At 61.5% G+C, this 56214-nt stretch carries 53 protein-coding genes and 1 tRNA gene (1 of these 54 only partly in view); 25 read left to right on the top strand and 29 right to left on the bottom strand.

Going from position 1 to position 56214, the window contains the following annotated elements:
- From QZ653_RS06710 to QZ653_RS06695, 4 genes are all read left to right on the top strand, one after another.
- Nucleotides 1–892: the 3' portion of a carbohydrate ABC transporter permease gene (locus QZ653_RS06710; RefSeq protein WP_296418784.1), read on the top strand. Its footprint begins 320 nt before the window's first position; 892 of the gene's 1212 nt are visible here — the last part of the coding sequence; the start codon falls outside the window, past its left edge; it ends in the stop codon at nucleotides 890–892.
- 4 nt (nucleotides 893–896) lie between these two features.
- Nucleotides 897–2153 carry an MGH1-like glycoside hydrolase domain-containing protein gene (locus tag QZ653_RS06705; protein WP_296418782.1) on the top strand — a complete coding sequence of 419 codons (1257 nt, stop codon included), beginning with the start codon at nucleotides 897–899 and terminating at the stop codon, nucleotides 2151–2153.
- Complete coding sequence (locus QZ653_RS06700; protein ID WP_296418781.1) at nucleotides 2153–3169, top strand: ABC transporter ATP-binding protein; 1017 nt, start codon at nucleotides 2153–2155, stop codon at nucleotides 3167–3169. Before QZ653_RS06705 ends, QZ653_RS06700 begins: the two co-directional genes overlap by 1 nt.
- 137 nt (nucleotides 3170–3306) lie before the next feature.
- The gene (locus QZ653_RS06695) at nucleotides 3307–3885 is read left to right on the top strand and encodes a YceI family protein (protein ID WP_296418779.1); all 579 of its coding nucleotides are present in this window, start codon (nucleotides 3307–3309) and stop codon (nucleotides 3883–3885) included.
- A gap of 62 nt (nucleotides 3886–3947) precedes the next feature.
- Here the strand turns inward: QZ653_RS06695 and QZ653_RS06690 are convergent, their stop codons facing one another.
- From QZ653_RS06690 to QZ653_RS06670, 5 genes are all read right to left on the bottom strand, one after another.
- Nucleotides 3948–5114 (bottom strand): cytochrome b/b6 domain-containing protein, encoded by a 1167-nt coding sequence (locus QZ653_RS06690; protein ID WP_296418777.1) that lies wholly within the window; start codon nucleotides 5112–5114, stop codon nucleotides 3948–3950.
- 159 nt (nucleotides 5115–5273) lie between these two features.
- The gene (locus QZ653_RS06685; protein ID WP_296418776.1) at nucleotides 5274–7169 is read right to left on the bottom strand and encodes an acyl-CoA synthetase; all 1896 of its coding nucleotides are present in this window, start codon (nucleotides 7167–7169) and stop codon (nucleotides 5274–5276) included.
- Between the two features lie 155 nt (nucleotides 7170–7324).
- Nucleotides 7325–7732 carry a peptidoglycan-binding protein LysM gene (lysM, locus tag QZ653_RS06680; protein ID WP_296418774.1) on the bottom strand — a complete coding sequence of 136 codons (408 nt, stop codon included), beginning with the start codon at nucleotides 7730–7732 and terminating at the stop codon, nucleotides 7325–7327.
- A 76-nt stretch (nucleotides 7733–7808) separates the two neighbouring features.
- Nucleotides 7809–9602: an ABC transporter transmembrane domain-containing protein gene (locus tag QZ653_RS06675; protein WP_296418773.1), complete on the bottom strand. Its 1794-nt coding sequence runs from the start codon at nucleotides 9600–9602 to the stop codon at nucleotides 7809–7811.
- Nucleotides 9603–9790: 188 nt separating this feature from the next.
- Nucleotides 9791–9864 (bottom strand) — tRNA-Gly (locus tag QZ653_RS06670).
- A gap of 101 nt (nucleotides 9865–9965) precedes the next feature.
- Here QZ653_RS06670 and QZ653_RS06665 point away from each other — a divergent pair.
- On the top strand, nucleotides 9966–11456 hold the full coding sequence (locus QZ653_RS06665; RefSeq protein ID WP_296418771.1) for an AMP-binding protein: 1491 nt from the start codon (nucleotides 9966–9968) through the stop codon (nucleotides 11454–11456).
- A 60-nt stretch (nucleotides 11457–11516) separates the two neighbouring features.
- Here the strand turns inward: QZ653_RS06665 and QZ653_RS06660 are convergent, their stop codons facing one another.
- The 5 genes from QZ653_RS06660 to QZ653_RS06640 all read right to left on the bottom strand — a co-directional run bounded on the left by QZ653_RS06660 (nucleotide 11517) and on the right by QZ653_RS06640 (nucleotide 17604).
- On the bottom strand, nucleotides 11517–13193 hold the full coding sequence (locus tag QZ653_RS06660; protein WP_296418769.1) for a BCCT family transporter: 1677 nt from the start codon (nucleotides 13191–13193) through the stop codon (nucleotides 11517–11519).
- A gap of 147 nt (nucleotides 13194–13340) precedes the next feature.
- Complete coding sequence (locus tag QZ653_RS06655) at nucleotides 13341–14003, bottom strand: SOS response-associated peptidase (RefSeq protein WP_296418767.1); 663 nt, start codon at nucleotides 14001–14003, stop codon at nucleotides 13341–13343.
- 2 nt (nucleotides 14004–14005) lie between these two features.
- On the bottom strand, nucleotides 14006–15196 hold the full coding sequence (locus tag QZ653_RS06650; protein ID WP_296418766.1) for a class I SAM-dependent methyltransferase: 1191 nt from the start codon (nucleotides 15194–15196) through the stop codon (nucleotides 14006–14008).
- 9 nt (nucleotides 15197–15205) lie between these two features.
- Nucleotides 15206–15514 (bottom strand): DUF1992 domain-containing protein, encoded by a 309-nt coding sequence (locus QZ653_RS06645; RefSeq protein WP_296418764.1) that lies wholly within the window; start codon nucleotides 15512–15514, stop codon nucleotides 15206–15208.
- Between the two features lie 527 nt (nucleotides 15515–16041).
- Complete coding sequence (locus QZ653_RS06640; RefSeq protein ID WP_296418763.1) at nucleotides 16042–17604, bottom strand: bifunctional metallophosphatase/5'-nucleotidase; 1563 nt, start codon at nucleotides 17602–17604, stop codon at nucleotides 16042–16044.
- 169 nt (nucleotides 17605–17773) lie between these two features.
- On the opposite strand from QZ653_RS06640, the gene QZ653_RS06635 reads away from it, so the two are divergent.
- The 3 genes from QZ653_RS06635 to arsC are packed head-to-tail and all read left to right on the top strand — an operon-like array spanning nucleotide 17774 to nucleotide 19508.
- Nucleotides 17774–18109 carry a DUF952 domain-containing protein gene (locus QZ653_RS06635; protein ID WP_296418761.1) on the top strand — a complete coding sequence of 112 codons (336 nt, stop codon included), beginning with the start codon at nucleotides 17774–17776 and terminating at the stop codon, nucleotides 18107–18109.
- On the top strand, nucleotides 18106–19161 hold the full coding sequence (locus QZ653_RS06630) for a quinone-dependent dihydroorotate dehydrogenase (protein ID WP_296418758.1): 1056 nt from the start codon (nucleotides 18106–18108) through the stop codon (nucleotides 19159–19161). Before QZ653_RS06635 ends, QZ653_RS06630 begins: the two co-directional genes overlap by 4 nt.
- On the top strand, nucleotides 19158–19508 hold the full coding sequence (arsC, locus tag QZ653_RS06625; protein WP_296418756.1) for an arsenate reductase (glutaredoxin): 351 nt from the start codon (nucleotides 19158–19160) through the stop codon (nucleotides 19506–19508). Before QZ653_RS06630 ends, arsC begins: the two co-directional genes overlap by 4 nt.
- Nucleotides 19509–19704: 196 nt before the next feature.
- Here arsC and QZ653_RS06620 read toward each other — a convergent pair whose 3' ends face one another.
- Genes QZ653_RS06620 through QZ653_RS06605 form a run of 4 tightly spaced genes read right to left on the bottom strand, consistent with a single transcriptional unit; the run spans nucleotide 19705 to nucleotide 22456 of the window.
- Nucleotides 19705–21021: an MATE family efflux transporter gene (locus QZ653_RS06620; RefSeq protein WP_296418754.1), complete on the bottom strand. Its 1317-nt coding sequence runs from the start codon at nucleotides 21019–21021 to the stop codon at nucleotides 19705–19707.
- Nucleotides 21014–21529, bottom strand: coding sequence for a hypothetical protein (locus tag QZ653_RS06615; RefSeq protein ID WP_296418752.1), 516 nt, complete (start codon nucleotides 21527–21529; stop codon nucleotides 21014–21016). Before QZ653_RS06615 ends, QZ653_RS06620 begins: the two co-directional genes overlap by 8 nt.
- On the bottom strand, nucleotides 21522–22019 hold the full coding sequence (locus tag QZ653_RS06610) for a PaaI family thioesterase (RefSeq protein WP_296418750.1): 498 nt from the start codon (nucleotides 22017–22019) through the stop codon (nucleotides 21522–21524). Before QZ653_RS06610 ends, QZ653_RS06615 begins: the two co-directional genes overlap by 8 nt.
- Nucleotides 22016–22456, bottom strand: coding sequence for a PaaI family thioesterase (locus QZ653_RS06605; protein WP_296418748.1), 441 nt, complete (start codon nucleotides 22454–22456; stop codon nucleotides 22016–22018). Before QZ653_RS06605 ends, QZ653_RS06610 begins: the two co-directional genes overlap by 4 nt.
- A 108-nt stretch (nucleotides 22457–22564) precedes the next feature.
- Between QZ653_RS06605 and QZ653_RS06600 the strand changes: the two genes are divergently transcribed.
- From QZ653_RS06600 to QZ653_RS06565, 8 genes are all read left to right on the top strand, one after another.
- Nucleotides 22565–22933: a MerR family transcriptional regulator gene (locus QZ653_RS06600; RefSeq protein ID WP_296418746.1), complete on the top strand. Its 369-nt coding sequence runs from the start codon at nucleotides 22565–22567 to the stop codon at nucleotides 22931–22933.
- Between the two features lie 371 nt (nucleotides 22934–23304).
- Nucleotides 23305–23706 (top strand): MerR family transcriptional regulator, encoded by a 402-nt coding sequence (locus tag QZ653_RS06595; protein ID WP_296418745.1) that lies wholly within the window; start codon nucleotides 23305–23307, stop codon nucleotides 23704–23706.
- Nucleotides 23707–23742: 36 nt separating this feature from the next.
- Entirely contained in the window at nucleotides 23743–25521 is a 1779-nt protein-coding gene (locus QZ653_RS06590) for an acyl-CoA dehydrogenase C-terminal domain-containing protein (protein WP_296418743.1), read from the top strand.
- Between the two features lie 47 nt (nucleotides 25522–25568).
- A complete protein-coding gene (locus QZ653_RS06585; protein ID WP_296418742.1) occupies nucleotides 25569–25781 on the top strand; it encodes a hypothetical protein in 213 nt (70 codons plus the stop codon).
- Nucleotides 25782–26492: 711 nt separating this feature from the next.
- Nucleotides 26493–27125, top strand: a complete 633-nt coding sequence (locus QZ653_RS06580; protein WP_296418740.1) for a glutathione S-transferase family protein — start codon at nucleotides 26493–26495, stop codon at nucleotides 27123–27125.
- Between the two features lie 100 nt (nucleotides 27126–27225).
- Nucleotides 27226–28437, top strand: a complete 1212-nt coding sequence (locus QZ653_RS06575; RefSeq protein ID WP_296418739.1) for an acetyl-CoA C-acetyltransferase — start codon at nucleotides 27226–27228, stop codon at nucleotides 28435–28437.
- 116 nt (nucleotides 28438–28553) lie between these two features.
- Entirely contained in the window at nucleotides 28554–29072 is a 519-nt protein-coding gene (locus QZ653_RS06570) for a hypothetical protein (RefSeq protein WP_296418737.1), read from the top strand.
- Complete coding sequence (locus QZ653_RS06565) at nucleotides 29047–31239, top strand: 3-hydroxyacyl-CoA dehydrogenase NAD-binding domain-containing protein (RefSeq protein WP_296418735.1); 2193 nt, start codon at nucleotides 29047–29049, stop codon at nucleotides 31237–31239. The genes QZ653_RS06570 and QZ653_RS06565 overlap by 26 nt, the downstream gene beginning before the upstream one ends.
- A gap of 54 nt (nucleotides 31240–31293) precedes the next feature.
- On the opposite strand, the gene QZ653_RS06560 is transcribed toward QZ653_RS06565, so the two are convergent.
- The 4 genes from QZ653_RS06560 to QZ653_RS06545 all read right to left on the bottom strand — a co-directional run bounded on the left by QZ653_RS06560 (nucleotide 31294) and on the right by QZ653_RS06545 (nucleotide 34563).
- The gene (locus QZ653_RS06560) at nucleotides 31294–31992 is read right to left on the bottom strand and encodes a hypothetical protein (RefSeq protein WP_296418733.1); all 699 of its coding nucleotides are present in this window, start codon (nucleotides 31990–31992) and stop codon (nucleotides 31294–31296) included.
- Between the two features lie 167 nt (nucleotides 31993–32159).
- Nucleotides 32160–32804, bottom strand: coding sequence for a Hint domain-containing protein (locus QZ653_RS06555; RefSeq protein WP_296418732.1), 645 nt, complete (start codon nucleotides 32802–32804; stop codon nucleotides 32160–32162).
- A gap of 209 nt (nucleotides 32805–33013) precedes the next feature.
- Nucleotides 33014–33667 carry a sulfotransferase family 2 domain-containing protein gene (locus QZ653_RS06550; RefSeq protein WP_296418729.1) on the bottom strand — a complete coding sequence of 218 codons (654 nt, stop codon included), beginning with the start codon at nucleotides 33665–33667 and terminating at the stop codon, nucleotides 33014–33016.
- Nucleotides 33664–34563 (bottom strand): DMT family transporter, encoded by a 900-nt coding sequence (locus QZ653_RS06545; protein ID WP_296418726.1) that lies wholly within the window; start codon nucleotides 34561–34563, stop codon nucleotides 33664–33666. Before QZ653_RS06545 ends, QZ653_RS06550 begins: the two co-directional genes overlap by 4 nt.
- Before the next feature lie 214 nt (nucleotides 34564–34777).
- Here QZ653_RS06545 and QZ653_RS06540 point away from each other — a divergent pair, with 214 nt between their 5' ends.
- Nucleotides 34778–36397, top strand: a complete 1620-nt coding sequence (locus QZ653_RS06540) for an AMP-binding protein (protein ID WP_296418725.1) — start codon at nucleotides 34778–34780, stop codon at nucleotides 36395–36397.
- 85 nt (nucleotides 36398–36482) lie between these two features.
- Entirely contained in the window at nucleotides 36483–37511 is a 1029-nt protein-coding gene (locus QZ653_RS06535) for a hypothetical protein (RefSeq protein WP_296418722.1), read from the top strand.
- Between the two features lie 73 nt (nucleotides 37512–37584).
- On the opposite strand, the gene QZ653_RS06530 is transcribed toward QZ653_RS06535, so the two are convergent.
- The 6 genes from QZ653_RS06530 to cdd form a co-directional block, all read right to left on the bottom strand.
- Nucleotides 37585–39369 carry an SPOR domain-containing protein gene (locus tag QZ653_RS06530; RefSeq protein ID WP_296418721.1) on the bottom strand — a complete coding sequence of 595 codons (1785 nt, stop codon included), beginning with the start codon at nucleotides 39367–39369 and terminating at the stop codon, nucleotides 37585–37587.
- 67 nt (nucleotides 39370–39436) lie between these two features.
- Complete coding sequence (upp, locus tag QZ653_RS06525; RefSeq protein WP_296418719.1) at nucleotides 39437–40075, bottom strand: uracil phosphoribosyltransferase; 639 nt, start codon at nucleotides 40073–40075, stop codon at nucleotides 39437–39439.
- Nucleotides 40072–41052: an adenosine deaminase gene (locus QZ653_RS06520; protein WP_296418718.1), complete on the bottom strand. Its 981-nt coding sequence runs from the start codon at nucleotides 41050–41052 to the stop codon at nucleotides 40072–40074. The genes upp and QZ653_RS06520 overlap by 4 nt, the downstream gene beginning before the upstream one ends.
- Nucleotides 41049–42254 (bottom strand): phosphopentomutase, encoded by a 1206-nt coding sequence (locus QZ653_RS06515; protein WP_296418715.1) that lies wholly within the window; start codon nucleotides 42252–42254, stop codon nucleotides 41049–41051. Before QZ653_RS06515 ends, QZ653_RS06520 begins: the two co-directional genes overlap by 4 nt.
- Nucleotides 42251–43558 (bottom strand): thymidine phosphorylase, encoded by a 1308-nt coding sequence (locus QZ653_RS06510; protein WP_296418714.1) that lies wholly within the window; start codon nucleotides 43556–43558, stop codon nucleotides 42251–42253. Before QZ653_RS06510 ends, QZ653_RS06515 begins: the two co-directional genes overlap by 4 nt.
- A 3-nt stretch (nucleotides 43559–43561) precedes the next feature.
- The gene (cdd, locus tag QZ653_RS06505; RefSeq protein WP_296418712.1) at nucleotides 43562–43954 is read right to left on the bottom strand and encodes a cytidine deaminase; all 393 of its coding nucleotides are present in this window, start codon (nucleotides 43952–43954) and stop codon (nucleotides 43562–43564) included.
- Between the two features lie 103 nt (nucleotides 43955–44057).
- Here cdd and QZ653_RS06500 point away from each other — a divergent pair, with 103 nt between their 5' ends.
- On the top strand, nucleotides 44058–44252 hold the full coding sequence (locus tag QZ653_RS06500) for a DUF3072 domain-containing protein (protein WP_296418710.1): 195 nt from the start codon (nucleotides 44058–44060) through the stop codon (nucleotides 44250–44252).
- Here QZ653_RS06500 and QZ653_RS06495 read toward each other — a convergent pair.
- Nucleotides 44249–45328, bottom strand: coding sequence for a cupin domain-containing protein (locus tag QZ653_RS06495; RefSeq protein WP_296418708.1), 1080 nt, complete (start codon nucleotides 45326–45328; stop codon nucleotides 44249–44251). The genes QZ653_RS06500 and QZ653_RS06495 overlap by 4 nt on opposite strands.
- Nucleotides 45329–45476: 148 nt before the next feature.
- Between QZ653_RS06495 and QZ653_RS06490 the strand changes: the two genes are divergently transcribed.
- Together QZ653_RS06490 and QZ653_RS06485 are read left to right on the top strand one after the other, a co-directional pair.
- The gene (locus QZ653_RS06490) at nucleotides 45477–47759 is read left to right on the top strand and encodes an NADP-dependent malic enzyme (RefSeq protein WP_296418706.1); all 2283 of its coding nucleotides are present in this window, start codon (nucleotides 45477–45479) and stop codon (nucleotides 47757–47759) included.
- Between the two features lie 181 nt (nucleotides 47760–47940).
- Nucleotides 47941–49827 carry a propionyl-CoA synthetase gene (locus QZ653_RS06485; protein WP_296418705.1) on the top strand — a complete coding sequence of 629 codons (1887 nt, stop codon included), beginning with the start codon at nucleotides 47941–47943 and terminating at the stop codon, nucleotides 49825–49827.
- 133 nt (nucleotides 49828–49960) lie between these two features.
- Here the strand turns inward: QZ653_RS06485 and QZ653_RS06480 are convergent, their stop codons facing one another.
- Together QZ653_RS06480 and QZ653_RS06475 are read right to left on the bottom strand one after the other, a co-directional pair.
- A complete protein-coding gene (locus QZ653_RS06480; RefSeq protein WP_296418703.1) occupies nucleotides 49961–50158 on the bottom strand; it encodes a CsbD family protein in 198 nt (65 codons plus the stop codon).
- Between the two features lie 101 nt (nucleotides 50159–50259).
- Nucleotides 50260–51021 carry an NAD kinase gene (locus QZ653_RS06475; RefSeq protein WP_296418701.1) on the bottom strand — a complete coding sequence of 254 codons (762 nt, stop codon included), beginning with the start codon at nucleotides 51019–51021 and terminating at the stop codon, nucleotides 50260–50262.
- Between the two features lie 181 nt (nucleotides 51022–51202).
- Between QZ653_RS06475 and glyA the strand changes: the two genes are divergently transcribed.
- Together glyA and QZ653_RS06465 are read left to right on the top strand one after the other, a co-directional pair.
- On the top strand, nucleotides 51203–52498 hold the full coding sequence (gene glyA / locus QZ653_RS06470) for a serine hydroxymethyltransferase (RefSeq protein ID WP_296418700.1): 1296 nt from the start codon (nucleotides 51203–51205) through the stop codon (nucleotides 52496–52498).
- Between the two features lie 68 nt (nucleotides 52499–52566).
- Nucleotides 52567–53457 carry a DUF817 domain-containing protein gene (locus tag QZ653_RS06465; protein WP_296418699.1) on the top strand — a complete coding sequence of 297 codons (891 nt, stop codon included), beginning with the start codon at nucleotides 52567–52569 and terminating at the stop codon, nucleotides 53455–53457.
- Here QZ653_RS06465 and QZ653_RS06460 read toward each other — a convergent pair.
- Nucleotides 53380–53742 carry a hypothetical protein gene (locus QZ653_RS06460; RefSeq protein ID WP_296418697.1) on the bottom strand — a complete coding sequence of 121 codons (363 nt, stop codon included), beginning with the start codon at nucleotides 53740–53742 and terminating at the stop codon, nucleotides 53380–53382. The genes QZ653_RS06465 and QZ653_RS06460 overlap by 78 nt on opposite strands.
- 64 nt (nucleotides 53743–53806) lie before the next feature.
- Here QZ653_RS06460 and QZ653_RS06455 point away from each other — a divergent pair, with 64 nt between their 5' ends.
- Both QZ653_RS06455 and QZ653_RS06450 read left to right on the top strand, forming a co-directional pair.
- A complete protein-coding gene (locus QZ653_RS06455; RefSeq protein WP_296418696.1) occupies nucleotides 53807–54535 on the top strand; it encodes an alpha/beta fold hydrolase in 729 nt (242 codons plus the stop codon).
- 660 nt (nucleotides 54536–55195) lie between these two features.
- The gene (locus QZ653_RS06450; protein ID WP_296418797.1) at nucleotides 55196–55960 is read left to right on the top strand and encodes an HTH domain-containing protein; all 765 of its coding nucleotides are present in this window, start codon (nucleotides 55196–55198) and stop codon (nucleotides 55958–55960) included.
- A gap of 156 nt (nucleotides 55961–56116) precedes the next feature.
- On the opposite strand, the gene QZ653_RS06445 is transcribed toward QZ653_RS06450, so the two are convergent.
- Nucleotides 56117–56214, bottom strand: a 98-nt coding sequence (locus QZ653_RS06445; RefSeq protein ID WP_296418794.1) for a hypothetical protein, incomplete at its 5' end; no start/stop codon positions are given.

Below are 56214 nucleotides of genomic sequence, written 5' to 3'. Positions count from 1 at the left end.
GTCGGTGCGCAAAATCCTGCACGACACGCCCATGGGCGCGCTGACGCGGCATGAATTCGAGGGCGCGATCATCCGCTTCCTCACCGGGTTCGGCTATATCTTTTTCACCGCGATCGTGCTGATCCCCTTCTACGTCATGGTGATGACAAGCCTGAAAAATCAGGGTGAGCTGATGCAGAACCCCCTCGATTTTTCCATTGATCTGAGCAAGGGCGCCGATCTGTTCCGCAGCTATGACGAGCTGTTCACCCAGTTCAATTTCGGCACCTATATGTTCAATTCCTTCTTCATCTCGGTGCTGACGGTCTTCATCACGCTGGCCTTTGCCATCCCCGGTGCCTACGCCGTGGCGCGGTTGCGGTTTGCGGGACAGGCGGCGTTTTCACGCTCTATCCTGCTGATTTACATGGTGCCGATGATCGTGCTGGCGCTGCCGATCTACATTGCCTTTTCCATGACCGGTCTGCGCAATTCCTTTTGGGGGATCGTGATGATCTATCCGGTCACGACCATTCCCGTGGCGCTCTATATGTTGCAAGGCTACTTTCGCGGCCTTCCGGCGGAGGTCGAAGAGGCGGGGCTGATGGACGGGCTGTCGCGACTGGCGGTGATCTGGAAGATCACCCTGCCCCTGTCCCTGCCCGCGCTGGCGTCGGTGTCGCTTTATGTCTTTATGATCGCATGGAACGAATTCCTGCTGGCCTTCATGCTGCTGGACGATCCGTCGAAATTCACACTGACGCGCGGCATTGCCTCGCTCAATTCTTCAGAAATTCCGCGCCAACACCTGATGGCGGGCTCCGTGGTGGCAACCGTGCCGATCATGGCGCTTTTCCTCGGGTTGGAACGCTTCATGACGAAAGGGCTGACCGCCGGGTCAGTGAAAGGATAGGACGATGACGGACCTTTATGCACAAGCGCGGCAAATCCTGCGTGACAACGACAAGGGCGGCTATACCCTGCCGACCCATGGCCTCTATCCTTACCAGTGGAACTGGGACAGCGCCTTTGCCGCTTGGGGCTTCACCACCTTTGACCCCGACCGTGGCTGGACGGAACTGGAGACCCTGATGACCGGCCAGTGGGAGGACGGCATGGTCCCCCATATCATCTTCCATCAGCCGGACCCCGGCTATTTTCCCGGCCCCGATGTCTGGCAAGGGCGGGGGCCGATCCCGTCCTCCGGCATCTCCCAGCCGCCCGTTGCGGCCACCTTCATGGCCAAGATGTTGACGATGCATCCCGCAGGCGAGGCACGCGCCCGTGCCATTTGGCCCAAACTGAAGGACTGGCATCGCTGGTTCATGGACTGGCGGCTGGATCAGGGCGCTGTCTGCGTCACCCACCCGTGGGAAGCAGGCCGCGACAATGCCCCCGATTGGGACGCCGCCATGGCCGAGATCAATGCAGATGATGTGGGCGACTACACCCGCCGTGATACGTCCCATGTTGATCCGGCCATGCGCCCGACAAAGTACGACTATGACCGCTACATCAAACTGGTGCAGATCGGCGTCTCGGTGAACTGGGATCAGGAGAAACTGTTGGCCGTGAACCCGTTCCGTGTGGCGGACCCGACGATGACCTTCACCCTGCTGCGGGCCAACCGTGACCTGCTGGCCATGGGGCGCCGTTTCGGGGAGGATGTTTCGGACATCGAGGATTGGATCAAGACGCTTGAGGCCGGTGCAGATACGCTCTGGAACCCTCAGATCGGCGGCTACGACAGCCGCGATGTGCGCAGCGGGGCGTTCAACGGCATCTTGTCCAACGCATCCGCGCTGTGCTGGTACGCTGGCATCAATGACGCGCGTGCCCTGCCCGCCATTGAACGCATGCTGGCGGCCTGCACCTATGGCCTGCCCAGCTACGATCCTGCGGCGGACGGGTTTGAACCCCTGCGCTACTGGCGCGGGCCAAGCTGGCCGATCATGAACTACCTTGTCGGCTCCGGCATGGAAGAACAGGGCATCGACGCCGCCGCAGCCCGCATTCGCGCCGACACCGCGCGCCTGATGGAAGAAAACGGCTTTGCGGAATACTACGATCCCCACACCGGCGCACCGGCGGGCGGGGGCACCTTTACCTGGACAGCGGCCGTCTGGCTTGGCTGGGCAGGGCACGACACAGAAGACAAACGGGGGGCAGCCTGATGTCATCCATCACGCTCAAAGCGGTCGAAAAATGGTTCGGTTCGGTTCAGGTCATCAAGGGCGTGGACCTTGAAATCAACGAAGGCGAATTCGTCATTTTCGTGGGCCCGTCAGGCTGCGGCAAATCCACCTTGCTGCGCATGATCGCGGGGCTTGAGGAAACGTCGCGCGGCCAGATCATGATTGGTGACCGCGATGCCACGGCGGAACCGCCCAGCAAACGCGGGCTTGCCATGGTGTTCCAGTCTTACGCGCTTTATCCGCATATGTCCGTGCGCGACAACGTGGGCTTTCCGCTGAAATCCGCAGGCCTGTCCAAGGCCGACATTGACGCAAAGGTGGATGAGGCCGCCCGCGTTCTGAAACTTGACGCCTACATGGACCGCAGGCCCAAGGACCTGTCGGGCGGGCAACGGCAGCGCGTGGCCATTGGCCGGTCCATCGTGCGCGACCCCACGGCGTTTTTGTTCGACGAACCGCTGTCCAATCTGGACGCCGCCCTGCGGGTTGAGATGCGCTATGAAATCGCAAAGCTGCACCAGACGCTGAAATCCACCATGATCTACGTCACCCACGATCAGGTGGAGGCCATGACACTGGCCGACCGGATCGTCGTGCTGGAATTCGGCAAGATCGCACAGGTGGGCACCCCGCGAGAGCTTTATGAAAACCCCGCCAATCTGTTCGTGGCGCAATTCATCGGCTCCCCGCGCATGAACGTGATCCCCGCAGGCACGATCAGCGGCGTCAGCCTGCCGGACGGGGCGGTCTCTGTCGGGTTGCGGCCCGAACACATCTCCCTTGTGGACGCCGGTGCAGGGCAGTTGGACGGCACGGTGGACGTGCTGGAATACCTTGGCGCGGATACCTTCGTGATCCTGTCGTGCGGCGATGCGGGCCAGATCACCGTGCGGGTCAACGGATCGGCAGACTACGCGCCCGGCGACCGCGTGGGGCTGACCGTGCCACAAAACCTGCTGCACGCCTTTGGCGCAGACGGGCTGGCGATCCGGTGAACACAGATGCAGGCTGGCCCCAAGGGCCACCTGCACATTTGCGCACAGTCGGTGTTTTCAGACGTCGAATTGATCTTGCGGCGGTTTGCCACACATTACGGGGCATCACCGACGCAAACGATCAAAGGATCCCTGCCATGAAAACCCTCCTGCTGTCATCCGCACTGACCGCCGCCGCCGCCACATCTGTCTGGGCCGAGGCCACGCCCTACACCCTCGACGCCTCCCACAGCCAGATCGTGTTCTCCTATGATCACTTGGGCTATTCGCGCACCACGGGCATGTTCTCGGGCTTTGAAGGCACGATCATGTTTGACGAAGCCGACCCAAGCGCCTCATCTGTCGAAGTTTCCTTTCCCGCCGAAAGCCTGATCACCGGCTGGCCCGCCCGCGAAGGCCACTTCCTGTCCGACGATTTCTTCGGCGCAGAAGCCAATCCCGTCGTGTCCTTCACCTCCACCGCGATCGAAGTGACCGGCGACAACACCGGCGTGATCACCGGCGATCTGACCATCAACGGCATCACCCAATCCGTGGCACTGGACGCCAAACTGAACCAAGCCTCCAACCACCCGATGCAGGAAAAGCCATGGGTGGGCTTTGACGCAACAACGACATTGTTGCGGTCCGACTTTGACATGGGCAACTTCGCCCCCTTCGTGGGCGACGAAGTCGACATCTACATCTCCATCGAAGCGGCCGCTGCGGACAGCTAAACCCGTCCGGGACGTCGGAACAGGGCGCGGGTCAGCAATGATCCGCGCCCTTTTTCGTGACGTTACCGCGTGGCGGTCAACTCCACCGCAACCTCGACCGTGAAACCGACGGAGCTTTCGTCATCATAGCTGGCCCCGATCCCGAAATCGCGCCGGTCCAGCGTGACAGCCCCCGACATCTGCGCCGTGTCGTCCTCAATCATCAGGGTAAAGGGCATGGTCACCGGCACCGATGATCCCGTCAGGGTCAGAGTACCGTCAGCCGTATGATCCGCCCCGTCAACGCGCGCAATCGCGGCTTCGAATACCGCCACCGGATGGGTCGCGACATCAAAGAAATCCCCGCCCTTGGCCTGATCCGTCACCGACCCCATGGTCACGCTTGTCATGTCGATGGTCACCGTCACAGCGCCAGTTCCGCTGTCGGGGTCATAGGAAATATCCGATGTGACAGCCTCAAAATGACCCGTGCTGGCGGAGCCAAGCTGCTGAACGGTGAAGGCCAGATCCGTCTCCACCGGCGTCCATTCGCCCCCGCCCGCTGTCTGGGCCTGTGTGCCGCCGCCCGGCATCCCGAAGGACACCAGCGTCAGCCCCAACACGCCAACCCAGATTACCGCCGACGCCACGAACGCTGCTACATGGCCGCCCGCGCGCGCCGGATCACCGGCCTCCGTTCCGCGCCACATGCGCGACAGCGTGCTGTCGCGGTCCACCAGCGCATGTTTCACCGCCCCTGCAATATGTGCGGCCAGTGTGACGCCGAGGGTCACCCCCGCCGCCCAATGCACCATGCCCGCCGTGGCAGCCCAGCTTTCGGATTTGGGCACAAATGGCAACGATTGCCCGAATGGCCACCAGATCGGCGCAAAACCGTCTTCGGCGGCGTGCATGACCCAGCCCGACAAAGGCAGAATGAACAGGGCGGCATAAAGAACCCAATGGGCGGTTTCTGCCGCGAAGGTCTCAACCCGGCGGTCCGGATGCAGCGGCACAGGGCGCGGTTGGCTCAGCGCCCAGATCACGCGGATCACGGCAAGGGCCAGAACCGTCACCCCGATGGTTTTGTGCAATGAAAAAACGGTTGTCAGAAACCCGATGTTGTCTGCCGTAGGCTCCGTGCGGATACCAATCTGCCCCAGGATCATCGCCCCGATGATCAAAACGGCAATCGTCCAGTGCAAAACGCGGGCAAGGCTGCCGTAGCGGGTGGCGGTGTTGGTGATCATGGGAACGGTCCTTTGATGTCTGGGCGTCAAGATAGCGGCACAGCCGCAATTTGCACCCCCCGCCTGCCCACAGCTTCTGTGCAGGACGGCACCCCAAACGAAAACCGGCGCGCAAGGTCCCCTGCGCGCCGGTCTGTCCGGGTCAAATTGCGATGGACGTTACGCCGCCCATTCCCACGGTCGGGTGAAGCTGCCCAGCGCGCCGGTCACGGCCTCATCAGTGGTTTCACCGGTCTTGGTCACCTGCGCCACCAGCCCGCGCTTCTTGTCCTCGATCACCGACGTCACCTCTGCCCCGACGCCGGCATCCGCCAGCGCCTTGTTGTAAATCCGCGTGATCGCAGATTTGCGCAGGTCAGGCTTAAAGATTTTGCCAACGGCGGTTTTGGGCAATTCATCCAGAATTTCCAGATGCTTGGGATAGGCTGCACGTTCGTGGATGTGGTTTTTGGCGAACTCCATCAGTTCTTCCACCGTGACGGTCGCTCCGTCCACCAGTTCCACATAGGCGGCGGGCACCTCACCCGCGTGGGCATCGGGCTGACCGATGGCACCGGCGAAGGCCACCTGCGCGTGACCGGCCAAAGCCTCCTCAATCTCGGCGGGGTCGATGTTGTGACCGCCACGAATGATCAGATCTTTGGCGCGGCCCGTGATCCACAAATACCCGTCCGCATCAATGCGCCCCAGATCGCCTGTGCGCAGATACTGGCGCGCTTTGACGTTGGCACCGGGGTAATAAAGGTCCGCGTTTTTGTCGGCCTCCGTATAGGTGTCGCCTTGGCTGACACCGGGGGAATAGACGCAAATCTCGCCGATCTCGTCGGTGCCCAGATCAAGCTGTGTCGCGGGATCGACGATGCGCACGTTGGTATAGGGGAACGGGCACCCGATGGAGCCCACCTTCTTCTCCCCCTCGGGCGGGTTGATGGACACAAGGCACGTGGCCTCCGTCAGACCGTAGCCTTCGCAAATGTTCACACCGGCGGCGGCCTCGAACTTCTTGTACAGCTCAAGCGGCAGCGGGGCAGACCCGCAGAAGGCCAACCGCAGGCTGTCGATATTGGCATTCACAGGACGTTGCATCAGGGCCGACATGGCCGTCGGCACGGTGATCATGAACGTCGCCTTGTGGCGTTCGATCAGCTTCCAGAAATTGTCGAACACACCGTCCCCGCGGTAGCCCTGCGGCGTCGGAAACACGATCTGCGCCCCCGAGGACAGTGACGCCCCCATGGCCACAATCGTCGCAAAGACGTGGAACAGCGGCAGCGGCACCATTTGCACGTCCTCATGGGTGAACAACAACCGGTTGCCCAGCCACGCGTTGTAGATGATGCCCGAATTGCGGTGCTGTGCCACCTTGGGCATGCCCGTGGTCCCGCCCGTGTGGAAATAGGCCGCAACGCGGTCTTCCTTGGGGTCATCGAATTTCAACGTGCTGGGCTGTTTGGCGATGGATTTGTTAAAATCAATCACCGTGGCCCCGTGGTTCACCTTCACCTTCGGGCGGATCAGCGGCACGATCAGTTTCTTGATGCCGGTGAGGTATTTGAGCAAATCAACCTCAACCACCGTCTTGACGTTGGGCGCCAGATCGACCGCTTCAGCCGCCTTTTGCGCCACATCCGTCTTGGGGAAGGCGCGCAGGGTGACCAGCACCTTGGCATTGGTTTCCCGCAGGATCGCGCCGATCTGGTCGGCATCCAGCAGCGGGTTGATCGGGTTCACAATGCCCGCGACCGTGCCACCCAGATAGGTCAGCACCGTTTCCATGGAATTGGGCAGCAGGAAGGCCACCACATCATCGGACCCCACACCAAGATCGCGAAACAGGTTCGCCGTCTGGGCCACTTTGCCCTGCAACTGCGACCAGGTCAGGGTCTCATCAGGATCATTCTCACCCGAAAACATCTGGAACGTGACCGCCTTGCGGTCCCCGTATTTGCCCGCCGTCTCGCCCAGCTGGGCCCAGACAGAATGGGGCAGCTCACGCTCGCCCCATGGCATTTCATTCTCAATCGCATTCCGATCGGCCATTGACGCAAAAGTCATGGTCGCACCTCCCTTAAATGGGCCGCCTCCTCCGACGGCTTCGTGTCCCTTATTGCAGGATGTGACCTATTGTCCCCCCGTGCAAGTCTAACGCTACGAAAAAGGGCAGCCCGATGTGGACTGCCCCTGTTATCTCGCGGTTGAATCCGTCTGGATCAGTCCTGCGGGATTCGCAGCACCTGACCGGGATAGATCTTGTCCGGGTCGCTCAGCATCGGCTTGTTGGCCTCAAAGATTTTCATATATTTGTTGGCGTCGCCCAGCGTCTTTTTGGCGATGGCAGACAGGTTGTCGCCGCTTTCCACCGTATGAAACACAGCGTCTTCGGTATCGTCATCTTCGACTTCGGCCACACCTTCGACGTTGCCCACGGCCAGAATGACCTTCTCACGCTCTTCTTTGGAATGTGACCCGCCCGAGACTTTGACCTTGTCCCCCTCAACCTTGATATCCAGTCCTTCGGCGCTCAGGCCAAGGTCCTCGACCTCTTTGCGCAGATCGTCTGCCGTCGGCTCATCCGCGACTTTTTTACCGGATGATTTCCAGAAATTAAACAGGCCCATGGGGAGGCTCCTTTATATGTGTTCACATAAAGGAAACCTACCAGCCGGTTAATCGTTCCGGCCGTCCGGTCAATACTTACTCCGCCGCAATCCCGTCCGTGAATTGCAGCCGCGCCAGCCGCGCATAAAGCCCGTCTTCGGACACCAGCGCATCATGGGTGCCTTGCGCCACAATCCGCCCCTGATCAAACACCAAAATCCGGTCCGCTTTCTTCACCGTCGCCAGCCTGTGCGCCACGATCAAGGTCGTGCGATCCGCCGACAGGTGATCCACCGCCTGCTGCACCGCACGTTCCGATTCCGCGTCCAAAGCACTCGTCGCCTCATCCAGCAACAACACCGGCGCATCTCGCAAAATCGCGCGCGCAATGGCAATCCGCTGCTTTTGACCGCCCGACAGCATGACACCCCGTTCGCCTACGTAGCTGTCATAGCCCTCAGGCAATGCCGATAGGAACTCATGCGCCGCCGCCGCCTGTGCCGCGGCTTCAACTTCGGCATCCGTGGCCTCTGGCCGGCCAAAGCGGATGTTCTCACGGGCCGAGGCCGCAAAGATCACAGGATCCTGAGGCACCAACGCCATGTGCCGCCGGAAATCCGCGCGGCTCAAATCCCGCAGGTCCACCCCGTCAAAGGTGATCCGCCCCGCCGCCGGATCATAAAACCGCAACAACAGCTGGATGATCGTCGTCTTGCCCGCCCCCGACGGGCCCACCAGTGCCACCGTTTCACCGGGATGCACAGTAAAGGACACCCCATCCAAAGCCGCCACATTGGGGCGCGCCGGATAGGAGAACTGCACGTCTTCAAAGGCGATCTCACCATGGCGCCGGTCGGGCACCGCCACAGGCTGCGCGGGATCACGCACCGCATCGTCCGCCGTCAGCAATTCCACCAGCCGCTCCGTGGCACCGGCTGCGCGCTGCAACTCCGACCAGATCTCGGTCAAGGCGGCCACGGCCCCCGCGACCATGATCGTGTAGATCATGAACTGCACCAATTCGCCCACGGTGATCACACCGGAGCGCACGTCCGACGCGCCCATCCACAAAAAGCCGACGATGGCCGAAAACGCCATGAAAATGACAATCGCCGTCAGGACGGCCCGCGTCCCGATCCGGCGGCGCGCGGCGTCAAAGCTGCGTTCGGTCACCTGATGGAAATTCGCCCGGCTCGGCCCCTCATGGGTGAAGGCCTGCACCGTCTGCGCACTCAGCAACTGTTCCGACGCATCGCCCGAACTCTGCGCGATCCAGTCCTGATTTTCCTTGCTGAGACGCCTCACCTTGCGCCCCAGAATGATGATCGGAAAAATAATCACCGGAATGGGCCACAGCACCATCAACGACATCTTCACAGAGGTCCACAGCATCAACCCGATGCCGCCAAACAGGATCAACAGATTGCGCAGGGCGATGGACACAGACGACCCGATCACGCTGAGGATCAGGGTCGTGTCGGTGGTGATCCGGCTCAGCACCTCGCCGGTCATGATCCGCTCGTAGAATGCAGGGCTCATCCCGATCATCCGGTCGAAAACAGCGACGCGAATGTCCGCGACCACCCGCTCCCCCAGCCGTGTCACGAAATAATACCGCAACGCCGTGCCCACGGCCAAGACCGCCGCAATGCCAATGGCCGCACCAAAATACCCGTCCAGCAAAGCCACATCGGCGGTCTCGAAATTGTCGACGACCCGCCGCACGGCCAAAGGCAACACCAGCGACATGGCCGCCGTGATCACCAGCGCCGTCACAGCCAGCGCGATCATCCAGCCATAAGGCCGCAAGAAGGGCCACAGCGCGCCCAGCGCACCGATCTCCTTGGATCGCGCGCGCTCCTCGCTCGCCGCTCTGGGGGCCTCCGCCATGCTCACTCCTCATTTGCGTCAAGGGCAGACTTAATCCGGCGCGCCCAAAGGCACAACAGGTCAGGGACGCGCAGCCCCCTGCTTCTCTGGTTCAGAAATACCTCCGCCGGAGGCCAAATTTTCGCAGAAAATTTGCACCCCGCCCACCGCAGGTGCTGATCGCAGATCAATCTGTAAGGAAAAACTGGTGGAGCGGGCGGCGGGAATCGAACCCGCGTCATTAGCTTGGAAGGCTAAGGTCTTACCACTACACAACGCCCGCGCCGTGTGGGGCTGGAATACGCCGCCCCGCTGACAGGGTCAAGACGCCACATGCGCCAAATCATCTGGGCAGAGGGGCAAAAATCCCTATAGTCCCGCGCCATGACAAACCTGCTTTACGACGCGCTCATCGCGCCCCATCAGGGCAACCCTGCCCCGTTTCTGGCGCTGGATGACGGCACCACCCTGTCCTTTGATGACTTCACCAAACGTGCCGCGCAAATCGCCCATGTGCTTGTGCAAACCGGCGTGAAATCCGGCGACCGCGTGGTGGTGCAAGCCCCCAAAAGCGCGGAGTTCCTTGCCCTTTATGCAGCCTGCCTGCAGTCGGGTGCGGTGTTCTTGCCGCTCAACACCGCCTACACGCAGGCCGAGGTGCGCTATTTCATCGAAGACGCGGACCCCGCCCTCGTGGTCTGCGCGCCGAACGCTCTGGACGACATCACCCCCATCAGCGCGCCCCGCCCGGTCCTGACGCTCGACACCGCACAAGGCGGCACCCTCAGCCATGCCGCCGATGCGGCCCCCACCACCTTTCAAACCGTCCCGCGCGGGGCGGATGACCTTGCGGGGCTGCTCTATACCTCCGGCACCACGGGGCGGTCCAAGGGTGCGATGATGTCGCATCGCAACCTGCTGTCCAACGCCCACTCCCTGAAAGACCTGTGGCAAATCACCAATCAAGACCGCCTGATCCACGCCCTGCCCGTCTTTCACACCCACGGGCTGTTCGTGGCGATGAACACCGCCCTTCTGGCTGGCGCGCAAGTGCGGCTGATGGGGGCGTTTGATCTTGATACGATCTTTGATGAATTGCCCCGATCCACCCTGATGATGGGCGTGCCGACCTTTTACACCCGTCTGCTGGGCGACCCACGCCTCACCCGCGACAGGGCCGCCAACATGCGGCTTTTCATTTCCGGCTCCGCCCCGCTGCTGGCCGAAACCCATACCGCGTTCGAAGACCGCACCGGCCACCGCATCCTTGAACGCTACGGGATGACGGAGACGAATATGATCACCTCAAACCCCTACGACGGACCGCGCATCGCGGGCACCGTGGGCATGGCCCTGCCCGGGGTTGAGGTCCGCATCCGCACAGACGGCCAGCCCACCCCCGAAGGCGACATCGGCACGCTTGAAGTCCGCGGCGCCAACGTCTTTCAAGGCTATTGGAACATGCCCGACAAAACCGCCGAAGACATGACGACGGACGGGTTTTTCATCACCGGCGACCTTGCCACCATGGACGCGGACGCCCGCGTGACCATCGTAGGCCGCGCCAAGGACCTGATCATCTCAGGCGGCTACAACATCTATCCCAAGGAAATCGAGGACGTACTGAACGCCGTTCCGGGCGTTTTGGAAACAGCCGTTTTCGGTGTCCCTGATCCGGATTTTGGCGAAACAACCGTGGCCGCGATCGTGCCCACGGATGCGGACACCCCGCCCGATGACGCGACCCTGACCCACGCGGTCACCGCCGCGCTTGCGCGGTTCAAACACCCGCGCCGCTACGTGGTCCTGCCCGCCCTGCCGCGCAACTCCATGGGCAAGGTCCAGAAAACCCAACTGCGCGCCGACCACGGATAAACACGCAAAAGCCCCGCAGCTTTCACTGCGGGGCTTCTGAAGTCTCAAAACGAACGGCGCTTATTCAGCCGGTGTCGCCTGCGTGTCCACGGTCACGGATTCAACGCCTGCCGCCTCGCGGCGACCATCGTTGTAGACCGCTTTCAGCAGCGAAATACACATCAGCGCCATCACCACCGAGAACGGCAGCGCGCCGATGACCATTGCTGTCTGAATGGCACCCGTGCCGCCGGAGATCAGCAAACCGCCAACCACCAGCGCCAGTGCCGCACCCCAGAACAGGATATGCGGACGCGCCTTCGGGCCTTCGTCACCTGCCGCATTGATCGTGTTCACGATCAGCACCGCAGAGTCAGCCGAGGTCACAAGGAAGGTCATCAGCAAGACCACGATCAGAACCGCCATCGCCCAGGCCAGCGCCTCGGCAATCGGGGCCAGCATGAACTCGGTCATGGCGAAGATCTTGTCGCCATTGGCCGCGCCAAAGATCGTGTCACCCGCATCGCCGTTCAGCGTCAGGTCAATCGCGGTGCCACCGGCCCATGCGAACCAGACAAAGCACATCAGCGCAGGCACGATCATCGCACCCAACACGAATTCGCGGATCGTCCGGCCACGGGAAATCCGTGCCAGGAACAGGCCCACGAAGGGGGCAAATGCAATCCACCACGCCCAGTAGAACACGGGCCACCAGCCCTGCCACTGCGCCAGCAAGAAGCTTTCAGACCCTTCCACACCGTCCGAGACGAAGACGTTGAACGACATCCATGGCAGCGCCTTGAGGTATTCCCAGATGCCCACGAAAAACGCGTTCACGCCGAACCATGTGGCCCCGAAGATGATGAAGAAGCCCAGCAGGAAGATCGACAGAACCATGTTGATGTTGGACAGCCATTTGATGCCCTTGCCCACGCCGGACATGGCCGACAGGGTCGATGCACCCATGATGAACAGCAGTGCCACGATGATACCGACCGTTGTGGCCGATCCGTCTTCCATCACCAGCCCGCTGATGCCGATCCGGTTCAGACCCGCGACGAACTGTTCCACACCAAAGCCCAGCGTCTGCGCCACACCAAGGATCGTTGCCACAACGGCCACGATGTCGATGATATTGCCCAGCGGACCCGACAGCGCCTTGCCAAAGAGCGGCGTCAGCGAGGACCGGATCGTCAGCGGCAGCCCGCGACGATAGGCGAAAAACGCCAGTGCCAGACCGGCAATCGCATAGGTCGACCACGCGCTGAAGCCCCAGTGCAGATAGGACCATTCATAGGCCGCCATGATGTTGTTTTCGGCCGATCCGTCCGTGATGCCCTGAATAACCGAAGGGTTGTTCTTGAAATGCGCCACCGGTTCGGCCACAGCCCACGTCAACATGCCCACACCGATACCGGCACCAAACATCATCGAAAACCATGAGAAGTTCGTAAACTCGGGCACTTCGTGATCCGCGCCCAGCTTCATGCGGCCCGACGCAGGCCACAGCGCCAGAATAAGGCAGGTGATGACAAACGCCGCCGTCACCCAGATGTACCAGGATGCGAAAATCTCGAGGATAATGGCATTCCAGTTGCCCAGAACAGCGCCTGCCTGAATGGGCCAGACGATGCACCACACCGCCAGAACGGAGATGATAATTTTACTGATCACGGCCACATTGACACTAAAGCCACTGTAAAAACCGCTGTCCGCTGTCTTGATCGGAAGATCCGATAAGGGGGGTTTGATAGACATGTGTATTCCCTGGTTTTGTTATTCCCTAGGATTAACATCCTGTGAATGTCGTCATGTGACAAGGATTCTGTCGGTTTTGGCCTGATTTTGCATCATTCCGACCCAAAAACGCGCACATCCGACAGGTTTTTGGGACCAAACGCGCCGTCAGCCCCCGTCATCTATCGGTTCGATCAGCTCCGGCCCCGAAGCGCGGTTGGAATTGACGGCCCTGTCCACACGTCTGAACTGCAACGTGTCCTCCCCCGTGGCCTGCATCAACGTAGCCGCCCCCTTGCCTTCCTCCCCCAGCCACAGGCCCCAGTCTGACGGTTCCAGTATGACCGGAATGCGGTGGTGAATTTCGGCCATTGCGGCATTGGCAGCCGTGGTGACGATGGCCGCCGTAGCCCCCAGATCACCCCAGTCCTGCCAGATCGCGGCAAAGGCCATGGGCGCGCCATCGCTGCGCTGGATGTACCACGGCAGTTTGGTGCCGTCCTCCAACCGGGTCCATTCGTAAAAACCGGCCGCGGGGATGATGCAACGCCTCTCACGGCAGGCCGCTTTGAACGCGGGCTTTTCCGCGATGGTCTCGGCCCGCGCGTTGATCAAAAGCGGCCCGCCGTTCGGCTTTTTGTACCAATGGGGCACAAAGCCCCAACGCACCGACCTGTAGCGCCGCCCGCCGCCCTCCGCCGTGATGGCCGCCACCTGCACCGTGGGGCAGACGTTGTAATTGGGCACCTCGGGCAGATCATTGTCGGGCGCGGCTGCAAAGACCTGCGCCATGGCGTCATGGGGCAAGGTGATGGCCATACGTCCGCACATCCCTAGCGCCCCTTCAACAGGTTGGAATAAAGCATCAGCCCCCAGCCGCACAGCGCCGCCTCCACCGGTCCCCAGACCGTATGGAAGGCAATGGGGTCCAGCCCCGCGCCTTTCGCCAGTTGCGCCAAGGATCGCCGCCCGTTGACCCCCGCCAACACCGGTGCCGCCCCCTTGGGCAGCGTCACGCGCACCGTCTCGCCCCCGTGTTTGATGGGCAGGGCCTTTCCCGCCTGAACCGCCTTGACCAGTGGTGCTGCAGGCAGCCCGTGCAAATGCGGGATGCGGTCCATACCGCCCTTTGGCACCGCCCCGCCTGCCGCACGGGCATAGCCCACATGCACCTTCATGGACCCGCTCAGCTTTTCTGCCACCGCCCAGCGCGCAGGCCCGTCCATCCCGTCAGGCACCGCCCCAAACCGCGCGGGATCATAGGCCGCCGGTTTGCAAAACCCTGCCAAATCCCAACCGGTCTGCCCCATGACATCCAACAGGGACGCCACATCAAAGGCGCGGTCTTGCGAATGCAACAACAGGTCATAAAACCCCGCATCCGACACCTCATGATCGACCACATGGGGGTTGCGCTTGAACACATGCCCCTCGGGCAGTTTGTCGTAAACCGCCCGCGCCGCCGTCAGCCGCGCGGCGGGGTCCATCCCCGCAAACAGTGCGCCAAAGGCCTCCTGCAGCGGATACACCCCCGCCCGCCCGTAAGGCGCATAAACCATGAACCCAAGCCCCCCACCGGGGGCCAGCGCGGCACGCAACGCCGCAAACCCCGCCGCAGGGTCCGGCAGATGGTGCAGCACCCCGCAACAATCGATGTAATCAAACACCCCATGCTCTGCCGCATCCAACAGCGACCCTGTCACAAAGGTGATCCCCGTTAACCCCCGCGCCGCCGCCCGCGCCTCGGCCACACGGCGCGCCGCCTGCGACATATCCAGATACACAATCTCATACGGTCGTTTGGCAGAGGTCATCACCTGCGCCAGCTGGATCAACCCATCCCCCGTACCCCCGCCCGCACACAAAACGCGCAAGGGCCGCGACCAATCCCGCTGACCGCCCCATAGGAAATGATCCATCTCACGGGGGTCCGACGGCGATCCGGTGATCAGCCGCCTGGCCTCATCTGCGGGGTCGCGTTCGGGATAGGGGAAGGCCTCATACTGGGCTTGGACGTCAGACATGGGGCCAGCCTATCGGCGGTAGGCCTTTCGGGCCAGATCAATCCGCGCATCCATCATCGACATCTCTTTAAGGATCTCGGACCGCCGCGTGCGGTCGCCTGTTTCGGCCAGTTCCGCGCGCAGCTGTTCCAACGTGCGTGACAGGGACACGAATTCGGGCACGGCGCCGTTCTCGCGCATCAAACGGTTGATCAAGGCGTTCTCGGGGTCGTCTTCGGGCGGCAAGGGCGCGCCTTGACCCGGTAAATCATCAAACGCGCCGTCCTGCTGGGCTGCCCGAATGCGCGCGTCGATCAGATCTTCCAAAGGATGTGCCATGGGGCGCAAAATAGGGCCACACCGCCCACCACGCAACACCCACCATGCAACACCCATCGCGCGCCGCATTTACCCGGCGCTAACCCCGACGCCGCATCTTCATCTGTGGTTAACCCGTGGGCCTGACACCCCCGCGCCATGGATATTTCGGGACTGCCGGCCCCTCAGACCACCCACGCGCATCCTTTGCAAAGGGCGCGCAGATCGGGTGCAGGGGCGGGTCCATTTGCAAGCTGACCCCGGTGGCCGAAACGTCACCGCGGCCCTACCCCGCCGTCCGTCCGAGCCTTGGCCGGACCACCACAAAACCGATGCCCCTTAACATCACCCATTAACCTTAACGCAGCCCATTAACCTTAATACACAGCGAGACCCCCACCGACCCATTAACCTTAACGCGCTCCGTCGAAAGGACAGCACACCGTCCCCCCTTCATCTGGCCAAAAAAACTCAAATCCCACTCCCCAAAACGAAAAACCCCGCCGCTGGTAAACCGCGACGGGGCCAAACGCGCATGAAAAACGCGCTTATTTCATTTCGATACGCCCGTCTGTGTAAGGCGTGTAGGGGCCGTTCTCCGCCAGATAATCAGCGACAACCTGTTCCAGACCGGGGCCGAAATCATAGGCGTTGGCCGCATCTTCGAACATGGAATAACCGTCACCGCCGTTGCGCATGTAATTGTTGGTGGCCAGCAGATACGTGGCCCCCTCATCCAAAGGCGCACCGGCGATGGTCACGTCAGACACGCGGCTGCCCGGCTCCATGGACAGATCCACAGCGAAGGTCATGCCCGCCACCTGCGGGAAACGGCCTGCGCCGTCTTCAACCTGACCGACCCCGTTTTCCAGAGCCGCCAGAATATCCGCACCCGTGGCATCAAACGTGGCCAACGTGTTCTGGAACGGCAGCACCGTCAGGACCTCACCCATGGTGATTTCGCCGGCATCAATGGACGCCCGCAGACCGCCCCCGTTCTGGATCGCGGCGACAACGCCCTGATCGGCCAGACGGTCCAGCATGGCATCGGCCACAAGGTTGCCCATGGCGCATTCCATCGCGCGGCAGACCTCACGTGCGCCTTCGATGACCTCGGTGGACTCGGACACGACTTGCGTTTTCATCTCCTCGATCGGACCGGCCAGCTCGGACACGCGCGCCACGATGGCCTCGTCTTCCGCCACAGAAGCATCCAGCAGGATCGTATCACCGGTGGCAGAGGTCACATTGCCCGCGTCGTCGAATTCCAACGTCAGATGGCCCACGTATTTGGAATAGGCATAGGCCTGCACCACGGGGGTGTCGCCAACCATTGTGGGGTACGCCATCGCGCCCTCTTCGGTGTTGGAAAACAGCGTGTGCGAATGCCCGCCCACAACCGCGTCCAACCCGTCGACCGCTTCGGCAATCGCCATATCGCGGTTCACACCCACGTGGTTGAGCGCGATGATCTTGGTCACGCCCTCGGCCTCCAATGCGGCCACGTCGGCCTGCAGGCTCTCGATCTCGTTGGTGAAGATCACCGCGTCGGACGGGGACGACGTCTCGGCTGTGTCGGACGCCAGCGCGGAGACGATGGCGATCTTTTCACCACCCACCTCAAGAACCACATGGTTGGCCACTTTGCCCGCCAGCAGGTTGGACTGGCTCACGTCGATGTTGCCGGAAATGACAGGGAAATCGACCCCGTCGGCCAGCTTCGCGAGCCCTTCGTCGCCGTCATCAAATTCGTGATTGCCCACAGCCATGGCATCAAAGCCGATGGCGTTCATCATCTCGATTTCCACGTCACCCTTGTAGGTCGTATACATCAGGCTGCCCTGATACTGGTCGCCCGCGTCCAGCACGATCACGTTTTCACCGGCCAGGTCTTCACGCAGCTGGTCGATCATGGTCTTGACCCGTGCCACCCCGCCAAAGCATTCACCCGCCGCGTTGTCTTCGGCTCCGCAGGTGCCGTCAAAACGGCTGATCGGTTCGATCCGGCTGTGCAGGTCATTGATGTGAATGATGTGCAGCGTGTAATCCGCCGCAGCCATCCCGCCGATCATCGTGAAGGCGGCTGTGGTTGTAAGCAATCTGGTGCGCATTGGTATCCCCATTGGTTGTGTTCTGCCCCCAGCTTGCGCGTAAGTTGTGCGCAGAGTCAAAGACAACCCCGTGAAGGTTTCGTAACGTCGCCTGCACAAGCGCAGGATCGCCCAAGGTTTGGGCACCCCCGCGCTTGACGCGGCACACGCGGGATGGAAAACGTCCCCCATGTTGATCTACAAAATCCTGACCGCCGACCAATGGGCCGGCCTTGATGCAACCGGCACCTTCGCAGGCGCGCCGATTGATCTGGCCGATGGCTACATCCACACCTCCACCGCGCAACAGGCGCAGGAAACGGCGGATAAACATTTCGCAGGTGTCGAAGGGCTGATGCTGGCGGCACTGGATGCCGACACCTTTGGTGACGATCTGGTCTGGGAAGTGTCACGTGGCGGCGCGAAATTCCCCCACATCTACAACCGCCCGCTGTTGCGATCCGAAATTGTCTGGGTGCGCCCCATGCCCTTGGTGGGTGGCCAGCACGTATTGGACCTGACATGAGCCTGATCGAACAGATCGGCCTGCGGGCCCTGCGCCGCTTTGATCCCGAAACCGCCCATGGTCTGGCGCTGAAAGCGCTCAACGCTGGGCTGGGGCCCAAGGGCGGGCCGGTCACTTCTGACCGGTTGCGCACGCAGGTGGCGGGCCTTGATCTGCCCAATCCCGTGGGCCTTGCCGCAGGCTTCGACAAGAACGCACAGGCGCTGGCCCCTCTGGCGCGCTGCGGTTTCGGCTTTCTTGAGGTTGGTGCCGCGACCCCCCTGCCGCAGATCGGCAACCCCCGCCCACGTCTGTACCGGCTGACCGAAGACCGCGCCGCGATCAACCGGTTCGGGTTCAACAACCAGGGGATGGATGTGATTGCGAAGCGGCTCGCGCGGCGTCCGGCGGGACACGTCGTGGGCCTGAACCTTGGGGCCAATAAAACCAGCCCCGACCGCGCGGCGGATTTCGGCAAGGTCCTTGCGCGCTGCGGGGCGCATGTGGATTTCGCCACGATCAACATCTCATCCCCCAACACCGAAAGCCTGCGTGATCTGCAAGGCCGCGACGCGCTCCATGCGCTGTTGACCCAAGTCATCCACGCCAGCCATGACGCCAGTTTTGCAGGACCCGTCTTCCTGAAAATCGCACCGGATCTGAGCGAGGATGAAATCCGCGATATACTGGATGTGCTGGCCGATTTCCCCGCCCTTGCGGGCATCATCGCCACAAACACCACGCTGGACCGCGACGGGGTGCGCAGCACGCACAAAGGCCAGACCGGCGGTCTATCGGGCCAGCCTTTGTTTGAGAAATCCACCCGCGTGGTGGCTTTGCTGTCCAGCCTTACGGACCTGCCCATTATCGGGGTCGGTGGCGTAGGATCGGCGGAGCAGGCCTATGCCAAAATCCGCGCGGGGGCCTCTGCCGTGCAGCTTTATACCGCGCTGGTTTATGGCGGGATTTCATTGGCGGCCGAGATTGCGACAGGCCTTGACGCCTTGCTGGCCCGCGACGGGTTCGCCTCCGTGGCCGAGGCCGTGGGCACCGGCCGCGAGGACTGGCTATGATGCCCGCGCAGATGACCCTGTGGCACAACCCGCGCTGTACGAAATCCCGCCAGACGCTGGCCTTGCTGCAAGAGCGCGGCCTGCAACCTGCGGTGCGCCTCTACCTGCAAGACCCGCCCACCGAGGCCGAGATTATCGCCGTGCGCAACGCGCTGGGTGTCACCGCTGATGAGATGATGCGGCGCGGTGAAACGCTGTTCAAAGAGATGGGGCTGGCCACGGCACCCGAAGACGCGCTGCTGGCCGCCATGGCCGCCCATCCGATTTTGATTGAAAGGCCCGTGTTGATCCACAATGGCCGCGCCGCGATCGGGCGTCCGCCTGAGGATGTGTTGGCGATTTTATAGGATCGAATTGGCTGCGCCAATCCGACCCGCGCCGCTGCGCGGCGGGGTGGGGGCGCTGCCCCCCGGCCTGCGGCCTCCCCCCGAGGTATTTTAGAACCAGAGAGTTCGAAGCGTCCCGGAAAACCTCCGGGGGAGGTTTTCAGCTGAGAACGGGCGGAGCCCCACAAGCCGTCTTGGAAAGGTCCCAGCGGGCCTCTTAAGCTCCCACATCGCGTTCCAGTGCGGGGTATTTGGCTGCAAGCGTGAGGCCGCGTGCGGCAAAGCTGATCAGCAGGGCGATCCACAGGCCGGTGTTGCCGGCGAGCGGCATGAGCGCCAGAGCCACTGCGAAGTAGATCACAGCAGATACGGCCATCATGTTACGCATATCGCGGGTGCGGGTGGCGCCGATGAAAATGCCGTCCAGCATGAAGGGGGCTGCGGACAAGAACGGGGTCAGCGCCATGAAGATCAGGTAGTCCCGCGCGGCGGCGCGCACGTCGGGGGCCGTGGTCATCAGGTCGATGATCGGCCCACCCAAAAGACCGAACATCGCCGCCAGCACCACGCCGATGCCAAAGCCCCAGCCGCTGACCATCACCGCCGCGCGCCGGAACGCGGCGCGGTTGCGCGCGCCCAGCGCCTGCCCCACGAGCGCTTCGACTGCGAAGGCAAAGCCGTCCATGGCGTGGGCGGTGAAGCCCAGAAATTGCAGCAGGATGTGGTTCGCCGCCAGCCGTGTATCGCCGTACCGCGCCCCAAAGAACAGAAACGACATGAAAATGGATTGCAGCAGAAGCGACCGGATCAGGATGTCGGCGTTGACGGCGGCAAAACGTGTAAGTTTGGCGCGGTCCAGCAGGCGCGCGCGGTCGGCCCAGACGTCCGCGCGCAGACCCGCGCGGCAATACCAAAGGCCCAGCGCGCAACCGGTGACTTCGGCCATCACGGTGGCTGCGGCCACCCCCTGCACGCCCCAGCCAAAGCCCAGCACAAACACCAGATCAAGCGCGATGTTGATGCCGTTCATCACCAGCTGGATCACCAGAATATCCCGCGTGCGTTCGGCGGCCACCAGCCAGCCGGTCACGGCATAGGTGGCAATCAGGAACGGCGCGGACCAGACGCGGATGGCCATGTAGCTGCGCGCGAGGGTTTCGACCTCGTCACTCGCAGGTGACAGCCAGAACCCGAAGGCAAAGAGCGGGGCCTGCAGCGCGATGATCGCAAGGCCCCCCATGGCCGCAATGCCCAAAGCGCGGATCAAAATGGCGGAGGTTTCCCAACCGTCGCCCGCCCCCAGCGCCTGGGCCGCAAAGCCCGTGGTGCCCATCCGCAAAAACCCGAAAACCCAGTAAAGCCCGGTGAGGATCACAGCACCGATGCCCACAGCCCCGATGGGGGCCGCCTGCCCCATCTGGCCCACCACGCCGGTGTCCACGAGGCCCAGCAGCGGCACCGTGATATTGGCCAGCACCACCGGTACAGCGATGTTGAGGATGCGCCGGTGGGTCAGCGCGGACGCGTCAGCCATAGCTGAAGCGGTCGGGCGGTTCGACCAAGGCATTGGCGGCGGCCACAGCCGCGGGCAGGCCCTTGTGGGCGGACAGCAGGCAGGCGGCGATCCACGGCAGGATCACGCGCCCTTGGGGGTCACCATTGGGGGCCACCAGATGGCCGCCGGTTTTGAACACAGCCTCGGCCAGCCCGCTTTCGCGGGTCGCACAAGCGGTGGAAATGAGGACCGCATCGTCGCGGAACGCCAGCCCGTCAAAGGCGCGCGCCGTCACCAGCCACGGCCCGTCCATCAAGGACACATCGACGCCCTTGCCATACTCCCCCATGAACAATCCGCGTGGCCCGCCATGGGCCGACAGGATCATCACGTCGTCCTCTGCCGCCTGCCGCAACATGCCCGGCACCTCAGCGGGTGCGCGCGGGCGCAGCAGGCGGACGTCGTGGCCCATGCCTTCGGCGATGGCACGCAGGCCCATGGCCTCCGCCAGATCATGCAGGGCGAGGATGGTGATCCGGTCAGACATCGACATCGCCGTCGCGCGGCTGCGGCATCAGAAAATGTGCCGTGGCCTGGGCAAACAGGCGGCTGCGGTTGTCCTGCCACGCCTCCACATGCACGCTGGCATAGCGCCGGCCCGACCGGTTGATCCGTGCGCGCGCATAGGCGTCGCGCGGCAGGCCGGAGCGCAGGTAATCCACGGTGAAATCAATCGTCTTGGGCAGGCGCAGGCCGGTCACGTCCTCACCGGCCTCCATCCGTTCCCACATCATCCCCCAGCTCAGTTCGATAATCGCCGTGGTTTCCAGAAAGGCCGCCGTGGCCCCGCCGTGCAGGGCGGGCAACATGGGGTTGCCAATCAGGCTGTCCTGATAAGGCATGACCCCCGTCAGTTCATCCCCGCGCCGGTCAAACCGAAAGCCCATATACTGAATGTAGGGCACGCCTTCGATCAGCGATTGCAGGGCGGCGTCGCGGCGTTGTTTGATCACCTGGACAGGTTCAGGGCGTTTCATGCGCCGGGCCCTTTCTGGGTCTGGATGGCGAAGGCACCGGTCGCTGTGGCGACGGGGCGGTCCACGTCGTCATCCATGGCCGTGGCACGCACAAAGGCCACCGACCGGGTCACGTGATAACATTCGGCCCGTGCAATGATCGTCTGGCCGGGGGTGGCGGGCCGCATGTAGTCAATCCGCAAATCCAGCGTCGCCGTGCCCACAGGCAGGCTGTCATGCACCATCACCGCCGCACCGCCACAGGTGTCCAGCAGGGCCGACACCGCCCCGCCGTGAATCACACCCGTCTCAGGGTCGCCCACCAGTTTGGCATCATAGGGCAAAGCGATGGTGGCGTGGCCGCCCCCGATTTCGGTCAGGGTCATGCCCAGCGCCGTGGCATGCGGCAGCGCCGCGATGAACTGGCTGGCGATTTTGGCTTGGCGATCTTCACTCATGCCCCTTTTGAACCCCGCCCCGCCCACAGCCGCAAGCGGTTTCGTGACCGCCCCCCCGTTGCCCTGCGTGCCCTGCGTGTTTAGGATTGCCCAAAAGGGAGGCAGATCATGTCCGAGCCACGGCTGAGCTTTAAGGAAATGTGTGCGAAGTTTGATGTGACCCCGCGCACGTTGCGCTACTACGAATATATCGAACTTCTGTCGCCCGAACGCGAAGGCCGGTCGCGGTTTTATGGCCCCAAGGAACTGGCGCGGATGACGTTGATTCTGCGCGGGCGCAAATTCGGCTTTCCTCTGGAAGAGATCCGCCAGTGGCTGCTGATCTACGAAAACGAAGGCACCGAGGCGCAGATGAAAACATGGGTGGATTATGCCACCCGCCAACTGGGGGAGCTGGAAGAACAGCGCCGCCAGCTGGATGAAACCATGGATGAGTTGCGGCGCCTGCGCGATGACACGGCCGCGAACCTCGCCTAGGGTGCGGCGCCGCGAACGGGGCTGATCCGCCACTCCCCCTCACATGACGCGATGAATTTTCGACCGCATCGGTCGCGCCACGGGCAGGGGCTGCCCCCTGAGGTTGTGGGAAAACACCGAAGAACCGGCGGACCTGTTCGAACCCGAGGTAAGGATTTCCATACCTGAAATGCCATAAAAATAAGGGTGACGGGGAAATCCGGGGCCGTCTTCCCGGTTAGAATATTGCGCTTTACGCGCGTAAAACTTTCCTGACCTTTCGTAAACCTCGTTCTGACGCGGCGTCACGTTTACGTCCGCGTCATCTTTTCTTGTAAGGTGGGTGAAAGCGCCTCACCTGCGGTCTACCGAAACGCAATGAGGATATTGTTATGACGGATCAAACGATGACCATTCGCCAGATGTGCGAAGATTTTGATGTAACGCCCCGGACGCTTCGTTTCTATGAAGCCAAGGAACTGCTGTTTCCGCAGCGGGTCGGGCAGAAACGTCTTTACGGCAAGCGCGACCGCGCGCGGCTGAAGCTGATTTTGCGCGGCAAGCGCTTTGGCTTCTCGCTCGAGGAAATCCGCCAGCTTCTGGACCTGTACTACATGAATGACAGTCAGGCGACGCAGCTGCGTGAAACCTATGTGCTGGCCGAAAAGCACCTCTCTGACATGAAAGCGCAGCGCGCCGAGTTGGATGAGGCCATCGCAGAACTTGAAACCCAGATGGACTGGGGCCGCGCGCGCCTGTCCCAAATCGAACCCCAGCAGGCGGTGGCCAGTTAAGCCACCCCTGCCCCACCACACCCCAAGGAGGGCCTGATGCCGATTTTCAACGCACCGACCAAAGACCAGCAGTTCGTGCTGCACAATGTCCTGAAGATTTCCGAAATGGACATTCCGGGCTTTGCCGATCTTGACCGCGATTTCACAGACGCCGTCCTGACCGAGGCCGGCAAATTGGCATCCGAAGTCCTGGCCCCTCTGAACACGGTGGGCGACAAGCAAGGCTGTCACCTTGAGAACGGCGTCGTGCGCGTGCCCGACGGGTTTAAAGAGGCCTATGACCAGATGGCCGAAGGCGGCTGGATGGCCATGGACATGCCCGAAGAATACGGCGGCCAGGGCCTGCCCTACATCATGCACACCGCTGCAATGGAACCCATGGTCAGCGCCAACATGGCGTTTAATATGTACCCCGGTCTGACCCACGGCAACATGGCCGCCATTCTGGCCCATGGCACGGAAGAGCAAAAACAGACCTACCTGCCCAAAATGGCCACCGGCGAATGGTCCGGCACCATGAACCTGACCGAACCCCACTGCGGCACCGATCTTGGCCTGATGCGCACAAAGGCCGAACCGCAGGACGACGGCAGCTACAAAATCACCGGCCAGAAAATCTGGATTTCCGCCGGTGAGCACGAGATGTCCGACAACATCATCCACCTCGTTCTGGCGAAAATCCCAGGCGGCCCTGAAGGCGTCAAAGGCATTTCACTGTTCATCGTGCCCAAGTTCCTGATCAACGAAGACGGCTCCTTGGGGGCGCGGAACTCTGTGTCGTGTGGCGGTCTGGAAGAAAAAATGGGCATCCACGGCAATTCCACCTGCGTGATCAACCATGACGGGTCCACCGGTTATCTGATCGGTGAGATGCACAAAGGCATGCGCGCCATGTTCACCATGATGAACGAGGCCCGTCTGGGCGTGGGCCTGCAAGGCTACGCGCAGGGTGAGGTCGCCTATCAGAACGCATTGGGCTTTGCCCGTGACCGTCTGCAGGGCCGTGCCGTGACCGGCGTTGAGGCCCCCGACAAGCCCGCCGATCCGATCATCGTGCACCCTGACGTGCGCCGCAATCTGATGGATCAAAAGGCCTTCGTCGAAGGCGCCCGTGCGTTCACCTATTGGGGCGCGTCCCTGATCGACCGCGCGCACAAAAACAACGATGCGGAGGCCGATGCGCTGGTGTCGCTGATGACGCCCGTGGTCAAAGGCTTCCTGACCGACAAAGGGTTTGAGACCTGCGTGCTGGCCCAACAGACCTTGGGCGGATCGGGCTTTACCCAGGAATGGGGTCTTGAGCAATTCGTGCGCGATGCGCGGATCACGATGATCTATGAAGGCACCAATGGCGTGCAATCGCTGGACCTTGTGGGCCGCAAACTGGGCCTGAACGGCGGCAAGACGATCATGGGCTTTTTCGAGATGATCAAGACCTACATCGCTGAGAACAAAGGCGATGAAGCCTTTGAGAAGGACTTCCTTGAGCCGCTGAAAGCCGCCTCCAAGGACCTGCAGGCGGCGGGGATGTATTTCATGCAGAACGGCATGAAAAACCCCAACAACGCGTTGGCCGGGTCCTATGATTTCATGCACATGATGGGTCATGTGTGTCTGGGTCTGATGTGGGCCAAGATGGGCAAGGCGTCGATGGAGGCACTGGCCGCCGGTGACACCGACACCGATTTCCACGAGACCAAGATCGCCACGGGCCGCTATTACATGGCGCGGCAACTGCCGATAACCGCGACCCATCTGGCGCGGATCAACACCGGCGCCGACACGGTGATGGCGCTGGACGCGGCAAACTTCTAAGGTGGTGGGGCGGACTTCGGTCCGCCCTTTCCATATCCGAGGACCCGATGCCCAAACGCTTTCGCCTGACCCGTCGTTTTCCCTGTGCCATGACCGAAGACGGCTATCGCCGGCTGCGCAGGTTTGCATCCGAGGCAGGGCTGGATGAGGGCGAAGCCCTGTCGTTCCTGTTTGAGAATTTTGATTCTGTCATCGACGAAGACACCTTCGGGCACCGGCTGCGGCTCTTCAATTCGGAGCTGGAAGCGCGCAAAAAGTGAGTGTGGCGCGCAGGGCAAACCGGCCCTCCGGGGGGAGTTGTATTGGCCAAGATGAAGCAAGAAACCTCTCAGGCGTTGGGATGGCTATACGGCGGAGAGGCGCCAATTAACCTTAATGACAGCTGATGAAGGTTAAGCGGGTTCTGGTTCGGAGCCGGGAAGGTAAACTTGGACGAGGGCTGATCGACCATTGAAGCAGCAATGGCCAATAAATAAGCGTCGGTGACGACACCAGTGAGCCGCCACTAACCTTAATTGCACTACGCACGGCAAACTTAACTGCACCACCCACGGCAGATCCGCCGCTCGCCAACCCATCAAGTCTTAACCTTAATGCCGGCGAATTAACCTTAATGCGCGTCTGTCGTCCGTATGACTAAAGACAATACGGTCTTTCGCCCTGCGGTGCCCTCCAATGAGGTTCGCCGTTGTCTCACCATGCAGCACGGCACATCCACCGATCAAAGCGTCACCCCGCACCGACAAGAAGACCGCGGCCATGGGCAGCTTTGACCTATGGCGCGGCGAAGCAAGCCGGGCGGGGCTTCACCTTGGACGCCGCTTCACTCTCCAGCTATCGGCGCGCCTTCATCCTCCGCGATTAACCTTAACGGCCCGTTAACAGGCACCCCGCCCCCGTCTTCATCTTGGCAAATACAACTCAATCCCGCACTCTGTCCCGAACACAACGTCCCGAAAGGACCTGACCCCATGATCAAACTGCACTGCTTCGGCGAAAGCGGGAATGCCTATAAGGCGGCCCTGACCCTGCAACTTTCCGGTGCGGAGTGGGAGCCTGTTTTTGTCGACTTCTTCAACGGCGCCTCTCGCAGCGCGGAATTTCGTGCGCTGAATGTCATGGGCGAAGTTCCGGTGATGGAAGACGGTGACCTGATATTGACCCAGTCCGGGGTTATTCAGGATTACGTGTCCTCCAAAACAGGCAAACTGGGCGGGCGGTCTGCCGCCGAACGCCGGGACGTGCTGCGCTGGATGTTTTTCGACAACCACAAGGTCAGTGGCGTGGCCGGACCATTGCGGTTCAACACCAATTTCCTGCCTGCAGACAAACGCAACGCAGATGTGAACGCCTTTATGGAGATGCGTTTGATGTCGGCGCTGAAGATCGTTGAGACTCAGCTGGCGGAGACGCCTTTTCTGACCGGCGACGGCCTGACGATCGCCGATCTGGCGTGCTGCGGGTACCTCTATTACCCTGAACCTTATGGATTTAATCGCGCGGACTTCCCCAAGATCGACGCATGGCTAAGCCGGATCGAGGATACGGACGGCTACAAGGCGCCCTATGACCTGATGCCCGGCAGCCCGGCGGATCGCGCATAAGGCGCAAGGTCATTTGGGGCCGTGACGCCACGATAATCTTGAAATTTGCGCCATTGACGTTCACGTCAATACCAACAGCATTTTGACGGGAGGACCCCAGATGACCGACGCCTATATCTATGACACCGTGCGCACGCCGCGCGGCAAGGGCCGCAAGGACGGATCGCTGCATGAAGTCACCTCCGCACGGTTGTCGGCGGGTGTTCTGAACGCGTTGAAAGAGCGCAACAATCTTGAAGGTCACGCCGTCGAAGACGTGATCTGGGGCAACGTCACACAGGTGAAGGAACAGGGCGGGTGCCTTGCGCGCACGGCGGTGCTGGCGTCTGATCTGGACCAATCCATCCCTGGCCTTGCGATCAACCGCTTTTGTGCGTCGGGAATGGAGGCTGTGAACCTGGCCGCCAACCAAGTGAAGGGCGGCGCGGGCGATGCCTATATCGCCGGTGGTGTGGAAATGATGGGTCGCGTGCCCATGGGGTCCGACGGGGCGGCGATTGCCGTCGATCCCTCCATCGCGATGGAGACGTATTTCGTCCCGCAGGGCATTTCTGCCGACATCATTGCCACCGAATACGGGTTTTCGCGCGATGATGCGGACCTGCTGGCCGCCGAATCCCAAAAGCGCGCCAAGGCCGCTTGGGATGACAACCGCTTTGCCAAATCCATCGTGCCTGTGCGCGACCAGAACGGTTTGGAAATCCTCGCACATGACGAATACATGCGCCCCGAGACGGACATGCAGTCCTTGGGTGGTCTGAAAGCCGCGTTCAAGGACATGGGCGAAATGATGCCCGGCTTCGACAAGATCGCGCTGATGAAATACCCCCATCTGGAGCGGATCAACCACATCCACACCGCCGGTAACTCGTCCGGCATTGTGGACGGTGCGGCGGGCGTTTTGATCGGCTCAAAAGAATACGGCGAGAAGATGGGCCTCAAGCCACGTGCGCGCATCCGTCAGACGGCCAAGATCGGCACCGATCCGACCATCATGCTGACCGGCCCCGTGCCTGTGACCCACAAAATCCTCGAAGACAGCGGCATGTCCATCGGCGACATCGACCTGTTTGAGGTGAACGAGGCATTTTCAAGCGTCGTGTTGCGCTTCATGCAGGCCTTTGATGTGGACCATTCCAAAGTGAACGTGAACGGCGGGTCCATCGCCATGGGGCATCCGCTGGGTGCGACCGGGGCAATCATCATCGGCACGCTGCTGGATGAGATGGAACGGTCCGACAAAGAAGTGGGCCTTGCGACATTGTGCATCGCGTCCGGCATGGGGGCTGCGACCATCATCGAACGTGTCTGACATATTGGCGCGGGGTGTCGGACAGAAATCGCCGACACTTCCGCTGTCAATCTAAGTTAACACATTTTTGCAGAAACCTGATATAGGGGGGCGCCAGACGATCACGGGACACGATGATGAGCGATGAGGCGAAGACGATCTTCCAGAATTTTCTGGATAGAAGTGGCAAACTGATGATGTCAGGTGCCTACGCTGAATTGTCCACCATGATGTCATATCCGCTGCATGTGGAGACGACAGATGGGTCGCTTACCAATCCGTCCCCCGATGACTTCATCACTTCGGCCAAGGCTTTTTCCGGTTACATGGACCGGATGGGGGCCAAGGATTTTCTACGCATCGCCAAACATGCACAGTTTGCTGATGGTCGTGACGATCTGATTGATGGGGTCCACGAAACATTCATCCTCAAGGGGGGCAACTACGTGGTAGAGCCCTACCGGAACGCCCTGCGCCTCCGCCTTGTTGAGGGGGAATGGCGGGGGTCCGTGTTCCGGTCGAGCGTCAGCAACGTCACCGTTCCCCTTCTCAATCCTGTCCAGCTTCGAGACCGCGCCTTGCGGATACTGGAGGCGGATGACGCGAAACAACAGACGAAGGCGAACGACAATGGCGGACTTCACGATAGCAACTGACGCGGACGGCGTCGCAACAATCACCTGGGACGTTCAGGGCAAATCCATGAACGTTCTCAGCCTTGACGGCTGGGAGGAGCTTGACGCCTGCGTTGATCAGGCGCTGGCCGACGACGCGGTCAAGGGCATCGTGATCACCTCCGGCAAGGACACGTTTGCGGGCGGGATGGATCTGAACATCATCGCAAAAATGAAAGCCTCCGCCGGAGACGATCCGGCCAAGGGCCTGATGGACGGGTTGATGAAATCCCATGGCATCCTGCGCAAGATTGAACGCGCTGGCATGGACCCCAAAACCAACAAAGGCGGCAAGCCGATTGCAGCCGCCCTGCCCGGCACGGCGCTTGGTATCGGTCTGGAAATCCCGCTGGCGTGTCATCGCATTTTTGCAGCCGATAATTCAAAGGCCAAGATCGGCCTGCCTGAAATCATGGTCGGCATCTTCCCCGGCATGGGCGGGACCACGCGTCTGGTCCGCAAGATGGGCGCCATGGCGGCGTCGCCGCTATTGCTCGAAGGCAAGTTGAACGATCCCAAAAAAGCCAAGGCCGCAGGTGTCATTGACGAGGTTGTGGATGATCCGGTGGCGGCGGCGAAAGAATGGGTTCTGTCAGAGCCCAAGATCGTCAAGCCATGGGACGAAAAGGGCTACAAAATGCCCGGCGGTGAACCCTATCACCCTGCGGGGTTCATGACCTTCGTAGGCGCGTCGGCCATGGTGAATGGCAAGACGATGGGTGTGTACCCTGCTGCCAAGGCGCTGCTGTCTGCCGTTTACGAAGGCGCGATGGTGCCCTTTGATACGGCCCTGAAGATTGAGGCGCGCTGGTTCACCAATGTGTTGATGAACCCGTCCTCCGAGGCGATGATCCGCAGCATTTTCATCAACAAGGAAGCGCTGGAAAAGGGCGCGAACCGTCCCGACGTGGCCGACCAGAAGGTCAAGAAGGTCGGTGTTCTGGGTGCGGGCATGATGGGGGCCGGTATCAGCCTCGTGTCGGCGCTGGCCGGGATTGAGGTCGTGTTGATCGACCAAACCCAAGAGGCCGCCGACAAAGGTAAATCCTACACCACCGCCTATATGGACAAGGGCATCGCCCGCAAAAAGGCCACCGAAGACAAGAAAGAGGCGGTGTTGGGCCTGATCAACGCCACCACCGATCTGGACGCGCTGAAAGACTGCGACTTGATCGTGGAAGCCGTGTTTGAGGACGTGGGCGTCAAGGCCGAGATGACCAAGAAGGTCGAGGCGATCATCGGCGACGACGCGATTTTCGCCACCAACACATCGACCCTGCCGATCACGGAACTTGCGAAAGCCTCTGTGCGGCCCGAACAGTTCATCGGCATCCACTTCTTCTCCCCCGTGGACAAGATGCTGCTGGTCGAGATCATCAGAGGCCGCGAGACCGGTGATGTGGCGGTTGCCAAATCCCTCGATTTTGTGCGCCAGATCCGCAAGACGCCAATCGTGGTGAACGACGAACGCTTCTTCTACGCCAACCGCTGCATCCTGCCTTACATCAACGAAGGCGTGCGGATGCTGAAAGAGGGTGTGGAACCCGCGCTGATTGAAAACGCGGCCAAGCTGGTGGGGATGCCTTTGGGGCCCTTGCAGCTGACCGACGAGACGTCGATTGATCTGGGCGTCAAGATCGCCAAGGCCACGAAGGCCGCCATGGGCGACGCCTATGACGATGCCGCCGACGAGGTGATTTTCTGGCTGGCCGATGAGGGCCGTTTGGGCCGCAAGGCCAACGCGGGCTTTTACGACTACGACGACAAGGGCAAGCGCCAGTTGCTGTGGGACGGTTTGCGCGACAAATACCAGCCCAAGGACAACCAGCCCGAGCTGGTCGAGGTTCAGCACCGTTTGCTGTTCGCGCAGGTGCTTGAGGCCGTTCGCGCGCTGGAGGAAAACGTCCTTATGGACATCCGCGAAGGCGACGTCGGCGCGATCCTCGGCTGGGGCTTTGCCCCGTGGTCCGGCGGGCCTTTCAGCTGGCTCGACATTCTGGGCGCACCTTATGCCGCCGCGCGGTGTGACGAGTTGACCGAACAGTTCGGCGACCGGTTCGAATGCCCTGCCCTGCTGCGCGAAATGGCCGAAAGCGGTCAAAGCTTTTACGCACGGTTCGGCACAGGGGCAGACAGCAAAGCCGCCTGATGGCATCTGGAAAGTAAGAAAAAGGGCCGCCCCCGAACGGGCGGCCCTTTGGCGTCAACGGGTCAGATCGCCAGCATCAACGCCATTGGCCAGCAGGCCACCGTCGATGGCGCAGCCGATGATGGTTTCCAGAAAGGCAGGGGCCGCGTCCTCTCCCGTGCCCGACACCTCGACGTAATAATCGCCCAGCATGGTCGCGTTCTGCATCCGCATGACGGGGTAGCCGAAGGGGCCGTCGTCAAAGCTGATGTCGCGCATGGTGTCATCGGCAATGCGCATATCCCACATGGGCGCCCATTGGGAATTGGCTGTCACCCGCACCACAACGCTGAGCGTTTCGCGGACAAAATTGGGGTCATCCACAGCCAGATCAGGCGGGCGGACGTAGAACAGCTCCCCCCCGTTTTCGTCAATCGGATTGGTCCGCTGGCCCCAGTCACTGGCGATGCCCCAGCCGTCGGGCGGGCTGGGAAACAGATCAAGCGGACCGGTGCAGACGTCAACGGGCCAACTGATATCCTGATAAAGCGGCTGATTTGGCACGTAAGACGCCAGATCAACCTCCCCCGACATGATAAGGTTCTGCGCCTCTGCATCGGCAACCGCATCGCGCGCGATGATTTCGTCCATCGCCGCGCGGGCGTCGGACACCTCATAGGGGTCTGAAAACACGGGCTGGGTGTCGGGTGTTTGCGCGATGGCGGGGGTGGCCAGAACGGCCATGACGGTCAGGATGGGACTATGTCTGGACATTGCGGGCTCCGCTGGATTGGCATTTGGGGTGAAATGATCCCCACCTTCACAACCCAAGCCGGAAAGAACAAGGCCCCGCCTTTGTCACCAAAGGCAAGGCCATGTCCTTCGTCCCGTTCTGGGGGAAGGGACAAAGTCATTGGACGGACCGAAGTTTTGAGTGGCGTTCAGGCCGCGACAGTCTGCTGCATAGGGGCATGGTGCGGCGCGGGCAGTTCCTCGGCGGCAAGATAATCAACAAGATCATCGGCCAGTTCGAGTGGCAGAACAGTATAGTCGTCCAATGGTGTCGTCAGTGTCAGGTCGGCTGCGGCGCGGCACAGGAACAGCGCGCCGATATTGGCGAAGACAATTTCATCGCGGGCGAAATGCAACTGGATCACCTCGATCCAGGCATCGGGGCGGGTCGGGGTGATGCCGCGCAAACCGTCCAGTGCGGTGGCAGGGATCAGGGCGAAGGGATCGCCTGTCATCTCTTCGGCCAGATCGCTTTCGATCATGACGGGCTGATGGGGCAGGATCGTCATGGCCTCGCGGTTGCCAAGGGCACCGGCGGGGACGGCCATGGGCCAGCTTGCAATATCAACCGTGTCGGCCATCAGAACGTGCCGCGTGACCGACACCACTGTTTGCAACCCACCGTCAAAAGTCAGGACCTGCATACCGGCGTTGATCGTCTCGATCCGCGCCCATCCCGACGCTGTGGCAACCTTGGTGCCTGCCACCATGCCCGATGTACGCGCATCCAGTTTCGGCAGCGGTGCATCGGATCCAGTGGCTAAGTTCCAGGCGGCGGTTTTCCAGGCAAACATATCATCATCCCCAAATTTCTTGTTTTCAGTCCGGCGTCCCTGGCAGGGGATCATCCGTAGCAACAAAACCATCTGGTGTGATTCCCAAGACCGACCTTGGCCAACAAAGAGGCATCTTTGGGGCATTGGACATGGTTAACGCGAAATGTCGTGGTGAAGGGGCGATTAACCACAAATCGCGAAACAATCGGAGACGTCAGGGCGGGGAATTACGCCGGATCGAACGCATAGCCGTGGGCTGCAATGTCTGGCGCGCAGATATTTGCCAGCACATCGGCATCCACATCGGAATAGTAAGGCCGCCAATCGCGCGTGCGGTCGCTGGTATTGGCATGGGGCAGCTGCGGCGTGAACCCGAGGTGGGCCGCAAGGGGGGCCGCGTCCTCGTCAAAATGTTCGAGCCGGATATAGAGGTCCGCGTGCACCTGCCCTGCCCCGTCGGTCATATAGTAAGAGTACGGCGCGGCCTGAAACGTGCGGCGGGTCAGGTCGGCGTTCAGGAAGCTGCTGAAGTCGGAGGTTTGCGCCAGCGTCACAGCGGGGTGGTCAAAGCTTTGGGTTTGCAGCCAGTGGTAATAGCTGACCATCCGGTCCCACGGATTGCGCACGAGGGTGAAGGTGAACAGACCCGCCATATCGGCGCGGCTGATCAGCCCTTCGGCCTCGGCCAGTGTGCTGTGCTTCCACAGCCGCCCCGCCGTTTTCACACCCTTCAGCCGTCCGCGCCGTTTGACAGCCTTGGGGGTGTCACCCACCATGATGTCATCCGCCTTGGCCCGATCCTCAAGCGCCAGCGCCATAGAGGTGCCGCCGGTTTTGGGGATGTGCACAAAGATATAGCCGCGCCCGTGTGAGACGATCATGACGACCTCAGCGCGATGATGATGCCCGACAGGATGATCAGGGCGATCCCGATGAGGGCGATAACGCCCAAGGTCTGCCCCCACATCAGCCACGCAAAGAGGCTGGCGAAGACGATCATGGAATATTCGTTGATGGACACGTAAGACGCCTCACCCAACTGATAACCCCGCGTCAGCAGCAAGACACCGGCGATGGACCCGACCGCTTGGGCTGCGATCACAGCCCATGTGGCCCCGTCCGGCGTTACATAGCCCCGATGCACCCATCCCGCGGCCCCGGCGGGCGCGTCCACGGGAAAGACCGTGAGCAGGCCCAAGCCAATGGCCCCGAAGGCCCCCAGAATGGCGATGTAGCTGAAGGTCATCACCATCGTGCCCTCGCCCTCGCACCACACACGGGTCCCGATGGCCGAGATCGCGTAGAACAGCCCCGCAAGGATCGGCGTCAACGACAGCCATGTAAGGCCGCCGTCCTCGGGCCAGACGACCATCAGCGCGCCCGCAAAGCCAAGAACCACCGCCACAGCGCGGAAGATGCCGATGGTCTGGCCGCGAAACAGCACCGACAGGATTTGCACAAAGATCGGCGCTGTCAGAAAGCCTGCGGCGACCACACCGATGGGCAGGAAGGCCAGACAGCCAAAGTAGATAAGCAGCGCAAAGGCGTTGAAAAAATTGCGCAAGATGACGTAGCGCGGACGATGCGCCTTAAGGCTGACCAGACCCAAAAACGCCATCGCAAAGATCAGCCCGATGGCCACGATGGCACGCAGCGTCTGAAAGACCCAGAGCGACGAGATTTCGGTGACGATCACCACCAGATTGTCGGTCGCGGCCAGAATGAACATGCCGGACAGGGTGCAAAGGGTGGACAGGACGGGACGGGTCGTTTGCATGCCGTCACGGTGGCGTCTTGCACCACGCGGCGCAAGTCCAGATGCGACCTGTCCGAGCTGCGTTTGACGGGTGCATCCGTGGCAATGCTGGATTTGCATATTTAAGAACCAAAGAAGCTGGAAGACAAGCACGCCCTTTTGAGGTTTGACATTTACGCGCGGGCGGGGAACCTATTGTCTGACATTTGACAGCATCGCTTCGGGAGGGCGGCACATGGGCTGGATGAAAGACGAAACCGGGCTGGACAAAACGCCCGCCAATTACGTGCCCCTGACCCCGCTGAGCCATCTGGCGCGGGCGGCCAAAGTGTTCACCGACCGTGAGGCGCTGGTCTATGGCGATATGCGCCTGACCTATGCGCAGTATCATGCCCGGGTCAGCCAGCTGGCCTCGGCCTTGCAGATGGCGGGGGTGGCGCCCGGTGATGTGGTGGCGACGCTGTTGCCCAATGTGCCCGCACAGGCGGAGGCGCATTTCGGGGTGCCCGCCTGTGGGGCGGTTCTGAATACCATCAACATCCGGCTGGATGTGGACACCATCGCCTATATTTTCGACCACGGCGGGGCGAAGGTCGTGCTGTGTGACAGCCAGTTCCTGCCCGTCTGCATGGCCGCGATTGATCTGATGGAGGGCGCGGCCCCGCTGGTCGTCGAAGTGCCCGACGCCCAAGCCGGTGTGCCCGAAATTGGCGAACAGATTGACTACGAGACCTTTCTGGCCGCAGGCGATCCCGCCTTTGACTGGATTATGCCCGAGGATGAATGGGAGAGCCTTGCGCTGAACTACACCTCCGGCACGACCGGCAGGCCCAAGGGGGTCGTGTACCATCACCGTGGCGCGTATCTGATGACCATGGGCACGCCGGTGACATGGCGGATGACGCTTTATCCGGTGTTTCTGACCATCGTGCCGCTGTTTCATTGCAACGGCTGGAACCACACGTGGATGATGCCGATGATGGGCGGAACGGTCGTCTGTTGCCGCGATATTTCGGCCAAGGCCATTTATGACGCCATCGCCGACGAAGGGGTCACGCATTTCGGCGGCGCGCCCATTGTGTTGAACCTGTTGGTCAACGCCAAGGACGACGAGCGCCGTGATTTTGACCATACGGTTGAGGTCTTTACCGCAGGCGCGCCCCCTGCCCCCGCCACTTTGGCTGCCATCGGCAAGCTGGGGTTTCATGTCCAACAGGTCTACGGCCTGACGGAGACCTACGGCCATGTCACCGAATGTCTGTGGAACGCGGAATGGGACGCCCTGCCGCAAGACGAACAGGCCGCCATCAAGGCGCGTCAGGGCGTGGCCTTTCCACAGATGGAGGACATCACCGTCATGTCCGACGCCATGGAACAGGTGCCGATGGACGGGGCCACCCAAGGGGAAATCGTCATTCGCGGCAATTCGGTCATGAAGGGCTATCTGAAAAACCCCGAGGCCACGGCGAAGGCTTTTGCGGGTGGCTATTTCCATTCCGAAGACTTGGCGGTGCAACACCCCGACGGGTCCATGCAGATCGCGGACCGGGCCAAGGACATCATCATTTCAGGCGGCGAGAATATCTCGTCCGTGGAGGTGGAAAGCGCGTTGATGGGGCATCCGGATGTGATGCTCTGCGCGGTGGTGGCCATGCCGGACGACAAATGGGGTGAGGTCCCTTGCGCTTTTGTCGAATTGAAAGAGGGCCGCACGGGCGATGAGGCCGCGTTGATCGCCTTTACGCGTGACAGGCTGGCGGGGTTCAAATGCCCCAAGAAGGTGGTCTTCGGGGAATTGCCCAAGACATCGACCGGCAAGATCCAGAAGTTCGAATTGCGCAAAACGCTGGCCTGATCACACAAATTGGCGTTTGCGACGGCTGTCAATTTCGGGTGGTCCCCTTATAGTATGGCAAAACCGGAGGCAGAGCAGGCCCCAGATGGCAACAAAACAGACGGCACTGACTGAATTTTCCCGACTTGAAAGCGGCGGGTTGTGGCGTGCAGCGGCGGATGCGCAACTGCGCGAGGTTCTGGTGTCGTTCGGGGCGGCGACCTTGGTCATTTCGGACACCGCAGGGCGGCCCCTGACCCATTGGTCCCTGCCCGCAGTGTCGCGGGTCAATCCCGGTGTGCGGCCCGCACTGTTTTCCCCCGATCAGGGGGCGACCGAAACGCTCGAGATCGAAGACGATCTGATGATCGACGCGATGGAGAAAGTGCGCCTCACGGTGCGTCGCCGTCAGGCGCGGCCGGGACGGTTGCGGTCGCTTGGGACACTGGCCGCACTGGCGGCGGTTGTGGGTCTGGGGCTGTTCTGGTTGCCCGATGCGTTGGTCCGCCAGACCATGTCGGTGGTCCCGCAGGTCAAACGTGCAGAAATCGGGGCGACCTTGCTGGGTCACATTCAGCGGCTGACCGGACAGACCTGTCGCAGCACGCTGGGCGCTGACGCTTTGGCGAAACTGCACCGCCGCACTCTGGGGGCAAACGCGGGGGGACAGGTGTTCGTGGTCCCCTCGGGATCGGACATCAGCCTGTATCTGCCGGGGGGGCTGATCGTGTTGAACCGCGATCTGATCGAAGACACAGAGGACCCCGCGGTGGTGGCAGGGCACATTATCGCTGCCGCAGGCCAGTTGCGGGCCGAAGACCCCCTGGCGCGGCTGTTGCAGGCCACCGGGCTGGGCACCACGTTTACCCTGCTGACCACCGGCGACATCGCGCCCGAAACCTTGCGCGGCTACGCCGAAACCTTGCTGGCCGATCCTCCGCCACGGGTGTCTGACGCGATATTGCTGGATTTGTTCGAGGCGGCGTCGCTGCCATCGACCCCCTTTGCCTATTCCGTGGACATCACCGGTGAAACCACCTTGGGCCTGATCGAGGCGGACCCCATGCAGGGCGCGCAGGTGCCACCCGTGCTGACCGATGCGGAATGGATCAGCCTTCAGGGCATCTGCAGCTAGGACTTTTTCTGGATGAAGAAACGAAGAAGGGCCCCGCAGTTTGCGAGGCCCTTTGTTTTTTGTCGCGACAAGATCAGCGGCGGGTGAACGCCCCGCCATAGCCCGCGCCACGGGCGGTGCCCAAGGCCGATTGCAACTGCTGTTCGCTGCCGAACGGACCGGCCAGCACCATGCGCAACTGGCGGCCGTTGTTTTCAAACACGCCAATCCGCATGGGCAGGCCACGGGACCGCAGGGCGCGTGCGGCGGCCTGTGCCTGATCGCGGCTGGCGAAGGTGGCAACCTGTACGTAACGGTGGCCCGAGATCGCCTCGCGTCGTGGGGCGGGGGCCACGGCGCGCGTGGTCGTCTGCGGTGCGGCCTGCACCTGCGTCTGCGCACGCGGCTGGGTGGCGTAGCGCACGGTGCCCGCAGGGACGACACGGGTCGTGGGCAATCCGCGCTGGGTGTTCAACCGCCCGTCATCCCAGACACGGGCATACCCGTGGGGCACCGTGATGTTGGAGGCCGCGACGCCGCGCGTGGGGTTGGAATAGGGCGCAGGCTCCAGCCCGAAGAGGGCGGCAATCTGGTTCTGGCCGCGCGCTTGCGCCGAAGATCGGGTCGTCGAGGCTGCTTGTGCGCGGCCCACGGTTTGCACCGCACGGCCACCCGAAGGCGACAGCGCCTGCGGGCCGCAGCGCACGGGCAGGCCTTCGACCGTCCCGACGGAGCCATAGGCACAGCTGGCGCCCACTTGCGTGTTTACGCCGGGCACAAAGGTGGCACCGGGAGGCGCGTCAAGCGGGTTGGAATAGGGCCGCGTGGTCGTCGCCGTCCGTGTCGCCACAGGGGGCACAAAGACGCTGCCGGGTGCCGCATCTAGCGGGTTGGAATAGGGCCGCTGCGGCGCGTTCAGATCGGCGCGCAGCTGTCCAAGAGACAAACCGCCACCGGAACTCGGGGCCGCACTTGCGATGGTGCGTCCGTTCAGACGTTCGCCGCAATCAAGGGGTTGGCCTGTGGTGGCGCTGACGAATTGCAGGCCGCGCGTTTCCACGGCGGCGCAGGCCTCGGCCAGCGAAAAGCGGCGCTGTGCGGGGGCCACGGGTGTGGGGGCCGGTGTCGGGGCAATGACAGGGGCCGCAACGGTCGCGGTCTGCACAGGGGCTGCACCGCCGCAATCAATGGGCTGGCCGGTTCTGCGGCTGACCAGATTGGGCTGGATACCCGTGCGGCCTGCGCAGGCTTCGGCGCGGGTGATGGTGCGCGGCTGTTGGGCTGCGGGTTCCGGCGTGATGACGCGGGGCGATGGGCTGGCGGTCACTACGGGGGCCGGTGCCGCTGTGGGTGCGGCATTGGCGGGGCGGCCGGTCAGCGGGTTGATCGCACCGGCGGTTGACGTGGGCAGGCCCACGCGCGCGGTCGCTGGGGGCGGGGCGACACGGGTGGGCGCCGGTGTCGGGGCGGCGACGGGGGCCGGTGCCGCTGTCACGACCGGTGCGGGGGCAGCGGGGGCCGGGGCTGGCGTGACCTCATCGCGCGGCGCAAGGCCCGCGACGGGGGTGTCCAGCGGGTTGGGCACGTTTGCAGTGGGGGCTGTGCGGGTCGTTCCTGCGACTTGTGTGGGCTGGAACCCGCACAGCTGTTCGCGCGACCGCGACACACGCGGCACCCAGTTGACGGTCCCGCCGATGCCTGCGCGCACAAAGACACACCCACGGCTGTCCACGTATTGATTGCCGGTGAAAGACGACGGCGGGAATTCCGCCGGTCCCGCCGCATCGCGCAGCGCCTGCGCCGACGCCTGAGAACCCAAAACAAGCGCCACGGCCGTGACGGTCGACAACACGACAGATCGTTTGTTGAAAAACTGCATATTTGCCCCCACAAGATATTGTGGAAGCATGCAGAACAATGCCTAGGAAGTAAAGGAATTGTTGCCCTTATTTGGTGCCGAACATGCGATCACCCGCATCCCCTAGCCCCGGCACAATATATCCATTGTCATTCAAGTGACTATCCACTGCGGCGGTCACGATGGGCACGTCCGGGTGGGCCTCTTTCATGGCAGCGATCCCTTCGGGGGAGGCCAGAAGACACAGGAATCGGATGTCTTTTGCGCCCGCTTTCTTGAGCAGATCAATCGCCGCGATCGACGAATTGCCCGTGGCCAACATCGGGTCCACGGCGATGACCATGCGGTCCTCAAGATGATCGGGGACTTTGAAATAATACTGAACCGGCTGCAGGGTTTCTTCGTCGCGGTAGAGGCCCACAAACCCCACACGGGCCGAGGGGATCAGTTCCAACATGCCGTCCAGCAACCCATTGCCCGCCCGCAGGATGGAAATCAGGGCCAGTTTGCGGCCCTCCAACGTGGGCGCTTCCATCGCTTCCATGGGGGTTTCGATGGATTTCGTCGTCATCGGCAATTCGCGCGTGACCTCATAGGCCAAAAGCTGGCTGATTTCGCGCAGAAGCTGGCGAAAGACCGCCGTGGGCGTCTCCTGGTCGCGCATCAGCGTCAGTTTGTGTTGCACCAGCGGGTGCGTGACATGGGTCAGGTGCGGCAAGGTCGTCATTGGGTGTCCAGTCGTTTGGCAATTTTGGTGCGGGTGGCGGCGTCGCAGAACGCGGCGTCGAGGGCGGTCTGATTGAGGGCTTTGAAATCCCCCTCATCCCAGCCGAAGGTCCGGGCCAGCATGTCGAATTCGCGGGTCATGGTGGTGCCGAAAAACGGCGGATCATCGGTTGAGACGGTCACTTTGACGCCCGCGTCGCGCAGTTTCGCGATGGGGTGCTGTGGCCAATCGCCCGAGGCTTTGAGGAACACGTTGGAGCCCGGGCAAACCTCAAGCACCACGCCGTGTTCGGCCAGTTGATCCACCAAGGCTGGGTCTTTGATGGCGTTGATGCCGTGGCCGATGCGGGCCACGCGCAGATCGCGCAGGGTGTCGGCCACCATGTCCGGCCCGCCCCATTCGCCTGCGTGACAGGTCAGCGGCATTCCGGCTTCGCGGGCCATGTCGAAGGCGTAGGCATAATCGCCCGGACGGCCCACCATTTCGCCCCCCGCCATGCCGAACCCGGTGATGAAATCGCCAAAGGTTTCGGCGGCGCAGCGTGCGGCGGGTTTGGCGGCGTCGGGGCCGAAGTGGCGGATGCAGGTGACGATGGCGCGCAGCGTGATCACCTCGTCCATCTCATCGGCGGCCTGCTTCATCGCCGCCACATAATCGCGCCACGCGGCCACATCGCCGCCGCCGCAAAAGTCGGGGCTGACGAAGGTTTCTTGGTACACAACGCCGTGGCTGGCGCTTTCTTCCAGCACCGCGCGGGTCAGACGGTAGAAATCCTGCGGTGTCTGAAGGGTGGTGCAGGCGGCCTCATACACCTTTAGGAAGTGGTCGAAATCACGGTAGGCATAGGTGCCGTCGGCATTGAAAATACCCGAAATGTCGATGGATTTTTCCTGTGCCAGCCCGCGGATAAAGGCAGGCGGGGCGCAGCCCTCAAGGTGGGTGTGCAATTCGACTTTGGGCATGGACTGATAGGTCATAGGAAGGATGTTCCGTTGTGTGAGGGGACGCCCAGATGTGCCGCGACGGAGGCTGCCACATCGACAAACGCCACATGGCCAAGGTCGCGCGCGCCTGCGCCGTGGATCAGGACCGGCACCCGTTCGCGGGTGTGATCGCCGCCCGTCCATGTCGGGTCGTTGCCATGGTCCGCCGTGACGATCAGCAGGTCATGGGGCCGCAGTTTGGGCAGAAGGCGGCCCAGTGCTGCGTCGAACCATTCCAGATGCCGCGCATAGCCTGAGACATCGCGGCGGTGTCCATAAAGGCTGTCGAATTCCACGAAATTGGCGAAGACCAACCCGCCGTCGGGGGCGGTGTCGATCAGGTCGGACAAGTGATTCATAAGCGTCGCATCCGCGCCTTTGCGGACCTCATCAATGCCGGACATGGAGAAAATATCACCAATCTTGCCAATGGCTTGCACCGATCGGCCCGCGCCCTGAACCCAGTCGCACAAGGTGGGGCTGGGTGGGGCGATGGCGTAGTCATGGCGGTTCAGGGTGCGTTCGAATGCGCCCTCCGCGCCCACGAAAGGCCGTGCGATGACGCGGCCGACTTTCATGTCATGCAGCATGGGGGCGAGGGCCTCGCAGAGCGTCAATAGACGGTCTAGGCCGAAGTGGTCCTCATGGGCGGCGATCTGCAACACGCTGTCCACGGAGGTGTAGCAGATGGGCCAGCCGGTTTTGACATGCTCGGCCCCGAAGGTGTCGATGACTTCCGTGCCCGAAGCGTGACCGTTGCACAGGATCCCATCGGTGCCCGCCAATTCGCAGATGCGCGCGGTGACGTCCGGCGGGAATGCGGGGGTGGTTTTGGGGAAGGTCGTCCAATCCCACGGGACGGGCACGCCGGCCAGTTCCCAGTGACCCGACGGGGTGTCCTTGCCCATGCTGACCTCGGTCGCGGCGGCATAGGCACCGGTGGGCGCAGGCCAGCCCAAATCCAGACCGGTGGCCAGTTTGATCGCCGCCCCTGCCCCCATGGCGTTGAGCGTGGGAATGGCCAACGGGCCGCTGCGCCCGTCCTCGGCCTGTCCTGCGGCACAGGCTTGCGCGATGTGGCCCAGCGTGTTCGCGCCTGTATCGGGCGTGGCGTCATTGAAGAACTTGTGCGCGTCGGGCGCGCCGCCGATGCCGACGCTGTCGATGACCAGAAGAAAGGCGCGTGCGTCGGTCATGGGTCGATCCGTTCGTGGATAAGGTCGGGCAGGTCGGGGGCTGTGTCTGTGATGGTGATCGCGTCGAGGACCGCGCGCGCCGTGGCCTCGGCGCTGTCTTCATCGGCGGCATGGATGGTCGCGATCAGGTCCCCACGGGAGACTTTGCGGCCCAGTTCGACCACGTCGGACAGGCCCACGGCGGGGTTGATGCGGTCGGTTTCGACCTGCCGCCCGCCGCCCATGCGCACCACGGCAAGGCCCAAGGCCTCCCCGTCAATGGCGGTGACATATCCGTCGCGCATGGCGGGCACGTCGCCCACCACGGGGGCCTTTGGCAGATGGGTGTGCCAGTCTTCGGCAATATCGGGCGGTCCGCCCATGGCGCGGACCATGGCCGCGAAACAGACCATAGCGTGGCCCGAGGAAATGGCGGCGGCCACGCGTTCTTCGGCTTCGCCTTCGGCGTGACCCGCCAGCGCCAGAAGACGCCCGGCCAGCGCCACGGTCACGTCATGCAAACGGGGGGCGGCGGCGCGGTTGCCGGACAGAAGTTCAAGACAGACCGCGACTTCGGTGGCATTGCCAAGGGACGGGGCCAGCGGCTGCGACATGTCGGTGATGAAGGCGGCGGTGGGCGTGCCTGCGCCATTGGCGGTGGAGACCAGCGCGCGCGCCAGCGTGGCCGCGTCTTCGGGCGTTTTCATAAACGCCCCGCTGCCGGTTTTCACATCCAGCACCAGCCCGTCCAGACCGGCGGCCAGTTTCTTGGACAGGATCGACGCGCAGATCAGATCAACGGACTCAATCGTCGCTGTGACGTCCCGAATGGCATATAACCGTCTGTCTGCAGGGGCGATGGATTTGGTGGCCCCGACGATGGCGCACCCGATATCACGGGTGATTTTCCGGAAACTGGCCGTGGTCTGGGTGGTGCTGAGGCCGGGGATGGATTCGAGTTTATCCAGCGTCCCGCCCGTGTGGCCCAGCCCCCGCCCCGACACCATGGGCACGAAGACATCGCAGGCCGCCAAGGCGGGTGCCAAAAGCAGCGACACCGGGTCCCCCACCCCGCCGGTCGAATGTTTGTCGAGGACGGGACCGTCGAGGTCCCACGACAAGACCTCCCCGCTGTCGCGCATTCCGGTGGTCAGCGCCACGCGACCTGCGTCCGACAGACCGTTCAGGCAGACGGCCATGGCAAAGGCCCCCGCCTGTGCGTCGGACACATCGCGTGTGGCCAGACCATTCGTAAACCATGCCAGTTCGTCAGAGGTGGGTGTCTGACCCCGCCGGACCTTGGCAATGATCGTGCGCGCATCCATGGATCAGGTGCGATCCATGTGGGAGGCATCGAACCGGCCGGGCAGCAACTCTGCCACGGTCATCTGCAAGGTCGCGCCATCGGTGGTGGCCATCGTCACGACCACATCCGCCTTCGCAAATTCCGCGATCTTCTGGCGGCAGCCACCGCAGGGCGGCACGGGGGCCGGCGCGTCCGCGATCACCGCGACTTCTGCAATCTCGCGCGCGCCGGTGGCGCACATGGCGGCGATGGCGCCAGCCTCGGCGCAGGTGCCTTCAGGGTAGGCCACGTTTTCCACGTTGATACCGGTAAAGACCGTGCCGTCAGCGGTGCGCAGGGCCGCGCCAACCTTGAAGTTGGAATAGGGGGCATAGGCGTTTTCGCGCACGGTGCGGGCAGCGTCGAGAAGGGACATGAGGGCAGCTCCTGTGTTGGTCAGATTTGTCGCAACCCGTGGCCCCAAGCGCAAGGGGGAACCGGACAGGCCGACCAAGGGTTAAGGATCAAAGGAGATCAACATGCCCAACACATTGCGCGTAGCAGAAGCCAATCTGAACCTTGATCCGCACTATGATGCAGACGCCCCGATGACCGAAGTGCAGGCCGCAAAGCTGCGACAGCTGTGCGACAAACTGGATGAGCCTTTTGACGGGGCGCTGACCCAGCAGCAGGCAGTCGAACGTATCCGGTTTCTGGAAGACCGCGCAGACTAGGTCAGCGTCTTGAAAGCACCCGGTAGGGAAACCTCAAGCAATTCAAGGTCTTCGGTCGGGTCGGCGTAGCGCGTTCGCAGGCCCGGCGGAATGACGAAGGCATCGCCGGGCTCCAACCGATGGGGGTCCTTACCCTCACCCTCCAGCGTCATCGCGCCCTCCATCACGAAGGTGAAATGGATGTCGGCGTCATGGCGCGTCCATTCTGGCGTGCCCTGCCCGCGACGGATGACCTGAACGCCTGCGACAGATTTTGTGGCGTCGTTTATCGTGGTATCGCGGGCGATGAAGCCTGTCAGACGGAACGGATGCCAGAGGGCGTCTTTACCAACATTATGGACAAACCTTTGTCCCTGCCATTCGCGGTCGGGGCGGTGGTGCGGGGTCGGCAGCGTCATGTCGTGGTCGATTTCGGTGACGTGTTCCGCCGGAACGCCGATTTCGATGACTTCGATGCCGTCCGAGGCCTCCAACACGCGGTGGCGGATTTCGGGGGGCTGGATGAAGCAATCGCCCGCGTGCAGTCGGATGGGGCCGCCTTGGTCTTCGTAGACCACATCGACCCAGCCGCGATAACAATAGATCAGCTGAAACCCGACCTTGTGGAAATGCACCATGTCGGGAACCGGCCCGCCATCGGGGATGCGGATGTGGGACGCGATGATGGACCCGCCAAGCCGTGTGGGAATCAGATCGCGGTAATGCATGCCCGCGCGGCCAATGACCCATGGCGCCTGATCGGCCAGACGGCGGACCACAAAGCTGTGGTCGGTGGGGGGCATGTGCAACGGTGGATCAAGGGGGGCGATATCAACCCGCGTTCCCCCCGGTGAGGTCAGCCGCGCATCGGTCCACGGGGCATCCGTGAGGATGCGGATGTGACCGGCGGACGCCTGGCTGGTCTGATCCAGCCGCACCCGCAGGCCGTGGCCGGAAAAGACCGCGACGCTGGGGTCATCAGCGGGGTAGATCGTATCCATCCGCATCTTCAACGTCTTCGTGAAAAACCCGATATCTGCCGTCAGATCGGTGGTGGGCAGGCAAACCTCGGCGCGAATATGGTTCGTTTCCGTCATTTGCGCAGGGTGTTGTGCGCTAACAGGAATTGCAAGGGGCCAATGCACCTGTGTATGACAGTCGGATTGACCCTAGGTCGCAAAAGTAATTTAACGTTAAACTACTTTTGCAGGCTTTGGATGCACCGAACAGAAAAGAGAGCCCGACATGGCCGATACGCCCAACGATACGCACAAGGAAACACTGCGGCAGGCGGCGTTGGAGTATCACCGCAATCCAAAACCCGGAAAGCTGGAAATTCGCGCCACGAAACCCTTGGCCAACGGGCGTGATCTGGCGCGCGCATATAGTCCTGGCGTGGCCGAGGCCTGCCTTGAAATCAAGGCCGATGCGACAAACGCACGCGAATACACCGCGCGCGGCAATCTGGTGGCGGTGGTGACAAATGGCACGGCCGTTCTGGGGCTGGGCAACATCGGTGCGCTGGCCTCCAAACCGGTGATGGAGGGCAAGGCCGTCCTGTTCAAAAAGTTCGCGGACATTGATTGCTTTGACATTGAACTAAATGAACCCGACCCCGAAAAACTGGCCGATATCGTCTGCGCGATGGAGCCGACTTTCGGTGCCATCAACCTGGAAGACATCAAAGCGCCCGATTGTTTTATCGTGGAAAAGCTGTGCCGCGAGAGAATGAACATCCCCGTGTTTCACGACGACCAGCACGGCACGGCGATTGTCGTGGGGGCGGCGGCGACCAATGCGTTGCGGGTGGCGGGAAAACGGTTTGAGGACATTAAAATCGTCAGCACGGGTGGGGGTGCGGCGGGCATTGCCTGCCTCAACATGCTGCTTAAGCTGGGTGTCAAACGCGAAAACGTCTGGCTGTGCGATATTGAGGGGCTGGTTTACGAGGGCCGTAAGACGGATATGAGCCCGCAAAAGGCGGAATATGCGCAGGGCACGGTGCCTGCGACGCTGGATGATGTGATCGACGGGGCCGATCTGTTTCTGGGCCTGTCCGGCCCCGGTGTTTTGACGCCCGATATGGTCGCCAAAATGGCCGACACGCCGATCATCTTTGCGCTGGCCAACCCCACGCCGGAAATCCTGCCCGATGACGCGCGGGCGGTCAAACCGGACGCGTTGATTGCCACAGGCCGCAGCGATTTTCCCAATCAAGTCAACAACGTGCTGTGTTTCCCATTCATCTTTCGCGGCGCGCTGGATGTAGGCGCCACAGAGATCAACGACGCCATGCAGATCGGCTGCGTTGAGGGGATCGCAGCACTGGCGCGGGCCACAACATCGGCCGAGGCCGCATCGGCCTATCAGGGCGAGCAGCTGATTTTCGGGGCGGAGTATTTGATCCCCAAACCCTTTGATCCGCGCCTCATGGGGGTGGTGGCCAGCGCGGTCGCCAAAGCCGCCATGGAAACAGGCGTGGCCACACGAGAGGTGGATATTCCGACCTATAAGGCAGCGCTGGATGCGTCCGTGTTCAAATCCGCCATGCTGATGCGGCCCGTGTTTCAGGCGGCGGCCACAGCGGCGCGGCGGATCGTCTTTGCCGAAGGCGAAGACGAACGGGTGCTGCGCGCCTCGCAGGCGATTTTGGAGGAAACAACAGAGACCCCCATCCTGATCGGGCGACCGGACGTGATCCGCGCACGGGCGCTGCGGGCGGGGTTGGAAATGGACCTCAGCAAGCTGGACATCGTAAATCCCGAAAACGACCCAAGATACCGGGATTATTGGGAAACCTATCATACCTTGATGGCGCGCAAGGGGGTCACGCCAGATCTGGCGCGGGCCATCATGCGCACCAACACCACGGCCATCGGCGCCGTCATGGTGCAACGCGGAGAGGCGGATAGCCTGATTTGCGGCACCTTCGGGCAGTTCCGCTGGCACCTCAATTACATCGAAAACGTGCTGGGTAAGAACCACAGCGTGCAAGGCGCGCTGTCGATGATGATTCTGGAAGACGGACCGCTGTTTATTGCCGACACCCATGTGCGGTCCGAACCCTCCCCCGAACAGATTGCGCAATCGGCCATCGGGGCCGCGCGGCATGTGAAACGGTTCGGCCTGAAACCCAACATCGCGTTCTGCGCGCAATCGCAGTTTGGCAATCTGGATTGCGACACGGGAACGCGGATAAGGGCGGCCATGGCCATTCTGGACGATCACAAGGTCGATTTTGACTATGAAGGCGAAATGAACATCGACGCGGCGCTTGACCCTGATTTGCGGGCACGGCTGATGCCCGACAACCGGATGGAAGGTGTCGCGAATGTGCTGATCTTTGGCCATGCGGATGCCGCATCGGGGGTGCGCAACATTCTGAAAATGCGTGCAGGCGGGCTTGAGGTGGGGCCGATCCTGATGGGCATGGGCAACCGCGCCCATATCGTCACACCTGCGATCACCGCACGCGGATTGCTGAACATGGCAGCGATTGCAGGAACGCCGGTGCAGCAATACGGCTAGGGCTTTGCAATTTTGCACCCGAGGTGCGCGGCCTTCGCACGGAGACGCGCGGACAGGGCGCTTTGCAAAACTTTGCACCCCACATCTGCGACAAAATGCAAAGTCCGCGCAATAGGCCCCCCATCGGGCTTGCCCCTGCGTCCGCATGCGTCCTATGCCTGTCCCAACGGAGGAGAATACCATGGCATACCGCGACGTTTATCAAAGCTGGCAGGATGATCCGGAGGCGTTCTGGCTGGACGCCGCGCAGGCGATTGACTGGGATGTGGCCCCGACCAAGGCGCTGTTTGACGACAAGGCACCGCTTTATGAATGGTTCCGCGATACACAGGTGAACACCTGCTACAACGCGATTGACCGGCACGTGGAACAAGGGCGCGGGGATCAGGTGGCGGTCATTTATGACAGCCCCATCACCGGCACCAAGGCCACATTCACCTATGCCGAATTGCAGACCCGTGTGGCGGCTTTGGCCGGTGGTCTGGCCGCGAAAGGTGTCGGCAAGGGCGACCGCGTCATCATCTACATGCCCATGGTGCCCGAAGCGCTGGAGGCGATGTTGGCCTGCGCACGGCTGGGGGCGATCCATTCGGTGGTCTTCGGCGGCTTTGCGGCCAATGAACTGGCAGTGCGGATCGACGATGCGACACCCAAGGCGATCATCGCCGCGTCCTGCGGGTTGGAACCGGGGCGGATCGTGGACTACAAACCGCTGCTGGACGGCGCGATTGAACTGGCCGACCACACGCCAGACTTCTGCGTGATCCTGCAACGTGACCAACACCCCTGTGACCTGGGCGCGCGCGATGTGGACTGGCACGGCTTTCAGGACGGCACAGCCCCCGCCGACTGTGTTCCGGTTGAGGGGACGCATCCGGCCTATATCCTCTACACATCCGGCACCACCGGCGCGCCCAAGGGCGTTGTGCGGCCCACGGCGGGGCATCTGGTGGCGCTGAACTGGACAATGAAGAACATCTACAATGTGGACCCCGGCGATGTGTTCTGGGCGGCCTCCGATGTGGGCTGGGTCGTGGGGCACAGCTATATTTGCTACGCGCCGCTGATCCACGGCAACACCACGATTGTCTTCGAAGGCAAGCCCATCGGCACCCCCGACGCAGGCACCTTTTGGCGGGTGATCGAAGAACACAACGTCAAATCCTTCTTCACCGCCCCCACGGCCTTCCGTGCGGTGAAACGCGAAGACCCGAACGGTGAGTTCGTGAAGAAATATGACCTCAGCTGTCTGGGGCAGATTTATCTGGCCGGTGAACGGGCCGATCCGGACACGATTGAGTGGATGCAGGACAAGCTGGACAAGCCGATTTACGACCATTGGTGGCAGACCGAAACGGGCTTTACCATTGCGGGCAATCCCGTGGGGATCGAGCCGCTGCCGGTGAAGCTGGGGTCGCCCACGGTGGCGATGCCGGGGTTTGATGTGCAAATCCTCAGCGACGAGGGCCACCCCCTGCCCGCCGGTGAACTGGGCGCTATTGCGGTGAAATTGCCGCTGCCGCCCGGCACCCTGCCCACGTTGTGGAATGCGCAGGACAGGTTCCTGAAATCCTACCTCACCACCTTTCCCGGCTATTATGAAACCGGCGATGCGGGCATGATCGACGAGGACGGATACCTTTATATCATGGCGCGCACCGACGACGTGATCAACGTGGCCGGACACCGGTTGTCCACAGGCGCGATGGAGGAGGTTCTGGCCGCCCATCCGGATGTGGCCGAATGTGCGGTCATCGGGGTGACGGATGCCTTGAAGGGCCAGCTGCCGGTGGGGTTTGTCTGCCTTAGCAAAGGGGTGGAGACCGCGCCCGAAGACGTGGTGCAGGGCTGCGTGAAACTGGTGCGCGACAAGATCGGCCCGGTGGCCGCCTTCAAACTGTGCTGTGTGGTGGACCGGTTGCCCAAGACACGATCCGGCAAAATCCTGCGTGGCACGATGGTCAAGATCGCGGATGGGGAGGCGTTCAAACTGCCTGCGACCATCGACGACCCGGCCATTCTGGACGAGATAAAGACAGCACTGCAAACCATCGGCTACGCCAAATAAAAAAACCGCAGGTGTGGGTCACCTGCGGTTTCCGATCGCCCCGACATTCAGGCCCGGACAGCGGGTCGAAAATCGGGATTGGGTAAAAGGGCGACCCCACCACAGAGCCGCCCCCCTACCATGTTCAGCCTCCTCAGAGGCTGGCAATGAAGTCATCGACTTCACGCTCTGCTTCGGCTTTGGTCTTGCCGTATTTCTGCTGGACCTTGCCAACGAGCTGTTCACGCTCGCCTTGGGCTTCGTCAAGTTCGTCATCCGTGAGTTCACCCCAACGCTCGCGGGCTGAACCTTTGATTTCGTTCCATTTTCCTTTGGCGATATCCCAGTTCATGGGTGTCTCCTTGGTTTGTGACACTTGCGGGGGTCCGCCCCGCGCGGCTTCACTCACACAACGGAACCCCGCGCAAATCGTTCCAAAGAAAATTTGGCCGGTCAGGCGAATTGTTCGCGGATCAGCCGTTCTTCCAGCCCGTGGCCGGGGTCAAAAAGAATGCGGTGTGCGATCTCCGGCGCGGACCAGACGTCGACGGTCGCGACGTTCTTGACGGACACCCCGTCGGCGTCCGCGTTGACCGGGCGCTTGGCGGCATTCGTGACCTCAAACGTGACGCGGGCGGATTTCGGCAACAGCGCCCCGCGCCACCTGCGGGGCCGGAACGCGGCCACCGCCGTCAGCGCCAGAACATCCGATCCGATAGGCACAATCGGGCCATGGGCCGAATAGTTGTAGGCGGTTGACCCGGCAGGCGTGGCCAGCAAAGCGCCATCGCAGACCAGTTCATCCATCCGCATCTTTCCATCCACATGAATGCGCAGCTTGGCCGCTTGCGGGCCCGCACGCAGCAAGGACACCTCGTTGATGGCCAGCGCCTTATGCTGGGTGCCATCGACGCAGGTCGCAGCCATGTGCAGCGGGTTGATCACCTCTTCCTCGGCGCGGTCCAGCCTCTCGCGCAGCCCTTGGGCGGAAAAGTTGTTCATCAAAAACCCGACCGTGCCGCGGTTCATGCCATAAACCGGCGCGGGCAGATGTTGGGTGCCGTGCAGGGTTTCCAGCATGAACCCATCCCCGCCCAAGGCCACGATGATTTCCGCCTCCTCAACCGCGACGCCGCCGTATTGCCGCGTCAGCGCCGCCTGTGCCTGTCGGGCGATGGGCGCGTCACTGGCCACAAAGGCGAGGTGTTTTGCCATGGGTAAGGCCCTGTCCTTGAAGGGTTTCCCATCCGTTGTCGCCTGCCCCTTTCGGAAACGCAAGTCGCGGATCGGGCGCAAACCGCCGCCTGCGGCATAAACATCATGCGCGGAATTGGGGTTTTATGGCGCTGGCGGACCGCTTAAAAGGCCGCAACCCCAATGCCGAAAGGACGCTGCCATGAACGCCCCGACCAAAGACGACGGCTTTTTCACCGAAACGCTTGCCACCCGCGACCCCGAAGTAGCCGCCGCCATCGGCGCCGAACTGGGCCGCCAGCGCAAGGAGATTGAGCTGATCGCGTCAGAGAACATCGTCTCTGCCGCCGTGATGGAGGCCCAGGGCTCCGTCATGACGAACAAATATGCCGAAGGTTATCCCGGCCGCCGCTACTATGGTGGCTGTCAGCACGTGGACGTGGCCGAAAATCTGGCAATCGACCGCGCCAAGCAGCTGTTTGATTGCGGCTTTGCCAATGTGCAGCCGAATTCCGGCTCTCAGGCCAATCAGGGCGTGTTTCAGGCGCTGATCAAACCCGGTGACACCATTCTGGGCATGTCCTTGGACGCCGGTGGGCATCTGACCCACGGGGCCAAGCCGAACCAGTCCGGCAAGATTTACAATGCCATCCAATACGGTGTGCGCAAGCAGGACAGCCTGCTGGACTATGACCAAGTGCAGGAATTGGCGACCGAACATCAGCCCAAGCTGATCATCGCCGGTGGCTCCGCCATTCCGCGGATCATTGATTTTGCCCGCATGCGTGAGATCGCGGATTCTGTGGGCGCCTATCTGCTGGTCGATATGGCGCATTTCGCGGGTCTCGTGGCCGCAGGCCTCTACCCCTCCCCCTTCCCGCACGCCCATGTGGCCACAACGACGACGCACAAAACGTTGCGTGGGCCCCGTGGTGGCATGATCCTGACCAATGACGAGGCGCTGGCGAAAAAGTTCAACTCCGCCATTTTCCCCGGCATTCAGGGCGGCCCCCTGATGCATGTGATTGCCGGTAAAGCCGTAGCCTTTGGTGAGGCGCTGCGCCCTGAATTCAAGGCCTATCAGGAACAGGTCGTCAAGAACGCGCAAGCGCTGGCGGATCAGCTGATGAAGGGCGGTCTGGACATCGTCACAGGCGGCACCGACAGCCACGTGATGCTGGTCGATCTGCGGCCCAAGGGCGTGAAAGGCAACGACACGGAAGCAGCCCTCGAACGCGCGCACATCACCTGCAACAAGAACGGCATCCCGTTTGACCCTGAAAAGCCCATGGTGACATCCGGCGTGCGTCTGGGGTCCCCTGCGGGCACGACGCGCGGCTTTACCGAGGTGGAATTCCGCCAGATCGCCGATTGGATCGTTGAAGTTGTGGACGGTCTGGCCGCCAATGGCGCCGATGGCAACGGCGAGGTCGAGGCCAAGGTGCGTGCCGAGGTTGAGGCGCTTTGCGATACCTTCCCGATGTATCCAAACCTGTAAGACATCTGCACAAGTGATGCGCAAAGCCGTCGTGGACATCCACGGCGGCTTTCGTGCATTTGGGGGATATGAACAGCACACGATCCCTCGAACGCGGCTTTGGCACATGGGTGCGCCGCCGCCTGCCCCACGGGTTTGCAGAATTCGTGATGTTTGTCCTCAAACAGGGGTGGGCGTGCCTATTTGGCGGGCTGCTGTTGCTGGCCGTGATTTGCACAAAAGCGATCTGGGGCGATGATTGGGCGATCACCCGATATGACGCCCTGTTTGTCTTCGCCGTCTTAACACAGGCCGCTATGCTGTTGTTTCGGCTGGAAACCTTGAAAGAGGCGAAGGTCATACTGCTCTTTCACCTCACCGGCACCGCCATGGAATTTTTCAAGGTCAGCGCCGGATCATGGACCTACCCCGAAGAGGCGGTGTTCATGGTTCTGGGCGTGCCCCTTTTCAGCGGGTTCATGTACGCGTCCGTGGGCAGCTACATCGCGCGGGTGATCCGGATTTTCGACATGCGTTTCGTGCCTTATCCGCCGTTCTGGATGACGGTGGTTCTGGCCGTGGCGATCTACGTGAATTTCTTTGCGCACCACTTTGTCTGGGACAGCCGCGTGGTGTTGTTTGCGGCAACTGTGCTGCTCTACGCGCGCACGCGGATCTATTTCACCGTAGGCGGCACCTACTGGATGCCCCTGCCCGTCGCGGCGGTTCTGGCGTCATTCTTCCTTTGGATCGCAGAAAATATCGGCACCCTGACAGGCACGTGGGTCTACGCCGGATCGGCAGATTTTGACTGGGCGTCGATCAGCAAAATGGGCAGCTGGTATCTGCTTCTTTACGTCAGCTTCGTGACCGTCACTCTCGTCATTCGCGACCCGCTGGGGTCAGACAAAACCGCGCCAGACCAGATAGGTGATAAAGGCCGCGACCACGACGATCAGGTTAAAGCTGACCGCGCCTAAGACTTTGAGGATACGGGTCTTTCTCTGTTCCTTCGGGTCGATGGAGGTGAGGTATTCGGTCAGGTCGCGGTGCGCCTTGGCCACCCGCGCGTCGTCAATCCGGGCCTGCATTTTCGGGTGACGCGCCATCTCAGCGGCTTGTACCAGATACCGCGCTTCACGGCGGGCCCAAGGGGGCAACAGCCGCCCTGCCCTGCGCACGCCGTGGGACAGGCTGCGGGCCTTGAGACGCAGGCGCTCTTCGATCAGGGCGCGGATGTTTTCGGCGGCGGTTTCGGTGTCCATGGTCACGGGGTAGCGCGGTTGGGCGGGGGTTTCAATTCCGCCCGTGGGGGGCTAGTCAAACGGGATGCTCAATATCCTCACCCATGGCGACCCGTCGAACCCTACCTTGTTGATTGCACACGGTCTTTTCGGATCGGGGCGGAACTGGAACGTGATTGCAAAACGGCTGTCGGATGCGTTTTTCGTGATCTGCCCCGACATGCGCAACCACGGCGCAAGTCCTTGGTTTGACACGCAAAGTTACTTTGACATGGCCGATGATCTGGCCGCGCTGCTGGAGGGGCCGTCACTGGTGGTGGGCCATTCCATGGGCGGCAAGGCCGCCATGGTGCTGGCCCTGCAACACCCTGATTTGGTTGAGAAATTGATCGTCGCGGACATTGCGCCCGTGGGCTACAGCCACAGCCAAGTGCAGCACATCGCGGCCATGCGCGCGGTGGATTTGTCGGGTGTGGAACGGCGGGGCCAAGCAGGGGAAACGCTGGACCCTGAGGTGCGGGATTTCCTGCTGCAAAGCCTTGATGTGAAAGGAAAACGTTGGACGTTGAATCTGGACGTTCTGGAGGCCGAGATGCCGAAAATTATCGGCTTTCCTGACGTTCGGGGTGCCTATGACGGCCCCACGTTGTTCCTGTCGGGGGCAGACAGCGACTATGTCACCGCCGCGCACCGGCCTGAGATCAAACGGCTTTTCCCGGATGCGAAATTCGCCAAATTGCCGGGCGCAGGCCACTGGCTGCACGCGCAAAAACCGCGCGAGTTCGAGGCGACGGTGCGGGCGTTTTTCGGCTGAAATCCCCATACACAACGCGTACACATCCCGTACACAGGGCGTATGCACAGCGTGCCGACAGGCCCCGTGATCAGACGGGCGCGGAGGTCAGAAAAACCACCAGCGACGCGCCGCCCGCCAGGACGATGAAGATGTAGGGCGTGAGGACACGAACCCACGGGGCAAAACGTCCTTGGGGCGTTTTGGGGTACGAACGGTCGGAGACCTTATGATGCATGGATCAGCCCTCTGGTTGGTATGAGGGGTGGCCCCCGGTCCGTCGCGGCCGCGGCGGCAAAACGTCCAGTGGACGTTTTGAGGTGGCCACGGGCGGCGCCCCGGGATGCGGGTATCCCTCACTTGGTATTGAGGGTGATACGTGGTGGTGGGGAGGTTCCGTCGGGACTGCGAGAATTTATCGAAGGAACATTTGCCTAAACGCCGCGCCCGAACTGAGGGAGTTCAAGCCGTATAGGAATTGATCCAGTGGATCAATTCAAACGAGAACGGGCGGAGACCTAGGGGCGTTTCAATTTAGTGCACCCCAGTTCAACGCCGCGCCCGCCCCGTGGGGGCGGTTCGGGCGCTGGCAAATGCACGGGGTTTGGCTGGTCAAAATCCAACCTTAGTGACATGTTAATACTAAATTCTGCCATCCAGGAAGGAAACTACGTGGCTAATATGACTTGGGACAAAGCAATTCAGAAGGTTCTCGGCGATGCTGGCGAGGCAATGCATTATTCTGACATCGCGAATGAAGTGGAAGAACGCAGCTTAAGGTCAAAATTAGGAGCTACACCCGCCAACAGCGTGAACATGATTATCAACAAATCAATTAACGATAAGGGAGACAAGTCGAGCTACATTCGCCTTGGGAAAGGTATGTATGCACTCAGAAAGCAATTGGAGAAAATCAATCCAAAGGCTAAACAAGATATCCCCGTCGAAATAGATGAAAAGCTCGGCGGCGTTATACAATGCCTTGGTATGTATTGGAGATCAGATAATGTCGACTGGAAATCCAATCCTCATTTGAGGGGGCAAGAGACGCCAAAATCCGACGCGATTGATTTTACGAGCCAAACAGGTATCTATTTGCTCCACGATCGAGATAAAGTGATCTACGTCGGGAAAGTTGACGAGCCTCGAATGGGTCAGAGGTTGTTTGAGCATACCAAGGACCGTCTAAATGCTCGATGGGATCGCTTCTCTTGGTTTGGTCTCAGACCCATTTCCGAGGATGGATCTTTAGAAGAAGCTCCAAAAAATATCGATATGACCGCCGTCATTTCGGCGCTAGAAGCCATATTAATCGAGGCGTTGGAAGCGCCTCAGAATAGGAGACGAGGTGACCAACTGAACGCAATTGAATACATTCAGGTCCCTAAACCAGCCGTTTCAGAAGAAAAAGCTAAAGCTATTGAACTCATTCTCAAAGGTGCCTGACCGTTAGCTGCAGGAACAGAAGTTCAAAGAAATTTCTAGTCCTATTTTTCTGCCACATATCGATTAGTAAAAATCTAATCGTATCTTCGGATGCATTTATATCTATCCATATACTCCGCAAAAATCGCCTTTCCGTATGCGCTTCGAAATCGTCCATCACCCATCCATCTTCAGCGCCGAAATAAACGCCTCCTGAGGTATATCCACCTTCCCGAACTGGCGCATCTTTTTCTTGCCCGCTTTCTGCTTGTCCA

Origin of the sequence: Pseudooctadecabacter sp. (assembly GCF_020627745.1) — a bacterium.
Classification (GTDB): Bacteria; Pseudomonadota; Alphaproteobacteria; order Rhodobacterales; family Rhodobacteraceae; genus Octadecabacter.
Note: the sequence above shows the minus strand (reverse complement) of the source record. Positions and strands in the feature narration are given on the sequence as shown.

What these genes read in the sequence shown, in the direction of transcription:
- upp (WP_296418719.1), bottom strand. Translation starts at nt 40,075, where the DNA reads ATGACGACCTTGCCGCACCTGACCCATGTCACGCACCCGCTGGTGCAA.
- QZ653_RS06550 (WP_296418729.1), bottom strand. Translation starts at nt 33,667, where the DNA reads ATGATCGTCTCACACGGGCGCGGCTATATCTTTGTGCACATCCCCAAA.
- QZ653_RS06570 (WP_296418737.1), top strand. Translation starts at nt 28,554, where the DNA reads ATGAGCGATGAGGCGAAGACGATCTTCCAGAATTTTCTGGATAGAAGT.
- QZ653_RS06640 (WP_296418763.1), bottom strand. Translation starts at nt 17,604, where the DNA reads ATGCGCACCAGATTGCTTACAACCACAGCCGCCTTCACGATGATCGGC.
- QZ653_RS06655 (WP_296418767.1), bottom strand. Translation starts at nt 14,003, where the DNA reads ATGTGCGGACGTATGGCCATCACCTTGCCCCATGACGCCATGGCGCAG.
- QZ653_RS06610 (WP_296418750.1), bottom strand. Translation starts at nt 22,019, where the DNA reads ATGAAACGCCCTGAACCTGTCCAGGTGATCAAACAACGCCGCGACGCC.
- QZ653_RS06455 (WP_296418696.1), top strand. Translation starts at nt 53,807, where the DNA reads ATGCTCAATATCCTCACCCATGGCGACCCGTCGAACCCTACCTTGTTG.
- lysM (WP_296418774.1), bottom strand. Translation starts at nt 7,732, where the DNA reads ATGGGCCTGTTTAATTTCTGGAAATCATCCGGTAAAAAAGTCGCGGAT.
- QZ653_RS06535 (WP_296418722.1), top strand. Translation starts at nt 36,483, where the DNA reads ATGGCAACAAAACAGACGGCACTGACTGAATTTTCCCGACTTGAAAGC.
- QZ653_RS06620 (WP_296418754.1), bottom strand. Translation starts at nt 21,021, where the DNA reads ATGGCTGACGCGTCCGCGCTGACCCACCGGCGCATCCTCAACATCGCT.
- QZ653_RS06465 (WP_296418699.1), top strand. Translation starts at nt 52,567, where the DNA reads ATGAACAGCACACGATCCCTCGAACGCGGCTTTGGCACATGGGTGCGC.
- QZ653_RS06460 (WP_296418697.1), bottom strand. Translation starts at nt 53,742, where the DNA reads ATGGACACCGAAACCGCCGCCGAAAACATCCGCGCCCTGATCGAAGAG.
- QZ653_RS06700 (WP_296418781.1), top strand. Translation starts at nt 2,153, where the DNA reads ATGTCATCCATCACGCTCAAAGCGGTCGAAAAATGGTTCGGTTCGGTT.
- QZ653_RS06695 (WP_296418779.1), top strand. Translation starts at nt 3,307, where the DNA reads ATGAAAACCCTCCTGCTGTCATCCGCACTGACCGCCGCCGCCGCCACA.
- QZ653_RS06555 (WP_296418732.1), bottom strand. Translation starts at nt 32,804, where the DNA reads ATGTTTGCCTGGAAAACCGCCGCCTGGAACTTAGCCACTGGATCCGAT.
- QZ653_RS06580 (WP_296418740.1), top strand. Translation starts at nt 26,493, where the DNA reads ATGATCAAACTGCACTGCTTCGGCGAAAGCGGGAATGCCTATAAGGCG.
- QZ653_RS06690 (WP_296418777.1), bottom strand. Translation starts at nt 5,114, where the DNA reads ATGATCACCAACACCGCCACCCGCTACGGCAGCCTTGCCCGCGTTTTG.
- QZ653_RS06650 (WP_296418766.1), bottom strand. Translation starts at nt 15,196, where the DNA reads ATGTCTGACGTCCAAGCCCAGTATGAGGCCTTCCCCTATCCCGAACGC.
- QZ653_RS06600 (WP_296418746.1), top strand. Translation starts at nt 22,565, where the DNA reads ATGTCCGAGCCACGGCTGAGCTTTAAGGAAATGTGTGCGAAGTTTGAT.
- QZ653_RS06575 (WP_296418739.1), top strand. Translation starts at nt 27,226, where the DNA reads ATGACCGACGCCTATATCTATGACACCGTGCGCACGCCGCGCGGCAAG.
- QZ653_RS06660 (WP_296418769.1), bottom strand. Translation starts at nt 13,193, where the DNA reads ATGTCTATCAAACCCCCCTTATCGGATCTTCCGATCAAGACAGCGGAC.
- QZ653_RS06590 (WP_296418743.1), top strand. Translation starts at nt 23,743, where the DNA reads ATGCCGATTTTCAACGCACCGACCAAAGACCAGCAGTTCGTGCTGCAC.
- QZ653_RS06685 (WP_296418776.1), bottom strand. Translation starts at nt 7,169, where the DNA reads ATGACTTTTGCGTCAATGGCCGATCGGAATGCGATTGAGAATGAAATG.
- QZ653_RS06475 (WP_296418701.1), bottom strand. Translation starts at nt 51,021, where the DNA reads ATGGCAAAACACCTCGCCTTTGTGGCCAGTGACGCGCCCATCGCCCGA.
- glyA (WP_296418700.1), top strand. Translation starts at nt 51,203, where the DNA reads ATGAACGCCCCGACCAAAGACGACGGCTTTTTCACCGAAACGCTTGCC.
- QZ653_RS06560 (WP_296418733.1), bottom strand. Translation starts at nt 31,992, where the DNA reads ATGTCCAGACATAGTCCCATCCTGACCGTCATGGCCGTTCTGGCCACC.
- QZ653_RS06595 (WP_296418745.1), top strand. Translation starts at nt 23,305, where the DNA reads ATGACGGATCAAACGATGACCATTCGCCAGATGTGCGAAGATTTTGAT.
- arsC (WP_296418756.1), top strand. Translation starts at nt 19,158, where the DNA reads ATGATGCCCGCGCAGATGACCCTGTGGCACAACCCGCGCTGTACGAAA.
- QZ653_RS06485 (WP_296418705.1), top strand. Translation starts at nt 47,941, where the DNA reads ATGGCATACCGCGACGTTTATCAAAGCTGGCAGGATGATCCGGAGGCG.
- QZ653_RS06545 (WP_296418726.1), bottom strand. Translation starts at nt 34,563, where the DNA reads ATGCAAACGACCCGTCCCGTCCTGTCCACCCTTTGCACCCTGTCCGGC.
- QZ653_RS06675 (WP_296418773.1), bottom strand. Translation starts at nt 9,602, where the DNA reads ATGGCGGAGGCCCCCAGAGCGGCGAGCGAGGAGCGCGCGCGATCCAAG.
- QZ653_RS06510 (WP_296418714.1), bottom strand. Translation starts at nt 43,558, where the DNA reads ATGGATGCGCGCACGATCATTGCCAAGGTCCGGCGGGGTCAGACACCC.
- cdd (WP_296418712.1), bottom strand. Translation starts at nt 43,954, where the DNA reads ATGTCCCTTCTCGACGCTGCCCGCACCGTGCGCGAAAACGCCTATGCC.
- QZ653_RS06495 (WP_296418708.1), bottom strand. Translation starts at nt 45,328, where the DNA reads ATGACGGAAACGAACCATATTCGCGCCGAGGTTTGCCTGCCCACCACC.
- QZ653_RS06635 (WP_296418761.1), top strand. Translation starts at nt 17,774, where the DNA reads ATGTTGATCTACAAAATCCTGACCGCCGACCAATGGGCCGGCCTTGAT.
- QZ653_RS06450 (WP_296418797.1), top strand. Translation starts at nt 55,196, where the DNA reads ATGACTTGGGACAAAGCAATTCAGAAGGTTCTCGGCGATGCTGGCGAG.
- QZ653_RS06630 (WP_296418758.1), top strand. Translation starts at nt 18,106, where the DNA reads ATGAGCCTGATCGAACAGATCGGCCTGCGGGCCCTGCGCCGCTTTGAT.
- QZ653_RS06540 (WP_296418725.1), top strand. Translation starts at nt 34,778, where the DNA reads ATGGGCTGGATGAAAGACGAAACCGGGCTGGACAAAACGCCCGCCAAT.
- QZ653_RS06585 (WP_296418742.1), top strand. Translation starts at nt 25,569, where the DNA reads ATGCCCAAACGCTTTCGCCTGACCCGTCGTTTTCCCTGTGCCATGACC.
- QZ653_RS06480 (WP_296418703.1), bottom strand. Translation starts at nt 50,158, where the DNA reads ATGAACTGGGATATCGCCAAAGGAAAATGGAACGAAATCAAAGGTTCA.
- QZ653_RS06500 (WP_296418710.1), top strand. Translation starts at nt 44,058, where the DNA reads ATGCCCAACACATTGCGCGTAGCAGAAGCCAATCTGAACCTTGATCCG.
- QZ653_RS06605 (WP_296418748.1), bottom strand. Translation starts at nt 22,456, where the DNA reads ATGAGTGAAGATCGCCAAGCCAAAATCGCCAGCCAGTTCATCGCGGCG.
- QZ653_RS06530 (WP_296418721.1), bottom strand. Translation starts at nt 39,369, where the DNA reads ATGCAGTTTTTCAACAAACGATCTGTCGTGTTGTCGACCGTCACGGCC.
- QZ653_RS06520 (WP_296418718.1), bottom strand. Translation starts at nt 41,052, where the DNA reads ATGACCTATCAGTCCATGCCCAAAGTCGAATTGCACACCCACCTTGAG.
- QZ653_RS06565 (WP_296418735.1), top strand. Translation starts at nt 29,047, where the DNA reads ATGGCGGACTTCACGATAGCAACTGACGCGGACGGCGTCGCAACAATC.
- QZ653_RS06665 (WP_296418771.1), top strand. Translation starts at nt 9,966, where the DNA reads ATGACAAACCTGCTTTACGACGCGCTCATCGCGCCCCATCAGGGCAAC.
- QZ653_RS06645 (WP_296418764.1), bottom strand. Translation starts at nt 15,514, where the DNA reads ATGGCACATCCTTTGGAAGATCTGATCGACGCGCGCATTCGGGCAGCC.
- QZ653_RS06705 (WP_296418782.1), top strand. Translation starts at nt 897, where the DNA reads ATGACGGACCTTTATGCACAAGCGCGGCAAATCCTGCGTGACAACGAC.
- QZ653_RS06490 (WP_296418706.1), top strand. Translation starts at nt 45,477, where the DNA reads ATGGCCGATACGCCCAACGATACGCACAAGGAAACACTGCGGCAGGCG.
- QZ653_RS06515 (WP_296418715.1), bottom strand. Translation starts at nt 42,254, where the DNA reads ATGACCGACGCACGCGCCTTTCTTCTGGTCATCGACAGCGTCGGCATC.
- QZ653_RS06615 (WP_296418752.1), bottom strand. Translation starts at nt 21,529, where the DNA reads ATGTCTGACCGGATCACCATCCTCGCCCTGCATGATCTGGCGGAGGCC.